Genomic DNA, 43,753 nt, shown 5'->3' with positions numbered 1-43,753 from the left:
ATTCCACAACGCTGGGTTGTGGAAAGATCATTTGCTTGGTTAGAAAAATGCAGAAGGCTCTGGAAAAACTGTGAAAAGCACCTAAATACGAGCCTTCAGTTCATTAATTTAGCCTTTTTAAGGCTACTTTTGCATAGAAAATATTCTGGATAGGTTCTTAAAAAATATTCAGCTGATTTTACAGTCGGGTAGTTTTAGTAGCACCTATAAATTTGCGTTGCTGATTAGCCTAAGCCGATTAGCTATTGAAAAAGGTAAAGATTCAGGTGAGAGTCTATCAATCGAATATACGGATATTGCTGAAAAATTTATTGAGCTATATTGGAAGCAAGCAGTGCCATATACCTTTAATGATGAAGGCCAACTCATCTTAAATCAGAATAATGGTAGGCAAGCAGCCATTGTGAATAGAATCATTCAGCTTCGAAAGAATTATTCTTCTTTAGGGTTGTTAAGAAGGGACTCATTAGTGTGGTTGAAGCTAGTTAAAGATGTCGCTCGCACTGTAAAAGACATGCCAGTCCGTTATCTGCAAAACATCAATGGTCAAAATTTTGAGTTTTTATATCAGCTTGATCGGTGTGGAAAGCAGCTCATCCTTTTGCCTCAAGTCATGTTTTGCTTACGACAGTTCAGTGAGATCATTGAAGAACTTTGTCAGAAACGTTGGATTGACTATATCCGTAAGAACAGCAGCAATGCACCTATTTTGAATCAGTTGCCGAATCTTGAACAATTCATGTTTGAGCCGAGTCGGAACCAATTAAATGCTGTGGCTAATGTGTTGGTCGAGCTACAGGACTGTAAATGCTTCTACTGCAATAAACCGATGCGCAATGGCAATTACACCGTTGATCATTTCATTCCATGGTCTATGTATCCATCAGATACAGGTCATAACTTCGTGTTGGCAGATTCAAGCTGTAATTCTAAGAAAAGTAATCTACTCGCATCTGATGAGTTTTTGCATAAGTGGCTAGAGCGTAATGAAGAACAGGATTTGATTATTGTGGATCGGATATCTGTGTTGGGATTTCTGACCGATAAAGAACGCTCACGTAAGGTGGCTGAGTGGGCTTATGCACAGGGTAAAGAAAATAATTATTTGATGTGGATGGGTGCAAACAGCAAATAAATTATGGCTCCCCTGAGATTAGACTAAAAATCCAATTGCTTTAAAAATACCGTCAAAAATGTTTACTGTATATTTGCTGTAGGGTAATCTTAGAAATCTTATTTATTGACTGATTGGTATATGACGACAGATAAGCATGAAGTCCTGCTACGAATGCGAGCCATCGAGCTGCTTGCTTACTGGGAAGGTCGTTTGGTTACCAATCGTTTGATGAGCTGGTTTGGGCTGAGTCGACAGCAGGCTTCTGCGGATATCAAGCGCTATAATACGCTGTATAACCCCGATGCCTTGATTCATGACCCCTCCGTCAAGGGTTATGTGCCTAAAGCCAGCTTCCAGCCTGTACTGACTACAGCTCATATCAATGAGTATCTCAATATGCTCTCGGGCTTGGTCAGTGAATCACATGCCCTGATTGCGACACCAGAACCGAATCTCTCAGCGGTCCAGTTACCCGATCGCAGTGTGCGTCCTGAAGTCATCAGGGAGGTGTTGCGTGCCTGTCGAACACAAGGCTGTCTCAAAATTATTTATGCCTCCATGCAGAATCCGCAGTGGCATGAGCGCATGATTTCCCCGCATACCCTGGTGTATACCGGCTTCCGTTGGCATGTCCGTGCCTATTGCCATCAGAGCAAGCAGTTTAAGGACTTTTTACTCTCCAGAATTGATCGCACACCTGTTGCGGTGGCGATTGAGTCAGTAGACCCTGCTCAGGATCAGCAATGGCATGAAGAAATCATGCTGACGCTGATGCCCAATCCCAAATTGAACCCATCACAACAAGCCCTGGTCGAAAAAGACTTTGGCATGCCAGAGGGCAGATTACAGATTTTGGTCAAAAAAGCCCTGGCTCACTATACCTTGCAGCGATATCAGGCTGCGATCACGCTGGCTGAAGCAGATGATGCCTTGAAATATCCCTTGGTACTACAACGTTCAGATATCGAAAAACTGTCGTCTTATCTGTTTGATCAGGCCTCATAGGAGATTGGCCATGTTAGAACAATTTCATTATGACAGTGACCTGATTGGTGGTTCACTGATGGTGCGTGAAAGTCGGTTAATCGCGGATCTGTTATTGCGTGAGGCGACTCCAGAACAATGGCATCAGGCGATTCAGGTGGACAATATTCTGCAAAAAAGAACGCCTGCTTCAGCTCAACGCAATGCCACCGCTATTCGTAAGCGTCTGGAGCGCTTGGAGCCTGATTTCTGGAAAGCACTACGTGATGGGGATGATGAGCTGGCGACCCAGGTGGCTTTTTGTGGCGCATTGGAACGCAACCTGTTGCTGCTTGAGTTTATGGAAACGGTGATGAGGGATGCCTATATCTCCCAGGCGCAACACTTGGACAGTTATATCTGGTCAGATTTTTTGGATGAACGCTCACAACGCGATCCGGATATCTGTGATTGGAAAGAGTCCAGCAAGAAAAAAATGGGGCAGGTGGTGTTTCGCATGCTGGCAGAAGCCGGTTACTTAAAAAGTACCCGTAAGCTGGAGTTGCAGCGTGTGATCGTCAGAACAGAGCTGCGTAGCCTGTTGGAAGAACATTATAAACAACGCATTAAAAGATCTATGGAAGTGTCGCTATGGACGCGGTAGTTGTAGAGGGGCAGCAATGAGTCAAACAATACATGAGCGTCTGAACCAGATTCCAGAGCGAATTCTTTCCACCGAGTTTCTCACCGGGCAAGGACTGGGCAATGAAATTGGCTTCTGGATTTTTGATTATGCACCTGAAGATGAGTTGAAAGTGCGCGAATATCTGCATTTTCTAGACGGGATGCTGGAGAAAAAACACAGTCAGCTGAAGGTGGTGAATATCAACCTGCTGCAAGCCGTGGTGGATTATCTGGCTGAGCGTAACTTCATCGATAAAGCCATTCAAATGCAAAAAGCCAAAGGCGATGAGGCGCTGCTCAAAGCGCTGAAAGGCCCACTGCATATGGATAAGTTCGCGCCCTATCTGGTGAGTAAATATGCCACCAATGCACAAGATATTGTGTTGATGACTGGGGTAGGGTCGGTTTGGCCACTGTTACGTGCCCATCACTTATTGAACAGTTTGCATTCGTTACTGGGGCATAAGCCAGTGGTGCTGTTTTACCCAGGTTATTACGACGGTCAAGCGATGAGTTTATTTGGAAAAATTCCAAGCAATAATTACTACAGAGCATTCAGATTAGTGCCTTAAACACGGCAAATAGAAATAAAAATTCGGGGGAATTGATTGAGATGAACATTAAAGAACTTTTTTACAAGCCATTAGATCGTGCGATTAACGGGGTCGTAAAAGCAGACCAGAATGACAATACTACGGTTTATCAGGAACTCGATGAGTATGTGGTCACCAATGAACTGGAAAAGCATTTTCGGGACTTTTTCCAGTCTTATGGCACAGATCTAAGCGATCCTTCGATTGCCAACCGAGTCGGTGTGTGGATTTCAGGCTTCTTTGGTTCAGGTAAATCACACTTCCTGAAAACCTTGTCATATATTCTGGCCAATAAAGTGGTACGTGACGCGGAAGGTAACGAACGCAGTGCTGCAGAATTCTTTGATGAAAGCAAAATCCGTGATGCGTTTATCCGTGCGGATATTGGCAAGGCCGTTAGCCATCATGCCGATGTCATCCTGTTTAACATCGACAGTAAAGCCAGTTCCAATGATGACGGCAATCCGATTCTGAATGTGTTTTTACGCGTGTTTAACGAGTATCAGGGTTTTAGTGCTGACCATCCACATATTGCACATATGGAACGTCACCTGAGCCAGAAAGGGGTGTATGAGCGCTTTAAACAGGCGTTTGAAGAATCTAGCGGCATGTCTTGGCTAGAGGAGCGTGACGGTTATCAGTTCTATCAGGATGATGTCGAAACCGCGATTTCCCAGGCCCTCAATTTATCCGCTGAAGCTGCACACAAGTGGTTTGAGGATTCTGAGCAGACCTTTAGTGTTTCAGTGGAAAACTTCTGTCAGTGGGTGAAAGAATACCTGGACAGCAAAGGACCCCAGCAACGCATGTTGTTCTTGGTCGATGAAGTGGGGCAGTTTATTGGCAGCGATACCCGCTTGATGCTGACACTGCAAACCATTACTGAAAACTTGGGTACGATCTGTAAAGGCCGCGCTTGGATTATCGTCACCTCGCAGGCAGACATCGATGCTGTTTTAGGTGAGATGTCTTCTTCAAAAGCCAATGACTTCTCCAAGATTGCTGGACGTTTTAAAACCCGTTTATCGCTGTCCAGTTCCAATACCGATGAAGTTATTCAAAAACGTTTATTACGTAAAACCCCGGAAGCTGAAGCACTGCTCAGATCAGTGTTTGAGCAAAAGGGCGATATCTTAAAAAACCAGATCACCTTTGACCGTTCAGGCCCAACACTCAAGAACTATGAGGGTCCAGACAGCTTTATCAATAACTATCCTTTTGCGCCGTACCATTTCCAGCTGGTGCAGAAAGTTTTTGAAGAAATCCGTAAAGTCGGTGCGACCGGTGCACACCTAGCCTATGGTGAGCGTTCCATGCTGGATGCCTTCCAGATGGCTGCCAATGCGATTGCCACAGATGAAATCGGTGCACTGGTTCCTTTCCACCGCTTCTATGCCTCAGTCGAAGGATTCCTGGATACTGCAGTGAAGCGTACCATCGACCAGGCAGGGCAGAATAAGACCCTGGATGGTTTTGATGTGCAGATGCTGCGCACCCTGTTCATGATCCGCTATGTCGATATTATTAAAGGTACGCTGGATAACCTGGTCACTTTGTCGATTGAAAAAATTGATGAAGATAAGCTGGCATTACGTAAGCGGATTGAAGAAAGCCTGCTGCGCCTGGAAAAAGAGAGCCTGATTACCCGCAATGGTGATGAGTTCCTGTTCCTGACCAATGAAGAACGCGATATTACCCGCAAAATTAAAGCCACTGACTTAGCAGCTTCAGAAGAAAATAAAGCATTAGCCGAGTTTGTTTTTAAAGATTTACTGCGGGATCAGAACAAATACCGCCATCAGGCCAATAAGATGGACTATCAGATTGGACGTTTCCTGGATAGTCATAGCCTGGATGGCAAGTATGAGAGCGATTTAAAAGTTGAGATCATTTCTCCACTGGATACTGAATATAACCTCTATACCGAAGCTTTCTGTATTGGTAAAAGCGCCGAGGCCGAAGGGCAAGTGCTGTTTAAACTGGCAGACGATAAACAGTTTTTTAATGAGCTGCGCACCTGGCTGAAAACCAATAAATTTATTCGTTGGAATGATGATGGCACCCAATCGGATATCAGCCGTATCTTGGCAGACCGTGGCCGTGAAAATCAGGAACGTAAAAAACGCCTACTTGCTCGAATTGAAGAGATGCTATTAGATGCAGAGAGTTATGCCCTAGGGCAGCATCTACAACTTTCATCTTCAAGTCCAACCACCAAGCTGGATGAGGCTTGTCGTTATTTGCTGGAAAACACTTATACCAAACTGAGCTATTTGCAGGTCTATCAGCAGGATGCCTGGCGTGAACTGAACGCCGTCTTGACTGTGGATGATATGGCGCAGCTCGGGTTGTCTCTGGATGGCGGTCAGAGCAATCCCAAAGCCCTACAGGAAGTGGAGCAGTACATTGCACTGCGGGCCACTGGTACAGAGCGTATTCTAGTCTCAGATGTGATAGATCGTTTTGCCAAACGCCCTTATGGCTGGCCAGATGCCGAGATTTTATTGCTGGTAGGTCAGCTGGCGGCAATGGGGCGGATTTCATTGCAATTAAATGGCGGCAGCTTACAGTTAAAAGATGCCTTTGAGCCTTTACAGAACAGCCGCCGTCGCCGTGATGTATCGATCATTAAAAAGCGCCAAACTGATGATCAGGTATTGAAACAGGCGCGCCAACTCACCCAAGAACTGTTCTCGGCTATGGGACCAGCGACAGAGAAAGAGCTGTTTGAATTCTATTTGCAGCATTTTAAGACTTGGTTAGCTAACTTTAAGTCCTATAAGAGTAAAACTGATGTCGGACAGTTCCCAGGCAAGAAAGTGATTGAAAAGTCGATTCTGACTTTGGAACGTCTGCTGGCCAATAGCGACAGCTTCGATTTTTTTAAGGCCGTGGTTGAGAACAAGGACGACTATCTGGATCTGGAAGAAGATTATCGTGACATTCATGAATTCTTTAGCAACCAGATGCCAAGCTGGCAACAACTGCAACAGGCTATACGTCATTTTGAGAAAAACAAACAGGCACTGGGCAGTGATGATGTGGCAAAAAAAGCCCTCTCTGAATTACATCGTATTGCCACCCTCGAATCGCCTTATGGCCTGTTAAATAAAGTCGCTGATTTAGTTCGTACAGTGGAAAGCGTCAATGAGCAATTGCTGACTGAGAAGCGCAATCAGGCGATAGAACACATTGATGACAAGATCAAGCAGCTGGAAGCCGAGATTAAAAACAGTGGTATTGCCACCGCTGAGCTGAGTAACAAGCTACTGCGTCCGCTGCAATTGCTCAAAACGGATATTGAAGTGGAAACTAGCCTGTCCACCATCTATATGCTGCAAACCCAAACCGCCGTGGAGCGTTTTGATGAAGGCTTGTATGAGTTGGAAAGCGAAGTTCAGGCGGAAATCCAGCGTCAGGCCAAAGCGGCACAACTGGCTCAGAGCAAAGCAGAGCGTGTAACCAACACTGCAACCACCGCCAGCCCAGTTACATCAACACCTGCTGCGAGTCCTGTAAAGCCTGCGATCGCGGTAGTGCCACCGAAACCAGTGGTAGAAGTTGATGTTGCTAGCATTTACAGCAAAAGCTCCAGCAGTGTCTATCTGGAAACAGAAGAGTCAGTGGATCAGTTTGTAGACGCACTCAAAGCTGAACTGAAAAAAATCGTGAGTGATAAAAAGCGTGTGCGTATCCGCTAACTCGGGTTAGGGATATCGGCATCAGTCATTAATTAAAGGTTTAAAGATGAATACCAGTCATATTAAAAAATACGCACCGCAAGCACGTAACGATTTTATCGCAGCGATGCGCAAGCAAGCGGCCAAATACGGCATCACCGCAGACCGCATTTTACCGGCAGAACAGAAAGGCGACTTGCTGCTGATTGGCGATCAGGTTTTTCCGCTATCAGTCATGAAACCACGTGACAAGCTGATCAAGCGCATTCAAACCAGCAGTTTTGAGCAGACGATTGATTATATCGCTTATAGCTGGTTTAACCGTCTTTGTGCGATTCGCTACATGGAATGCAAAGGCTTACTGGATCATGGTCGCCGTGTGCTCAGTAGTGCAGATGGCAGTGCAGGCTTGCCACAGATTCTGGAAGAATGTCTGGATATTGACCTACCAGGTTTAAATGCCAGCCGTGTGGCTGAACTCAAGCTGGATGGCAATAAAGACGAAGAACTGTATCGGGAGCTGTTACTGGCTCAGTGTCATGCGTTGAATCAGGTCATGCCACTCCTGTTCGAACAGGTGTCTGATGAATCTGAACTACTATTACCTGACAATTTGACCAAAACCGATTCGTTGATCCGTGATCTGGTCAGCAGTATTCCAGAAGAAGACTGGTCGGATGTGCAGATTATTGGCTGGCTGTATCAATTCTATATTTCTGAAAAGAAAGATCAGGTGATTGGTAAGGTTGTTAAAAGTGAAGACATTCCTGCAGCGACGCAACTCTTCACTCCAAACTGGATTGTAAAATATTTGGTACAGAACAGTGTTGGTCGTTTATGGCTGATGGCACAGCCTGACAGTACGCTTGCCAGTGAGTGGGAATACTATATTCAACCAGCGGAACAGACCGATGAAGTCAATGCACAGTTAAAACAGCTGATTAATGTCCGTATCAGTGAAGATGGCGATACTTTAAACCCTGAAAGCATTACGGTACTAGATCCGGCTTGTGGTTCGGGGCATATTCTGGTGGAAGCTTATGACTGCTTAAAAGCGATTTACTTAGAACGTGGTTACCGCAGCCGTGATATTCCACGGTTGATTCTGGAAAATAACCTGTACGGGATTGATATTGATACCCGTGCTGCACAGCTCTCCAGTTTTGCGCTGTTAATGAAAGCGCGTGAGGATGACCGCCGTTTATTTAGCAGTCCACTGAGGCTGAATATTATTGCGTTACAGGATAGCCAACCTGAACGTTTAGAAGCATTCAGTCAGGATTTGGCCAGTACCGGTATTGCGCAGGCAGATTTAAAAGAACTGTTGGATCTATTTGAACATGCTTCGACCTTTGGTTCTTTGATTCAAATCCCTCAAACATTCGCTAAAAAGCTGTCTGATTTAGAAACCAAGCTGAATGCAGCATTAGAGTCAGGAGATATTTTTGCACAGCAGTCAGCACAAGAGTTATTGCCTTTAGTACAACAAGCTAAATTACTGGCTCAGCAATATGATGCAGTGATTGCCAACCCGCCGTATATGGGCGGTAAAGGAATGAATAAAGCACTGAAGGATTTTGCGAAAAAGCAATTTCCAGACAGCAAGTCAGACCTATTTGCCATGTTTATTGAGCGTGGCTTTGCATGGTGTAAGGACAGTGGCTTCAACAGCATGGTGACCATGCAAAGCTGGATGTTCTTATCGTCTTATGAAGCGATGCGTGAAAAGCTACTTTCTAATAATTCTCTTGTAAGCCTAATTCAATTACCTTATGACGGCAAAGGTCCAACAGCTATGGGAATTAGCTTTGGTATTTCTGTTTCTATTCTTCAGAAAAATAAAATTAATGGATTAATTGGGGATTTTGATTGCTTTAGGTATTTTGAACTCACAGAAGATGGCATCCCAAAACAATTCCCTAGTCTAAATGAACGTAATGTAAAAACTAAACCAGACGACTTTAAGAAGATTCCTAGTAGCCCAATCGTATTTTGGGTAAATGAAAAAATTCATAATATTTTTCAGAAACTTCCAAGTTTTGACAGCTTGGCTAAGCCAAGACAAGGGATGGCTACAACAAATAATGATCTATTTGTAAGGCTATGGTTTGAAGTTTCAAGAACCAAAATGAAAACAGATGCTTTATCTGAACAAGATGCTAAATCTAGTAATATGAAATGGTTTCCATATGATAAAGGTGGTGAATTTCGTAAATGGTTTGGAAATAATGATGCTGTTGTTAATTATGAAAATAATGGCTATGCAGTTTGTAAGTACATTGATGATACTCCAGATGCAAAAGTTGGATCTAATGGTCGAGTAATCAACAGAGATAAATACTTTCAAAAAGGTATTACTTGGTCCTCAATTTCTTCAGGAAAACTATCAGTAAGATTTACAAATGAAGGGCATATATTTAGTAATGGTGGCTCTAAATCATTTAGTGATAGCGTAGATTACCTACTTAGTGATTTAGCATTTTTAAACTCTGTAGTTAGTGAGTATTTACTTCAGTGTATTTCTCAAACACTTAATTTCAATCAAGGTATTATTGCAAAATTACCTTTAAAGAGAGTTTTAGATTCTAGGTTGATAGCTAATCAGTTAGTAAGATTAAGTCAAAATGATTGGAATTCTTACGAAACATCTTGGGACTTTATAGAAAACCCATTGATTCGTACTCATCAACCAAATTTAAGACAAGCATTTAATATATGGCAAAAGCAAAATGCTGACGCCGTGGCTGAGATGAAACGTCTGGAAGAAGAAAATAATAAGCTGTTTATTGACGCTTATGGCTTACAGGACGAACTGACACCAGATGTACCGGATGAGCAAATCACGCTGACCCGTGCCAACCGTGAAAAAGACAGCCAGCGTTTAGTGTCTTATGCAATTGGTTGCATGATGGGACGTTATAGCCTGGATGAATCAGGTCTGATCTATGCCCATGCAGGCAATCAAGACTTTGATGCCAGCCGTTATCAGAAATTCCCTGCCGATGCAGACGGCATTATTCCGCTGACCGAAATGCACTGGTTCGAAGATGATGCCACCCATCGTATCCAAGAGTTCTTAACTGCAGTGTGGGGTAAAGATACACTGGATACCAATATGCAATGGCTGGCTGAAAGCTTGGATAAAAAAGCCAGTGAAACGGCTGAAGACACGATTCGCCGTTACCTCGCCAGCAAGTTCTACAAAGACCATATGCAGACCTATAAAAAGCGCCCGATCTACTGGTTATTCAGCAGCGGTAAACAGGGCGCTTTCCAGGCGTTGGTGTACTTGCACCGCTATAACGAAAGTACCTTGGCACGTATGCGTACCGAATACGTCATGCCGCTGATTTCCAAAATGGCTGCCTATGCCAACTCTCTGGAAACAGCAAAAGAAAGCAGTGACTCTGCGGCTGAAATTAAGCGCATCGAGAAAAAACTGCAGGAACTGCATAAGCAACAGGCTGAACTCAGTAGCTTTGAAGAAAAACTACGCCATTATGCCGATCAGCGTATTACTTTAGATCTGGATGATGGGGTGAAAGTGAACTATGGTAGGTTTGGGGACTTGTTGGCTGAAGTCAAAGCGATTACGGGGGAGAAATGATGAATACTTTTTCTCCGGTACTAGACCTTGATGAGGTCGTTGCATGAATTTAAGTCAACTACAACAAGGTCTGGAACAAGCCTTTTATATTGAACAGCACCGGATTGTCTTCTGGTACGATGCGGAACAGTCCTTTAACGACGAAGTACAAGCGTTAAAGCTGAATGATGTCCAGATTCTGAATATGGCAGAAGAGTCGAGTCTGGCGATCAAGCTCAAACTAGAACTGCAAGATCAGCAGGGTAAATACTTGCTGTATTTCCCTAGCCCTGAGCCTGAAACCGAAAAAGACTGGTTACTGGACATCAAGCTCTATTCACGCAGCTTCTATGCCGATCGTTTCTCGATTATTTTCAATGAGCTGGGTTTACAGCAGCAGAGTCTAAGAGAACATCTGGCCAAACGTGAAGAATTCCTTAAAGCCAAAGCCCGTCTGAGTACATTGAAACGCTATATCCAGCCTGATGCAGATGAACAGGATCTGGACATGGCCATGATTGCGGCTGTGGTCAAGGCTGACAGTGCCGAGCTGATGCATATTGTCCTGGCACTGGCAGATGAAATGGTACAGCAGAATTTGGCTCTGGAGGTGAATCCGGAATCCTTTGCTGAACTGGAAAAGTTCCAATTGGTGCCAGCTTTAGTCACAGCATTACAGACGGAAATTGGTTATCCAGCATCGGTTGAAGAGTTGAATGGGGAAGCACCATTCAAGCTCGGTACGTTCTTTATCCGTTTGATGACTACAGGTTTCTGTGAAAGCCTGGGCGATATACCGCTATGGGCTCAAGAACTGGTAATGTCTTCTGTCAGCTCCCGTGCAACAGCCAGAGCCTTTTTGTCGCGCTGGAGAGACAGTTCCAAATACTACCCAACCTTCGATACACTCTCCCAGACCGTGGCAAATGCACTGCGGATCCAGGAGAAGGTCGGGGCCTTTGATCTGGAGCAGCTGCTGGATGTCATGACTTTTGAAGTGATTGAACAAAAGATCATTGTCGATCTGGCCAGCCAGATCCCTGCAGCAACCAAAGCTGAACTGGAACATTTCAGAACGATTATTTCTACCCGTCTGGATGGCTATTGGGCTTCCAAACATAAGGATGATGCAATACGCCGTAAATATCGCACGATCTATACAGCGTTGCAGGCAGCCATTGACCTGTTCAGTCTGCGACTACAGTTTGATGCCGGTTTCTATTTCGACTCTAGCGAAGCCTTGTATAAAGCCTACGAGCAGGAGCTGTATCGTTTTGATATGGCCTATCGCCATTACAGTGCAGCCTCTCAGCGAGCGCATGTCGATATCCTGAAAAAACTCGATGAAGAAGTCGAAAATTGCTATTCCTACTGGTTTATTGATCACCTGGCACGAAACTGGGGAGATCGGATTGAAGCTGAGCAACGCTTGAATGTCTGGAAAGTGGCAGATATCCCAAATCAGCAGAACTTCTACGATACCCACGTCAAACCCTTACTCAATTCTGCAACGAAACGCCGTATCGTGGTAATTATCAGTGATGCTTTCCGTTATGAAGCTGCGGTAGAGCTGCGTGATCGTATCAATGAAAAGCGTTATTCTGAAGCGACATTGTCTTCACAGCTGGGCGTTGTCCCAAGTTACACCACACTTGGCATGGCCTCGTTGTTGCCGCATCAGACTTTGGAGTACAAAGAGGCCGCAGGTGATGATGTTTTAGTAGATGGGCAGTCCAGCAAAGGGACTGCAGCACGATCCAAAATTCTGGCTGCCTATAATGGATTGGCGGTTACCGCTGAAACGGTAAAAGGTTGGTCGCGTGATGAAGGCCGTGAAGCACTCAAAGACCATGAGCTGATTTACGTTTATCACAACGTGATCGATGCTCGGGGAGACAGTGCCTCTACAGAATCAGAAACCTTTATGGCGGTGGAACATGCCATTGAAGAACTGACCGAACTTAGCCGCAAAATTTTAATGCACTTTAATATTTCCACCCTATTGATTACAGCCGACCATGGCTTCTTGTTCCAGCAAAGTAAACTGGAATCTGCGGATCGTTCAAGCTTGACTGAAAAACCGACCAATGCATTGAAGAGCAAGAAACGCTATGTGATTGGGCATGGTTTACCAGAGAGCAAGGAAGCATGGAAAGGCTCAACCCAAGCTACGGCAGGTACACTATCTGCGACTGATTTCTGGATTCCAAAAGGGGCGAACCGTTTCCATTTTGTGGGAGGCTCACGTTTCGTACATGGCGGAATCATGCCTCAGGAAATCGTAGTGCCTGTACTGACAGTAAAACAGCTGCGTGGTGAAAAGGCTGGACAGCGGACCAAGCGTAAAGTTGAGGTCATTTCTACCAAATCCACGCTGAAGATGGTCAATAACATCCAGAAGTTTGATTTGATGCAAACCGAAGCTGTCAGTGAGCTGGTCATGCCAGTGACTTTATCCATTGCCATTTATGATGGGGATCTTAAAGTTTCCAGTGAAGAAACCTTGACTTTTGATAGCAGTACCGACTCTGTTGCCGATCGGGTCAAACAGGTCAGACTGTCATTATCCGGTACTGATTTTGACCGTAAGAAGGATTACTTCCTAGTGCTGAAGGACAAAGACCTGAATATCGAAATGCAACGCTATAAGGTCACCATTGATCTGGCATTTACCGATGACTTCTCCTGATAACGAATTAACGATAGAGCGTAGCCTACATGGAATCTGCTAACGATAAAGAACTGGATCAGCTGCTGAATGAACACTTTGCTGGGCGGGTGGTACGTAAGGATCTGACTAAACTGATCAAAGAAGGGGCAAATGTCCCTGTCTATGTACTCGAATACCTGCTGGGGATGTACTGTGCCTCGGATGATCCAGAGATCATTGAACAGGGACTACGTAACGTAAAGACCGTACTGGCTGAGAACTACGTCCGACCGGATGAAGCCGAGAAGGTGAAATCCCTGGTCCGTGAACGGGGCAGTTATAAGGTCATTGATCGGGTGACTGTAAAACTGAATGAGCGTAAAGACAAATACGAAGCATCATTTAGTAATCTGGGCATCAAAGATGCCGAAATCTCGGCAGGCATCGTCAAAGAGTATGAAAAATTACTTGTTGGTGGTATCTGGGTCATTGCTACGCTCAGTTACTATTTTGAAGAAGGACAAACCAATTCTCCATTTGGGGTGAGTTTACTCAAGCCGATTCAAATGCCGAATATGAATATGGATGAACTTTTCAGTGGCAGAGCAGCATTAAGCACTGATCAGTGGCGCGAGAGTTTAATCCGTTCGATCGGCATGGAACCGGCTTCGTTAAAAGAGGACGTGCAATGGCACCTATTAGCGCGTATGGTTCCGTTCGTTGAAAATAACTATAACGTTTGTGAACTGGGACCACGCGGTACCGGTAAAAGCCATATTTACAAAGAGTGTTCACCGAATAGTATTTTAGTCTCCGGTGGACAAACCACCGTGGCCAACCTGTTCTATAACATGAGTAGCCGCCGTATTGGTCTGGTGGGGTTGTGGGATGTGGTGGCTTTTGATGAAGTTGCCGGTATTTCCTTTAAGGACAAAGATGGCGTTCAGATCATGAAAGACTACATGGCCTCAGGATCTTTTGCCCGTGGTCGTGAACAGATGGAAGCCTCAGCTTCGATGGTTTTTGTGGGTAATATCAACCAAAGTGTGGAATCTCTGGTTAAAACCAGCCATCTCTTGGCGCCGTTCCCTGAAGCAATGATCGATTCAGCATTCTTTGATCGCTTTCATGCCTATATCCCGGGTTGGGAAATTCCAAAAATGCGTCCGGAATTCTTTACTAACCGTTATGGTCTAATCGTTGATTATCTGGCTGAATTCTTCCGGGAAATGCGTAAGCGTAGTTTTGCGGATGCCATTGAGAAGTACTTCAAGCTAGGGAATAACCTGAATCAGCGCGATGTGATTGCCGTTCGCAAGACGGTTTCTGGATTGATGAAGCTGCTCTACCCACATGGTCAATTTAATAAAGAAGATGTACGGCAATGCCTGGAATATGCACTGCAGGTGCGCCGTCGGGTCAAAGAACAGCTGAAGAAAATTGGTGGTATGGAATTCTATGATGTTCATTTCAGCTACATTGATAATGAGACGCTCGAAGAACATTTTGTATCAGTCAAAGAGCAGGGTGGTGGCGGACTGATTCCCGAAGGTCCAGCCAAGCCAGGTTTCTTATATACCATCGGGCTCAGTAATAAAGGCATGCCGGGGTTATACCGGTTAGAACTTCAAGTGACCAAAGGTTCAGGAAAATTGGCGACATCAGGCTTATGGAATTCAAGCAGTGCCAAGGAGCAGGTCAAGATCGCATTTGACTACTTCAAGGCCAATGCATCCAGAATATCGGGTGGCAGTAAGGTGCTGGAACATGACTTCCACTTACATGTGGTTGAATTACAGAATACCGGGCCGCTCAGCCATCTTGCCTTACCAAGTTTAGTGGCGTTTGCTTCTGGCCTATTAGGACGATCGGTACAAAGTCAGATGGTGGTACTGGGTGATATGAGTCTAGGTGGCTCTGTGACTCCGGTGGAAAGTATTGCCGAATGTCTGCAAGTAGCTTTTGATGCAGGTGCCAAGAAGGTTGCCTTACCAATGAGTAGTGCGGCAGATATCCCTACGATTCCTGTGGAACTGTTTACCAAGTTCCAGACCAGCTTTTATGCAGATCCGGTGGATGCGGTATTTAAAGCTTTGGGTGTGGATTAAGTTGATTCTGTATAAATCAATTAAAGAGAAAAGCTTTTGAAATGATTAGGAAATATGAATCACATGAAGGATTTAATAACAGCTATTTTGGTTAAACAGCCCAAACTTACTGCTAGAGAAATTGCCAAAACTCTTGGTATTGAAAAGAAAGAAGTGAATGCTTTTTTATATCAAAATCAAGATATATTTTCACAAGATGAAGCCTTTTGCTGGTCTTTAGCTATAATTCCGTCAGTTAAAAAATTAGAAAGACCAATGATGAACTCTGAACTTGAATTAAATGATATTGTTAAAAATAAACTGATTCAATTGTTGGATTATGTATCTCATCAAGCTGAGGATACTCAAAAAATTCAATATGAAATGAGTGGTAATAGATTTTATTCTCATGATCTAGAAAAACTTCGTGGCTTAAAAATTCTGAATGATGACGATTGGTGGTTCCAAATTGAACGATTACAGCTTCAATCGATGCCGAAACCATCTGAAATACTCTCTTCCTACATTCATGTAGATGCCGAAAAAGAACCCACTGTTAATTTTTCTAGTTTAAATAAGATTGTATCTTTCAAAAAAGTTCATCAATTCCGCTTGCCCTACAGTAGCGTGGCATGTGATTTGATTACTAAAATTGACATACTTCAGGAGCTGTTCAAAGAATTCGAAAGCTATCAAAATATTTGGGAAGATTGGAAACAAAATAACGATGAGATTAAAAAATCTATTGTTGTTTACGACAAATTATTCTCATGGAATACAGCGATTAATTTAGGTGGAACAGGTGATGGTGAAGAAATTGTTGCAGGCTTTGGCTTAGTTGACTGGGTACTTCCAACGACTCAAAAATCTTATTCATATCCTCTTATGACTATCCCGTTAGAAATGGAGATAGAAAAAAATGGATTAATACGTGTAGGTGCCAAAGATACACGTATTAATATAGAAATGGATGCCATCTTATTAGAGGATGATCTGCCTACTTCAGGACAAGTAAAATTAGCTTTAAAAGAAAACTTAAATAATGGTCGCTCATTACGCCTATTTGAAGGCGAAACTTACTCTGATCTAGTTGATGCCTTCGTCGCGAATATTTTTTCAAAAGGAGCAATTGTTGAGGCAGAAAATAGGGCTATACCATCTAAAAGTCTAGCGGTGACATTAACATCAGTATTGTTTAGTCGTCCTAAAAGGAATTCTATTTTAAGTGATGACATTGAGTTATTAAAAACTAAACTTAATGACCCTTCAGTGGCTATACCTGAACAACCTTTATCGTTAGTGACAGAATTAAAAAGCGATATTAATCAAAAAGAGACTTATAGTTTTAGGGGGCGTTCTGGTACTGAAGGATTCGGATCAAAAGTTGAAGAGCTTTATTTCCCGCTGCCTTATAACAAAGAACAAATTACTATTGTCCAGAATCTGCTAACCAGCAGTGGTGTAGTAGTGCAAGGTCCACCAGGTACAGGTAAAACACATAGTATTGCCAATATTATCTGCCACTATTTGGCGAATGGTAAAAAAGTACTGGTAACTGCACAGCAGTCACATGTCCTTAAAACAGTACATGAAAAGATTCCTGATGAATTAAAGCCTTTAGTAGTCAGTCGCATTGGTTCAAGCAAAGAAAGTAAAAATCAGCTTGAATCTTCAATCGATTTGATTGTGCAAAAAATTACTCAAATGAATGTTGCAGAGGTTCGAAAAACGATCGAAGTTCTAAAACATCAAATAGATCATAACCATCATGAAATGGCTTTGATTGATCGAGAAATATATAACTTTGCAGAAAAGCATTATCAGAATATTGAGGTAGATGGTAATAAAAAATTACCTATGGATATCGTGAAAACGGTATTAGAAAGTAGAGCATCCTGCGAATGGTTTACCGACCAATTAACTTTGGAGGAAAAAGACCAGTTTCCTTTTTCCCAGATTGAGTTGATTCAATTGAGAGACTCAAGGAAGAAAATAGGTACAAACTTACCATACATAAATTATGGACCTCTGCCAGCTCCTGAAAAGCTGTTAGATTCGGCGAGCCTGAAGAAATTAAGTGAGTTCTTAAAAGAAAAAGATGAGATTGAGGAATTCTTAAAGCAAAATGACCTACATAATTTCAAGGAAACTATTTCTGAATCAGAAATTAATGAGCTAAGAGATTGGTTGAAGATTTATCTAGAAGATCTAAACTTTGTTCTTGATCATGCAGAACCATGGTTATTGAGCTATTTCAAGAAGATAAATGCAGAAGATAAGGCTATGGAACTTGATATCTATAGTAACCTTATTCAAGAAGTTCAGCCTTTATTGGAATACAGGAAAACGCTACTAATTGATCCCATAGAGCTGAATTTTGAGATACAACCAAACTCAAAAGAATATCAAGCTGTTCAACGTGCTGTTGATACAGGTAAGCCATTTAATTGGTATCATTTTGGTACTGCTGAATTACAAGACCTTTTTAAGTCAATTAAAGTTTCTGGAAAATATCCTGATACATCAGATGAATGGAAAAGACTTAAAGAATATCTTGATAGAAAGCAGACTCTTAATATCTTTATGAGCAAGTGGAATAGTATTGCCGCACAATTAGACATTCCTTTAATTGAGTTAAATAATCGTAATATCGATGAAATATTAAAAGAGTTCACGCAGCTCATCAGTAGAACCCAAAAATGCCTAGATTTAAAAAATAAATATTTGGATCAATTTAATGCGAATTATTTAAAAGTTTTTAAGAGAGCTAAATCTTTTGATTTCTACGGATTACCTAAAAATATTGATGACTTGATTCAATTGTTAGGGCAGAAGTTAAAAATATTTAATTTAGAAGTCTATCAACAACAACTGGCTGATCAAATCCTTTATTTATCAGAGTTTGGTAATAAGATATCAAATCAGTTACAAAAAATTGTATCTCAGATTGATTCCAATTCATTACATGAAAGTGAACTTGGAGAGTATGCTGATCTATTAAAAAAATTATCACATTTAAAAGATCTAACTGAGGATTTTGAAAGAGTTAAATCCGCCAGTATTAGATTGAGTAAAACAAATGCTTTGATTGTTAGTAAAGACATTCTTGAAATTCCGTACGCTGAAGAAATTGAGGATCCTGTATTACGTAATACATTGCTAGAGGCTTGGGAATGGAAACGTCTTGAGATTTTTGTAATGGCCATTAGTAATACAGGTCAAATTGAAAATTTGTATGAGCGCCGTCGTATTCACGAGAAGAATCTATCACAAAATTATGCTCAATTGGCAGCAAACAAGACATGGCTGGCATTAAAGGAAAATGCCTCAGATAAAATTTTAGTTGCATTACAGCGTTATAAAATTGCTGTACAACACTATGGAAAAGGGACAGGTAAGAATGCTCCACGTTATAGAAAAGATGCTCAAGTAGCCCTTAAAGAGGCAACAGCAGCTATTCCTTGCTGGGTCATGTCACATCTTCAGGTATCTGAATCTATGCCTGCTGAATTAGGCCTCTTTGACTTAGTGATTGTGGATGAGGCATCACAATCATCAATTGACGTATTACCTGTTTTAATGCGTGCTAAAAAATTATTAGTAGTGGGGGATAATAAACAAGTTTCTCCGAGTAATGTCGGTCTAGCAAGTGCTCAAATTGATGTATTAAGAAATCGTTATCTACATGGTCAGCCACATGCTGCATATTTAACACCAGATATGTCTTTATACGACATGGCTTCTTCTATCTATGAGTCAAGTGTGATGCTTCTAGAGCATTTCCGCTGTCATCCTGCGATCATTAGTTACAGCAATAAAAACTTTTATGGTAACCGTATTAAGCCAATGCGATTATCGAAGAAATCTGAGCAGTTAAGTCCAGCTTTAGTCGCAATTTATACACCGCAGGGGTATAGAGAATCTAAAAATAGCAAACATATTAATCGAATAGAAGCGAAAGCAATTATTGAGGAAATGAAACTTCTTCTTAAAGATGAACGATACACGAATAGATCAATCGGTGTGATCTCATTGTTGGGACCGGCGCAGGCTGAGTTCATTCAATCAGAAGCTTTGAATGAATTTGGTGCAGGTACTCTTACCCAAGTTCAATTTGCTTGTGGGGATGCTTCAGCATTTCAGGGTGCAGAAAGAGATATTATTTTCTTATCTATGGTAGCAGATCCTCAGAATTGTCATGCTTTGAGTCGATCCGATCATGAACAGAGATTCAACGTGGCTGCAAGCCGTGCTCGTGAACGGATGTATCTCGTCCATTCCGTGAGTCGTGATCATATATCTCCAAAAGATCTAAGGCTGAATTTACTCAATCATTTTTATGATTTGCAAGAAGATCAAAAAGCATCATTTGAAGCAAAATTAGACTTGTGTGAATCGGAGTTTGAAAAATCTGTATTTACGACACTTCATGAAATGGGTTACACAGTTACTCCACAGATTAAGGTTGGAAGCTATCGAATCGATTTAGTCGTTGAGTCAGATGGTGATCAGCGTTTGGCTGTTGAATGTGATGGTGATAGCTATCATGGGCCAGAACAATGGCATGATGACATGACTCGTCAACGTGCTTTAGAACGCGCAGGATGGACATTCTGGAGATGCTTTGCATCGAGTTGGTCCATTGAACGTGAAAATATGATTATGTCATTAAAGGAAAAACTTGATGCAATGGGTATAAAACCTACACATGGAATGAGTAGCTTAATTCAAGATGTAGAACACAAAGTGTGGGTAGATGACGAATCTGAAATGAGTGCGGAAAGTGACATCGACAAAGATTTGTTAATTGTTTAATTGTACTAGCTTGTATTTAAATGGATTCGCTAGCGGACACTTACCTAACTAAAGATTACAGTAGTAATCTTTAGTTCCATATTGATTGATCTCTCAGAAAATTATAGTAGGTAGCGAAGAATGAAACACACAGTTAAAACGAAGACTTTTTAGTTATTTGAGGTTGTAAATAATTCTGTGTAAATACAGTTTTAAAAATACTTTGTTACACGCTCTTAAAACATGATACTAAAGCGATTCATGGCAGCTTTCCAATTCTGAATGGGCATCGTCCATTTTTTGCTTGCTGCCATAATTGCTAAATATACCACCTTTTTTCACGGAGTCATCAGTTGGGAAGATTTTTCTTTTCTTGGTTGCATGGCGGATAACGCTGTTCAATGATTCAATCGCATTCGTCGTGTAAATCGCTTTGCGAATATCCATAGGATAAGCGAAGAACGTGTTGAGATTCGCCCAATTCGCTTGCCATGATTTGCTGATCTGCGGGTACTTGTCATCCCATTTCTGTCCAAACTCAAGATTGCATAAAATTACATCTACAAGAGATCAGTAAAGTTGTGCCTGTAGGTCGTCATGCATTGGTTGTGCTGGATGGAGCATTATGGCATCAAGAAAGCTACAATTTACCCAATGTGACGATCTTAAAGTTACCGCCTTATTCACCAGAGCTTAATCCGATTGAGCAGGTTTGGCAGTACATCAACCAACATTGGCTATCCAATAGGTGTTATGCAAATTATGAAATAATTGTGGAGGCAGCTTGTCAGGCTTGGGGTAATTTTTCAAAGCAGTTAGCTCTGGTGAAATCCATAACAGCACGGAATTGGATAAAACTTTAGTTATTGGGTTTGGTGTGAAAACTATCTGGAAGAAAATCCTCAACCATCCAATCGCAGGAATGGTTACTCTGGCAAGACCGTAAAATCATCCTTCGATTCATTTGAGTTGGAAACATCTCGTGATCGTACCGGTGATTTTGAGCCTCAACTCGTCAAGAAAAACCAAACTCTCTGAAGAGATCGACAGTAAAGTCATTTCGCTACTTGCACTCGGCATGAACTACCGTGATATTCAAAAACATATTGCGGATATTTATGCACTGGATATTTCCGAGGGTGCCATTACCAATATTACAGACAAGCTGAAATGGCGTTGGATGAGCTGAAAGCCAAATAGCGTGATAAATACGAGAAAGTCATTCGTTCATGGCGTGAAAAATGGCATTTGCTTAGTGCCTATTTCAAATATCCGAAAGCGGTTAGGAAGCCGATTTATACCATCAATGCGGTTGAGGCAGTACATCGCGAATTCAGGAAACTAACCAAAACTAAGGGAGCTTTCCCAAATGAAAATAGCCTGCTGAAATTGCTATATATTGGCATTCAACAGGCTTCTGAAAAATGGACAATGCTCATTTAGGTTCAACGAGAGCATCCTCTCAAACGATTACTTGTGCATTAGATCGTTTACGAATGAGCCATGCTTATAGTGTGACATTTGATAATGGCAAGGAATTTTCCGAACACAAAAGAACTACTGATGCCGACATAGAGACGTATTTTGCTGATCCCTCTAAATCTATTTAGCGAGCTAGAAATGAAAATACGAATGGTTTAATCCGTCAATATCTGCCAAAATCATCATCGGTTGATGACGTGTCAAACGAACAAATAGAGCAGATAGAATTTGCATTCAACCATCGTCCTAGAAAAACACTAGGTTGGTATACACCGAGTGAAGTTATGGCTGGTTTTTATACTGTTGCACTTGCCGCTTGAATCCGCCTGATAATAAAAGATTATCTTTCAAATAATCATGTAATGGAACTTTGAGGATATGTTAGACCAATACCCACTTAATGCATTACAAGTGCTGCTAAATAAGGCAAAAACTTATAAATTAGATATGCGGGAAAAGAATTTTTTTGACACAGCTAGTCGTAAGTATTATGAAAATCCAACGACTGAGCTCCTTTCTTTTTTCTTAAATCCTTTAGAAGTCCACAATTTAAATACTTTATTTTTTAATGGATTAATTGATTGCATTGCAAAGAATGTCAATAAAGACCCAGCAACTTTTGGTGAGTTCATATCAGTTGAAACTGAAGTATGTACATTAGATGGAAAACGTATTGATTTAATTATTGAAACTACAAAAAATTTAATTATTTTTGAATGCAAGATTTATCACATTCAAAACAATCCTATTGAATCATATATCAAATATGCAAAAAAACGCGTTCTCAATACCTTATTAAAACCACTGTACTTTGTGTTATCCATCGATGGAGTAAGCGAGTTCCAAGAAGACTCCTGGAATGGCATTAGCTATGAAAATTTGGTTTATGCTGTAAATAACTTCATACCATCTTACAAAATTGATATTAAAAATAAATGGTTTACTTTTGCCAAAGAATTCCTCAACCATCTTACTAATTACTATTTAAAGCCGTTAAATATGGACAATTTCAACTTCATTAAAGATAATGCTTCTGAAATTCAGAAATTATTTCAAATTTCTCAACAGGTATTTTCACAAATTAATGATCACATAATTAGAAGCCTACAAACTGAATTACAAGAAAAATTTTCCATTCGAAATTACCGGCCCACTTACTACAATGGCGAATCAGAATATTGGTTTTGTAATGCGTCATTAGCTGATTCGCGTTGGATTTGCCCTACACTTGTTATTAATACCTCAAAAAAGGATTTGCCTTGTGAAGTACATTTATGTATAGAAGCTAAATCAGTAAACGATGACGAATTCTTACAGGCTTTTCACAATCAATTTTTAAACTTTAAAAAACAAGAAAAAGAAAGTATATATGGGGGTATTCCTTATATGAGATATACGTACTCAATTGCCGCTTTAGATATCTCAGAGGTCTCTAACCTGATTACAGCTATTAACCAATTAATTCTTAAATTTTACCCTGTGAAATATAATGAAGAAAGTCACTCTACTACAAACTGATATTACCACTTTAAATGTGGATGCCATTGTTAACTCGGCCAATAAGTCTTTACTAGGTGGGGGTGGTGTAGATTATATCATTCACAAAAAAGCTGGTGCAGAGATGCAACAGGAATGTCACCTGATTCATGATGACATAGGTGGCTCTCTTCCTAATGGTCAGGCTGTAGTTACCACAGCTGGTAATTTACCTGCTAAATTCATCATTCACACAGTTGGGCCTCGCTGGTTGGGCGGCTCAAAAAATGAAGCCGAAGAACTTTGTAATGCTTATCTAAACAGTTTAGTCAAAGCTAATGAAGTTCAAGCAAAAAGCTTATCATTTCCAAATATCTCAACTGGTGTATATAACTATCCAAAACAGGAAGCTGCAGAAATTGCAATTGGTACTGTGCTGTCAAGCCTACCTAGTTTTGAATATATCCAGCATGTGTATTTCATCTGTTACGATCAAGAAAATTACAATATTTATGCGTCTATTCTGTCCAACTTGGACGATCCAAAAATCCAAATTAATATGTCAGCTCCGCCTGGGTGAAAAAAGCGGCTGCTTTACGTAGAATTTCATTGGCACGCTTTAATTCTTTAATTTCACGTTCCATTTGCTTCATTTTTTCTTGGTCAGATATCTGTTGTACTTTGGCAGGATTTAGTTGATCCAGATGCTTTAAATACCAAACACGCAATGTTTCAGGAGTACAACCGATTTTAGGAGCAATAGCTGTGATTGCTGCCCAAGTAGAAGGATAATCTTTTTCAGATTCAATTAGTAATTGAACCGCTCTTTCTCTGATTTCGGGGGTATAGTTTGGTTTTTTCATCGGGACACTACGCTTTGCTACGTCTTGAGAAGCAATGCTTTTCATCTCAGAAAGTTTTATCTCCAATAAACCCGGTACGGTTCAAAGTTCATCACAGGACTCCAAGATGACAATATGGATTTTATTTTCAGTCTTTCTTGGGATTTGTTCTAAAGTTTTAACTGTAAATAATATAGGGTTTAGTCCATCTTCAAATGGCTTATAAAAATCAAGAGAAATTTTATTATTTGTATAAATAACAATATCTTGCAATGTATTAGAAGCTGTATGGGTCATGTTCTATAATGGTAATCAAAATTTGTAAAAAGGTTTTATTCATAGCATGAATGATGTAATAAAGATACTTGTAAACCAAAATTATAATTCAGTTTATATCGTTGGAGATCTTCACGGGTCTTATAGTCTTCTAATGCATGAGCTTCATCTAAATAATTTTGATTTTGAAAATGATCTACTGATCTGCACAGGTGATCTCATCGATAGAGGTAATGAAAATTTAGAATGTATTTCATTACTCGATCAAAAATGGTTTTTAACTGTGCGCGGTAATCATGAAGAAATGTGTATTCGAGGGCAGTATGATCCTAAAATGAAAGACATGCATGCAAGGAATGGTGGAGCATGGTTTTATAGACAATTTCAAAAGACGCGACAGAGAATTGTTGATCGTTTAACAAAGTTACCTTTAGTGATTGAAGTTGAGCTGAAACATAAAAAGGTAGGTGTTGTTCATGCCGACATTGATATTCATGATTGGAACATTTTTAAGGAAGATATTGTCAAAGGTGACTATAAAATTCCAGGTATCGTATCAACATATTCAAATGCACTTTGGGGTAGGGGGAGAATACGTAATCATTCAAACCAATATGATATCGTCGAAAATATCGATGAAATCTATTTAGGTCATACGATCGTAAAAGAACATACGAAAATCGATAATTGCCATTATATTGATGTTGGTTCCTCTTTTACCAAGAAACTTTGTATTGTAAAAATCCAATGAACTTGGTGATGTGGTAGGGGTGTTTGGTGGTGAAAAAAAGTTTAATTGATTAAAAAAACAACATTTAAATCATGTATCCTAGCTTGTATCCTGTAATTTTAAAAAATTAATTAGTTTAATAAAAACAATAGGGTAGGTGATAGTTCTCGTCTGTCTGGGCCCACCATATAAAAAAACCACTTACGTGTACTAGGGCGTGTCCTCATTTGAAGAATTGGTTTTAAATACTTAAAATCCTGCTTTAAGCTCTTTTCATTTCTATATTTTTTCAATGGCACGTACTCTTCTCACCGATGATATTTGGCAGCAAATTCAAGATACTATGCGATTACACGGTTGTTACTGTTCAAAAAACAGTAGAAATATCATGGAAGCCATTTTATGGAAACTACGTACGGGTGCGACATGGCGTGATATTCCTCAAGAACTTTGCCCTTGGCAAACTGCTTACAATCGCTTTAATCGCTGGGCAAGTAAGGGATTATGGGATAAATTTTTTTTAGATTACGAGGCATTCTGGATCAGGAATGGGTATTCATTGATGGAAGCTACATACGCGTGCATCAACATGCAAGTGGAGCTCGGCATGGTTTCGAAAGAGCAATTGGACAATCACGCGGTGGACGAACAACAAAAATACATCTTGCAACCGACGCGAATGGATTACCGATTGATTTTAAAATCACTGGGGGTGACGTCCACGACAGTCAAGTTGCAAAACAACTGATTGATATTGTAGGCGAGGCAACTTATCTTATTGCTGACAAGGGGTATGATGCTAAGCACATTAGAATATGTGCCAACAAGAACAAGAACAAGAACAAGAACAAGAACAAGAACAAGAATATGATTCCCATTATTCCATTGAGATCAAACAGTAAGAGATCAAATAAGGAATTTGATAAATATCTATATAAATTAAGACATTTAGTTGAAAATGCTTTTGCGAGATTAAAACATTTCCGTGCTATTGCAACTCGATTTGATAAACTAGCACGCAATTATAAATCTATGATCCGTATAGCCTGCATATTTATTTGGTGCAAAGCCAAATGAGGACATGCCCTAAAAAAGAATGAGATAACTTACTCAAAACGCTTTACTCCAAAATCACTTTCAACCTTATCTAGTGAGAATTTTACTTTCCTATAGGTTTTTTCTGATAAAAAGTTAGTTATATGGCGAATATAAGTCATAAAATACCTGATGTTCGCTATATAGCTAATATTATGGTTGGGAGTGAAGTAATATGGCTTCTAGAAAAGAAATAGGGCAAGCAATATGCTCTGCAAGAAAAAAGCTAGGCTATACACAAAAAGTAGTTTCAGAAAAATCAGGAGTCCATAAAACAACAATTTCTGAAATGGAAAACGGTCGTTTCACCGGCTCTTTTGATTTGTTTGAAAAAGTACTTAATTGTGTAGAGTTACAATTTCAGGTTGTGCCAAAAATGCGTAAATTTCCGCACTGGGATGAAATTGAATCTTTATTTAAAGAAGATGATGAATAAGGCAACCTGTTTAGAAAGTTTCAAATCTATTGTCTTGAAGCTAATTCAAGTTTTCGTGAGCAGTACTGATAAATATTTGGTGGTGTTTCAAAATGTATGCTGCTCATTTTAACACCACCTTAACACTGTATATACAAAAAATTATCAATAAAAAGATCAGAAATAACAATTAATTGAGTTTTTATTAAATATTTCTACAGAAATTACCCTTTATTAGACATAAATCTCCGTTTTTTATACTATCTTTAATCATTATATTCACATTTTTTAATCAGTAATTTTACATAATATTTACATATTCTTGGTAAAAAACTTAACTTAAAATAGGTTTAATTTATATTTTTATAATATTGTATTATTAATAATTCTCTAATTTTGTTAATTAACACCCTCTTGAAATGAAGTTATTCTTTTTAAGAAAAATATTCTTATTCATAAATTGAAATTAAAATAAAAAAATGAAATAAGTAATCTGAAAAATATAAAATTTATATTTTTTTGTTCTTAATATAGATTATGTCTAAAATAAAATTTACATCCTGTAATTTGATAAATATAGTTTTGCATCGGATATTAAAAACTTAAATTAGTTAAAATATAAAAATAAAGAATATTGTGTCTAAGAATAATTTTGAAATTTTTATTCATTATCTGGAATATATGAATTTATTATATGTTTTTCATAAATCTATTATAATTCCGTAATTTATATACAGATTATAAAATGATCAATTTTTCAAAAAAACAGGTTTTGATGTGGTAACAGACTTCAAAAATACAGGTTTTGATGTGGTAACAGACTTCAAAAATACAGGTTTTGATGTGGTAACAGAAATTAAAAAATACAGGTTTTGATGTGGTAACAGTAAAATTTTGATGTAGTAACATAATCCAAGTATATAAAATGATCAAAAGTACGGACAAGACCATAGAGGGGTATAGAGTGATCTTGTATACATGATAAATTAGGGGTGGTTTGATATTGTTATCTTATATTATTGTTTTTATAAAATGATAAAAATATATTAATTAGAAGTATAAAAATAAATAGATCATATATCCACTTGAGAAAACTAATATATTGTTATTTATTTATATAATATTAAAAAATATATATAATTAAATATATAAGTTATTATAGGGTTGAAATAGATTTTAATAAATTATAATTATTATATGGGGTAAACTTTTATTTAGATAGATAACGATGTAATAAGTATATACTTTTTTGTTTTAATAATTTAAATTTAAGTTAAATTGTTAGAAATAAAAAATTAAACCAAGATACAAGGTCTATTACAAATGTTTTGATAAGATAGTTACAAAAAAAAATTAAGTGGTTATAAGTGCTGTACAAAAAACAACCTTTTAAGTTAAGCATAATTTTTCTTACTCAATCAGAAATATGCTCAAGTCGCCAAAAATAGCAATAACAACATCAGAAAAGAAAGCCAAGTGCATGCGCAAATTGCCATGTCGATTTTGCAATATAACAACTGCCATTATCTGTCGGTCATTCAACGGGCTGAGGCAAATAACTGACCGCACCAAAGCGTTTTTCCATGCTCTGTACAAGTACATCACAGAGGTTTAGTCTTGAAATAGGTGAATACTTATTTCATCAGGCACTTTTTTATTTTCAAACAAGGTATGGTCGGTCTGTGCTGGTTAGTTATAAATCTCTGTGGATATATGAACCGTACCAATTTTATAGGTTGAACCGTACCGGGTTTGTCGGAGACTTTTTTATTTAAGTTAGGCCACCTGACCTAACGGGTTAATCTTATCATAGTACATTGCTTCAAAATCAAAAGGTGATACATAACCTAGTGCACTATGTACACGCTCTTTATTGAACCAATCTACCCAATTTAGTGTCGCAAGTTGTACATCCGCTAAACCTTGCCAATCTGCTTTTAGATATTCAATCACCTCTGTTTTGTATAAGCCATTCACCGTTTCAGCCAAAGCATTATCGTATGAATCACCAGTCGTACCGACTGATGCTCGTAAATTTGCTGCTTCTAAACGATTGGTATAGCGAATGGAAAGATATTGCACACCTCTGTCGGAATGATGAATCACATTCTTTGGCATACCTCGATCATGCAATGCTTGCTCCAATGCATCGAGCACCATATCTGTATTCATTCGTGTAGATACTTTCCAGCCAACAATTGCTCGCGAGAACACATCAATAATAAATGCGGTATAGACCCAGCCTGAATTTGTTTGAATATACGTAAAGTCACTCACCCACAGTTGGTCAGGATGATCAGCAGTAAAATTACGTTTCACTAAATCATCTGCTCGTTTTTGGTCATCTCGGCTACGGGTGGTTTGTTTGTTCTTACCCCGCCAAACACCTTGTATACCTAGCTTTTTCATTAATCGAGCAACAGTACAGCGTGCAATAATATAGCCTTCACGTTTCAACTTTTGCCAGACTTTACGTACACCATATCGACCTGAACTTTCCTTCCAAATTCGTTTGATTTGCTCAGCATGATGCACATCATGTAAATCTCGTTTCGCTCGATGTTCTGGATTGTCCGCGAGATCTAGAGTCCGGTAATAGGTTGAAGGTGCGATCGGTAAAATTCTACAAATCGCCTCGACTCCGTACAGCTCTTTATTATTATGGATAAAATCCACCATTATTTGTGTGGGCGGTCGAGCTCCGCCTGGGCGAAAAAAGCGGCTGCTTTACGTAGAATCTCATTGGCGCGTTGCAGTTCTTTATTTTCGCGTTCGAGTTGTTTGATACGTTCTTGGTCTGAAAGCTGCTGTACTTTAACTGGATTTTGTTTATCTAAATATTTTTGATACCAAACACGTAGTGTTTCAGGAGTACAACCTATCTTGGGAGCAATAGCGGTGATCGCAGCCCAATTCGATGGATAATCTTTTTCAGATTCAATCAATAATTGAACCGCTCTTTCTCTGATTTCAGGGGTATATTTTAATTTTGTCATCGGGATAGTCTCTCAGAATATTGACTCTCCGACAAACCCGGTACGGTTCATTGTTTGACATAAATTTAAACTCAAATAAATTTCTATATAATAGATTAAGGTTTTTTCAGTATTTGTAAATACCTAAAATTTAATGATTTTTTAACTTGAAAAAGAATTAATAGTCCATATAACAACTATTAACATAAATCATGAGAATAATTACTATGTATTACAAGTGGAATAAAACACGTGCAGAGGATCATATTGATAGCCTAAGTGCTGCTGTAGAAGAAGTTACAATTAAGGCTTATACCAAAGATAAGAGCTTATCGAAGATTAAGGTTAATGAAGCATATGAAATGAATGCTGTGCATTTGTATGTGGATATCCTTAACTTAAAAGGTATATTGACGACTGAAAATGGCACTGAATCACCTACAACTCACAAGCGCGCGTTACGTTTTTTTGATTCACATGTTCGAGCTATCAAATTTATATTAGATCGTACAGATAGTTTATTTGTAGATTTTCATAATCAACGATTACATGCAGTTATTGTTAAACCTTATGGAGATGATTCTGAGAAGGCTCGTATTGATAAAGCGATAGCAATATCTGACTTAATTATTGAATCAGTTAATCAAAAACGAGAAATTGATGGTGACGAAGCAATTGAGCCAGCAGAAATTCGTATTGGTATAGATTCTGGATTAGCTTTAGCTGTTAATAATGGTCGTAAAAGTAATAAAGAACCTTTGTTTCTCGGCGACCCTGCAAATCATGCAGCAAAACATGCTTGTGGTGAAAAAACGGGGATTTATCTTACCAATGATGCAAGAGAGGTCATCGGTCTGTCTAAGGCAACTGATTCTAAAAAAGTTAAATTGAAATCTGATGAGATTCAAGCATCTAAGGATGCCACAGATTTGGAATTAACTTGTGATGATGTCATGAATGAACTTAAAAATAACGACAAGAAATTAAGTGATTTTAGTTTTAGTAGAACCACACCACCTCTTAAGGATCTAGAATTTGACGATTTGTATTATAAATCAGCAAAACATCAGAAAATCGTTTCTATTTATGCGGATATAGATGGATTTACAAAATTTGTAAGTACCAATATGGAATCCGATGAAGGTAAAGAAAATATTGTAAGAGCATTGCATGTTTTAAGATCAGAAATGGATGCCTCACTAAGCAATGATTATAAAGGTCGTCGTGTACGTTTTATTGGAGATTGTCTACATGGTCTAATTTGTGAAGGTTCACATGTTGCTACAGATTTAAATAAATCAGTAGATGTTGCTACTGAGGCTGTCGCTGGTATAAGAAGTAGTTTTAATATGTGTTTAGATAAATTAGAAGAATCATTCGATATTAATGGTCTTGATAATTTGGGATTAGCAATTGGATATGAGATAGGTGATGTATCTTTAACAAGAATTGGTAAACGTGATAATACTTCACGCTATGCAATTGGTATATCTACTATTGAATCTGAAGAAGCTCAAAAATTTTGTCTGGGTAATGCCACAAAAATTGGGGATGAAGCTTCGAAACTTCTAAGTGAGAAATACAATGTACTATTTTCAAATCAAGTTGCAAAGGATTTAACTTTTGCCTCTATTAAGAAAGTTGAACAAGATTCGGAAGATAAAGAGAAAGTTCAGAAACACAGCCTTTATGAGACTACTCCTCATGTTAAGACTGAATTAAAAGCTCATGCCAAAAATTGATGACCTGATTGCTTATCTTCATAAAAAGGGAACTTTTGTTGAGCAGATTGATAAAAACATCATCTGCTTTGAACAGAAATTTTATTTAGATAATGGTAGTTCTCAGAATGTAAAGTTAGAGGTGCATTCGATAGAAGATAAGCTGCTTGTAAAAGCTGCTAATAATAGATTTCCAAATTTCTGTCCAAATAGACACATAAATTATGGTGGTTTCTTTTGTCTTGGATTGGATTCTGATATTGAAAAATTATCAATAAAGCAGTGGATAGTTATAGTTCAAGAGTTTTTAGTAGCTCAACATGACTGTGAAATCAGTAAAAAATGGCCTACTAAACAATGGGCTCACGGTGATGGAGCAATTTTTCAAAGTAAAGTCGAAGAACACTATTTAGCATTTGAGAAGAATCTGTTAGGCATAACACTTGATGATTTGAAAGTTAATGAGATTGATATTAAAGGAAAAACTCTATATCACATTCACTTTAATGGAAATTTGATTCTAGTTGGTAATAAAGAAAGGGTTTTGAATAAGAGATATTCTTGTATTTGTGATACTTACGGATTAAAAAAACACCGCAGTATAGGACAGTGCTCTTCGAAGTGTGCTCAAATAATTTATATAGTAGCTATAAATGATTTTTTGAGAGCTAAGGCAGAGCAAGCGTTTTGGGACAGTTTTATTTCATCAGAAACGGTGGAGTGCTGTAAGACTATGAAAGATTGTGAACTATGTAAAATTTAGGACTACAAATGACTTTAAAAGATAGATTTAAGGATAAAGATACTTTGATTCAGGCTCTTATGAATCAAAAGTTAGTGCAAAATAATAAGGATATTGCTGAAGAAATAGCAAATAATGGAGAGTTGATCGAATTCAAGCCAGATGAATCTATAGTTATCCAAGATGATTTTGATCAAGATGTTTATTTTATTATTGCTGGTGAAACAGAGCTAATAATTAATGGTAGTAAATTACCATATACTAGACCAGCAGGAATTAGTATTGGTGAAATGTCTGCTATAGACCCCACTCAAACTAGATCTGCAACTGTAGTATCCATCAATAGTACAGTCGCTGTTAAATTGAAACCTCAAGCATTTAAAGCAATTGTTGATAAGTATCCTAAAATTACTAAATTAATAGCAATTGATTTAGCACAAAGATTAGTACAGAGAAATGTCCTAATTGAAAAGTGTAATCAAACACCTAAATTATTTATCATAAGTACAGTTGAGTCATTGCATATTGCCAGAGAAATTAAAGCTGGATTTAACCATGATGATATTGAGGTAATAATTTGGAGTGACACTGGTGTTTTTAAAGGGGGGGACTATACACTTGAAGCACTTGAAAGAGCAGTTCAAGATTCAGACTTTGGTTTAGCAATATTACAAGATGACGATGTAACTATATCCAGAGAAACAGAATTGAGATCCCCACGCGATAATGTCATTTTTGAATTAGGTCTGTTCATGGGATTATTGTCAAGAAAGCGTACATTTTTAGCATTGCCACGGGGCGTGGAACAAAAAATTGCTACGGATTTAAGGGGACTTACTGCTTTAGACTATAAAGTAATTAGTAAAACACAATGTGATATTAGTTACTTGGTACATGAATTAAGAAAAATTATAGCTTCTCTGGGGATTAGAGAAAAAATTGACAGAAAATAATGTTACTAATAGATTGATTTTTGTATCATTTTTTAATTATCTTTATTTAATTTATTAAAAATATAATATTTATTATTATGTTAGGTAGTGCTTATACCTACCAAGATTCCAAACGTTATATTATAAAGTTGTTAAGCGAAAAAGCTTAAAACCCTTTTTTTATTGCCTATAGGTTTTAATTAAAAATGTAGAATACTAGATTGAATCATAATGGATCTTCATTATTGAATTTTAGCGTAAGCATCCCGTGAAACCGCTTTTTCTAGCTGTTCAATACCCCAATAGTGTCCATTATTAAACTGAATCCGTACGCCTATTTAAGTAATTTGCTGAAAAGCCTGCCAACCCAGATAATGAACCAGATTGACATCTATATTCTCACCAATAAAAATGTCTAGTTTATGATGGTTTTTATCACCATGGACTGGATATAAATATAGATGCTGATCACTATGTCTGGCAAATAAATACAACGCCTAAAGATCATCGTATTATCCAAGTCCGTGCTGCTGAAATCTTGAATCTTTCAACCAGTCATGATGATTTGGTAAAAACCAAATGTCTTTCCATTATTTTTGAACATTTGTTGGGATTTGGACCCACTTTAGCTCATGAAAAGATCACCACTGTGCATGGATTCGATCTTTCAGTAGAAACCCTACGTTCCATGATTGCGGCTGACTTGCAGATTTTACGATCCAAACGCCTGAAACGCCCATATCAGCCACGCTATAACAGTGAGTGCTTTGTTGAGCTGATTCGTATCATGACTGGTTTGAAGGTCAAACCGCCAAATCCTGCTGCTAAATTTCTAAGATAGTGGGAACCCCACCCTGACCATTGTCATATTGATCTTAAGAAGAGACAGGGTGACACAGTTTTGATATAAAACTTTAGTTTTGCAACGACAAGATGAATTTTTCAATCATCTGTCTTTCTGATTCAGGTAATGCTTGAATAGATTTTGTAATTGGATCGCTCCCTGAATGAGTATGTTGATCTATACATCCTAATAAATAATCAGCAGATATATTCAGCACAACAACTAACTTATAAAAATTTTCTAACGACGGTTTACGAGAACCTGCCTCAAAATGTGCAATTGATGTAGATGGCATGCCTGATTTTTCCGCCAATTCTTGCTGTGTCATTTTTCTCATTTTTCTGATTTCTTTTAGTCTTAGACAAAACAAATCAGCATCCATTTCAAGCATCATAATAAAACACCATAAACCGACAATAATAACTTGACTAAATAGGCAAGTTTGCATATAAATATTGATAGTATTTTATTGTCTATTTCGACAAAAAACATCTTTTAAAAATTAAGGAGGGAAATTAGATGATCAATATTGTATGTGCATGAGTGACCTATCTAGACAATAGGACACTCATGCTTTTCATTCCAAACCCAGGAAATGAAAGATTGTAAAATTTCGACGTTTTACCTTTGCATTCTTTCATAACAAATAATTTAAGTAAATTTTTCTTTTAAGAAAAATCTATTCACTTAAAGGCTCGATTATGAATAATTCCTCTCATGTAGTTCTTAAATCAATTAGATCTGAAATCCGAAATCTTAATGTACGGATCATTTCAAAAATAGTAGCTTCTAAAATTATCGAAACTACGGCCCTACAATTACTATTTGAACCAGGCTTTTGCAAACAGCTTAACGTTGCACGCCATCTCACGACATATGAAGCTGTTGCATATTTTGTTGATAATCAATTTTTTGAAGAATATGGATTTCAGCAAGTATCTTTAATTAGTTTACAGAATATATATGATCAACTTTTAACTAATTTCTATGAGCATTTGACGAACACGCCTTATTATCCTATGTGATAGATGGCTCTTAACCTTAATTAAGTCCTCACATAAAAATGAGTGCGGACTTAATTCATGGCTATAAATTGCATTTTTTAGCAACTCAAGTTGCTAAAAAATGCAAAACTTAGCAAAACTCAAACTCAGTATTGTGAATATCTGCAAAAAAACCATCACTTTAATTATTTCTATTGCTTTTATTTCAAGGTAATTACCAGGAGAGCAACCATTGCATTTTTTGTGGTGTTTTTTCTGATCAAGTTCCTATTTAGCCATATTGTTTAAAAGAAAAATAAAAAACTCTGATTACTGAACAACCCATATTTGGGAGAGTTTTCTATTCAGAAAATTTTTCAATTTACTCAAAGAAGGTCATAAAAACGTGGAGACTAGATTCGCGCTTTTTATGGGGCTAATATAACAAATTTTAGATACTTTTTATTTTTCCAGATAATTTAAGAAAAAGCACTATTTTTTATATTAAGGGCATACTTATGAGTCCACTTTCACAACCTATAAATAAATCTAAACTTTTGGCTCAGGCTTCATGGAAAGCGGCTCAGCAGCTTGGGTTAAAACCTGAGCAATTTGTAAGAATTCTGCATCTTGAATGCGTTGATATGGATTTATCTGATGCAAGCCTAATGCTAGATCCAAATTCTCAATCAGGGGAAATAGCAATAATCGTAATTCGGATTTACAGAGCTGTTTATAGCCTGAATGGTGGTGATATTAAATGGATGCACCGTTTTCTCAATTCACCTAATTTATTAACTGGAGGAGTTCCTATAGAACAGATGGAAACTATGCATGGACTACTTTCTGTACTTAAGGCCGTAGAAGCTTTTCCATGTTAAAGTACTGACTTTTAAAGAATACCAATAGTTACTTGGGAACAGAAAGCAGTATAGCTATCAGATAATATGGTCGGAAAAATCCCTAAAGTATGTAGCTTATTGCCTTGAGCATCTCTTCCTTTCAGATCTGGATTTAGATCCAGTAGAAGCATTAAAAGGGATTATGATAGTTATAAATACATATCATTTAAAAATTTCTAAGTTTCTATCAGGAGCTGTTTTATTACAGGATCTAGATTCATCGAATGTTCATTAAAAACTACTTTGTATGCAATTCACTGATAAAGAATTAGGATCTATAGAATTAGAAGTCTCCCTAAATTTATACTTTTATATTAACCGCTTATCTAGATTGTATTGTCTTTAGAATAAGGTAAAGTTTATTATTTGATTTTGTCACAAAATCAAATAATGGATAAGTCATGAGCAATAATCGTGGGGGAAGCCGAGAGGGTTCCGGTAGAAAGCTAAAATATAACGAGCCTACAAAAACTGTAAGAGTACCTGTATCCAAGATCATAGAAATCAAGAATTATCTCAACGAAGCAGAGAAACAATGCTTTAATGATGTTGCTTCAATCTCTCCTGTAGAGCCGTTCACTCACATGCAAATTCCTCTGGCTTCCGAGAAAGTTGCTGCTGGTTTTCCTTCCCCTGCTCAAGACTATGTAGATAAAACTCTAGACATGAATGAACACCTCATCAGCAATGAGGCAACAACATTCATTGTCAAAGTAGCCTCTCTTTCAATGAGAGATGCTGGCATCGACATTAATGATGAACTTGTCGTTGATCGTAGTCTTGAAGCCAAACATGCAGACATCGTTATTGCCCTAATCGACAATGACTTCACTGTTAAACGTCTGATGATCGAAGGTGATCATCGTTGGCTTAAAGCTGAGAATCCGGATTGTTCTGACATTCATCTTAATGATGGGCAAGAGATGGTGATTTGGGGTGTAGTGACATTTGTCATCAAACCGTTCCGGAAACGCAAGTAACTCTACTTTATTGGTTTCATCACATGGAATGTACAAACAAGGTGTTTGCTCTAGTGGACATCAACAACTGTTATGTCAGTTGTGAGCGTATCTTCAATCCAAGTCTGAATAACAAGCCTGTCATTGTTCTCTCCAACAATGATGGTTGTGCTGTTGCACGCTCTCAGGAAGCCAAGGACTTAGGTATCAAGATGGGAGTTCCCTTCTTTCAGATTAAAGACATCGTAGAGCAGCATAAAGTCCAAGTGCTCTCAAGTAACTATGCTTTATATGCAGAGATGTCTCGCAGATTCATGAAAGTCCTTTCAGACTTTGTCGCTCCTGACGAGCAAGAAGTCTATTCGATTGATGAATGCTTCCTTGATCTGACCGCTCCTTCAGAGAAGGATGATCTAACCGATTATGCTCAACAGATTCGTCAGCGTATCTTCACCTGGCTTGGTTTGCCTGTGTGTATTGGCTTAGGTCGAACGAAAACTGAAGCAAAGATAGCCAATCACATTGCCAAGAAGAATGCTTACTTGAATGGTGTATGCAACTTGGTTGCAATGGATTACTGCTCTACCGAGACTCTGTACCAATCCATCGAGGTAAGTGAGATTTGGGGTGTAGGACGTAAACATACGTACAAGCTCAACAGTATGGGCATCCATTCTGTAATGAATTTTGTCATGGCTTCCCCACTGATGATCCGAGAGCAATTCTCTATCGTCATGCATCGAACTTTATTAGAGCTGCATGGAGTTGCTTGTATTGAGTTAGAGCATACTCAAGCCCCTAGAAAACAAATTGTTGCGAGTCGTTCGTTTGGTCAAAGGATTTACCATATTGACGATCTGAAAGAGGCCATGAGCCTGTATGTACAAGATGCGGTAGCTCGCTTAAGAGGTGAGAATATGTTGTGTGGTTACATGATGGCTTTTGTACAATCGAATCCATTTGATACGCATAAACCGTATTACAGCAAGTCTGCAGCAATCACTTTACCTGAACCCTCTGACAATGTATTAACGCTGTGTAAAGTTGCCATCAAAATGATAGATGATTTATATCAGAAGGATGTAGGCTTCAAGAAGTGTGGCGTGATACTGACTTGTCTGGAGCCAAAAGCCAGGCATACTTATGACCTTTTCACAGACATGAAGCAAGTTGGCTTAGACAATATCTTGATGGATTCACTTGAGGAAATCCATCATAAGTTTGGTAAAACCAAACTCGCTCTTGGTGCAAGTATGTTACCGAACAGAACCTGGAATATGTCACGTAACCAACTCACTCAAAATTACTTCAAGTGGGATCAATTGCTTTGTGTGAAGTAATTTTTATTGATTACTTCACAACATAATTTATTTTTTCTTCTTTAAAAACTCTTTTAAAGTTTCCTCAGTAATACCCACAAAATTGTTTCTTTTTAGAAAGTCTAGTACTTCTCCGGTTGTTGCACCAAGACCAAAGAGTTGAAGTAAAGTTTTCTTATGCTGAGTAAGCAATTGATTCCGTGTAATGGTCTTTTCATTCAATTCTTTTATATAACAAAGAAGAATATTTTCAAAGTTTTTAGAATCATTTTTGCTATATATTTTTTGATTCTTCTCAACAAGTTTTGAAGGCTTAGAATTACTTTCTTGAGGAGCTTCAAAAGAATTATCTGTTGAGAATTCAGAATTTATATTATCCGAATTTTCACTATCGAATTTTAAAATATTCTGATCTTGCATCATATTTCTTCCTTAAGAATAAATTTATAAGCTCATTATTCGAAATATTTACTCTCATAAAAATGGCAAAATATGACCCTTTTTTGATTTTTAAATTACTGAAAAATGTAACTTTTTGCGCTAAGAAAAAAAAGGGAAAACAAGCATGATTTTCATCATCTTCAGTTCATTCACTGACCGCTAAAAATATACAGGATGGGACGAGTAATATACATCGTCCAAAATCACAAATCTCGAGCTCGCTCCGCTCGGTCTCAATTTGCATATAGTAGAAAAAAATGAAAGACAAAACATTGAGAAACAAAAAAATCATTATTCGCTTTACAGCAGATGAACATCAACAAATTAGTGCTGCCTGTGCGGCATTACATATGGCTCAATCTAACTATCTACGTTTGAAGATTTTCTCGGATACCCAGTTCAGTATTTCAGATCAACAGGACATTCATACTGTGAGAATCATGGGAATTTTACTGACAAAAATTTTGGAAAAACTCAAAGATACAGGACTCATTCTTCATGAATTGGATGAAATAGAACAGCTCATCCCGGAGATCAAAATGACTGTGCGTAGACTCAATGATAGATTGGATAAAGTATGATTATTAAAGTCATTGCGAATACGATCGGGTCTTCAGTAGAAGAACGTGTGACTGGATTATCGGATTATATTCATCATCCGAAGCAGACACGTGCTCACCATTTGTCTGAATATATTCATCAGCTTCATCCTGGTTTTGATGAAGACTTACTCTCTGAAAAATGTGTCTATTCAAACTCGAGAAACTTTTTAGATGATGATCCTTATTATCAAAAAATAGAAATGTCACAAACTGCCAGTTTGAACTCTCGTGTGATTGACCCGATCGTACACATGGTCGGAAGTTTTAAAAAATTTGAGGTTCCAACCACTGAGCAATTAGAACAACAAATTGATATTTTAGCGAAACATCTCGGTGCAGAAGAACTGCAAATGCAATATGCAATGCACATGGATACAGACAATGTGCACTTTCATTTAATCGTCAATAAAGTTCATCCATTCAAAAAAAATAAACACAATGAAAATAAAGTGATCGATCTTGGAGATGGCTGGATTTATAACGCTGTACATCGGGCTGCAGCTGAAATTGAAGCTGTACAAGGTTGGGAACCAGAGCCTAATCCAATGTTTATCTATAACCATGGCACTGGACAGTGTGAAAAAAATCCAGATTACATACCTCAGCCTGATGCTGAAAAAATTTATTCAAAAATTCGCGATCAAGAACATCGACATCAACAAAAAAGTCGAATGAGCAGTGAAATTGAATCAGGCAAAGACTCGCAATGCTATATTGGACATTGCATTAATCAAGTACTGAAAAACGCTCAGAATTGGCAAGACTGGCATAAAGAATTAGCTCAACATGGCATTCTTTATGAGAAAAAGCGAAACGGTAGTACTTTTAAAATTAAGACAAGCGAAGAGCAAGAACTCACGTTTAAAGCCTCTTTATTTTGTAATAAACAAGCGACTCTCAAAAACTTAGAAAAAAAATGGGGAGATTTTACGGCTAAAGATAGTGATATTAAAACTATCCCTCTTATAAAACTAAATGAAACATCTCGGCACTCTCAATCAGCAGAAACAACTGTACATTCTTACCATTTATTTAAAAATGAAGATTTTTTAGTTAAAGATTTTCATGATGTTTATCTAAAAATAAAGGCAGAAAAGGATTCAATCAGTAAAAATCGTAAAAATGAATACCAAGAAATTTATTTTGAAAATGAAATTTATAAGCACAATAAAAATCATTTTTTAAAAAATTTAAAACAACAATTTCCAGAGCAATCATCTGATGCCATTTTTACATTGCTGCATTACCAGCACTATGCTGATCAAATTAATTCAAGAGCATTGCAAAGAGAAAGATATAAAGCTCAACATGAAAGCTTAAGTCTAAAGACAGCTCAAACATTGCAAGAAAGCATTCTATTTTCTTCAAACTTTGATTCATCGAAAACCACCTCTTATGCAGATTTTTTAAAGTTCTTTCCACCATCGCATCACTTGCTTATGCAACAACAATTTTTATTTGATCAGCGTCAATCTAAAAATTTTATTTGCCAAGACAACACTAAGATTGAAAATGCAAAAATCCTCTTTGATCAGAATGAACCGATAGCCATTCAAAATCGATATGGGATCCTGGTGTTTAGCAATTATTCTATTACCCGACTGCAACAATGTATAAAAGCACTGGATTCTGATCAGAAAGGAACTGTCAGGGGATCGTCAGAATTTAAAGAATTGTTCTATATAGCCTTTCAACATAGAGCCCAAAATATTGAGGATATAAATAAAGAAAGGGCTTTACCAAGTTTCGAACGTTTGTCTCAAAGTAATATTGAATCGTGTTTTACTGAACTATCTAAAAGATTTAGATCCACACACGCCCCTCAAAGTACAGCCATTATTAAAACGTGTTTGCTCTTAAATTGTTGCGGTATAGAAATGAAGTCATTGCAATCAACATTAAAAAATTGTGTTGATCAAAAGAAATTGCCTGATCTTAATGGGCAAGATCAGGATATCCTCATGCTTAGGATTCAGAATCTGATTTATACTCAGCCCAAAGAACTAAATAAGCAATATTTCAATTCATCTGAGATTGAACATTGTTGGCAACTATATTTCAGTCTACAAATTTCTCCACTCAAGCAGCCAAAAGAACACAAGCACAACTCACAGCCTATATCTTCATCTTCAACGCTAGAATCAGAGCTCGTGCCTAATGTTGAAAAGAAAAGAACGATCAGACTTCCTGAAAATTTAGCTGAATCTGAGTTTGAGCAAATGCTGCAATACTTTGAATACAGTCGAAGACTCAAGCTTCAGAAAAAACAAGAAGTAGAACGCTTGAATATATTAGAACCTTCAAAGAAAATATCTATACCTCCTCAGCAGTCCCAAATGACGTCTCTTCTTAGAAAAGAATATGTTATCGAATATAAATTTGGCCAAAAATTTTATCTGGACCAGAAAAAAGTTGCATTTTTTGAAACGAAAAATACATCAGAAATTACAGTTGTTAGTCATCAACATGAGCATGTCCGTGATGCTTTATTCCTTGCGAGAGCCAAATTTGGTGTTGTTTTAGTTTCTGGAACAGACGAGTTTAAAAAACAAGTACAGCAAATTGCTGATTCAGAAGATATCAAAATTGAATTTGAAACGCCCCCTCAGCAAAAAGTGAATGCTTCAATTGAGAATAGTCCAGTTGGTGATTCGGCTGCTAAAAATGACAGGGCTGAACCAAAACCTCCAATGAAAGAATTAAGTTTGGAACCTAAAGATCCTAGTATATTAAATAAGGAAGATAAAGCTGATAATTTCTATAAAAATCAATCTGTGACATCAAGTCGCAGTCGTAAAGAGTCGACGCCAGAAAATAGTTACGATTCCGGACCTAGTTTTTAAGAAAATTGCCTAATCGAATTTTTATGCAATTTGAATTATGATTTATAAAAATAGCCTAAGAATTATACTTAGGCTATCTCATAAGAAAATTCAGGAAAATGTTTAAGAAATTCGATATTAAATAGATCAACATTTTGGATTTCTGGACAGTCTTCTAAAAAGTAATTTAACCATACCAATACTGCTTGATGAGTATCATAACAATGGTATCTTTAGATGAGTTACGAGCTCGAGTTCAAAGAAAAAACTCTGAAGAATTTTGATAAATTTAATTGTAAAAACAGTGGTTGTAAATAAATAATCTATTGTGTTTGAGCTAATTGCTTTTCTACATTTACAACTTTAAGTTAGCGAAGATCTGTTGAGCAGAGTCCTGAAAATGTGAATAGGCTTGCTGCCATGATATCTGTTTGTCCCCGAACACCATAGGAACAACAAAATTATTAAACCTGGCTTTATATAGTGGATTACGACTTAATTCATTTAAACCAAATAACAATTCAGCAATCGGGTCTTCAACCATAAGAGTATGCTGACGACCGTAACGCTCAATATCAGTTTTTATAACTTTAGTAGCTAAGTGCCCTAAATAAACAAAATCTTGTGGTTTACCATAGGTAATTTTAAAGTAGTCATACACATGTCGAACTAATGATTCATCATCAGCTCTTTCAGCATTTCTAGCAAAGGCCGCTGTACGCCTTAAAATTGCTATCAGCTTCTCGATACTGGTACTGACAATTGTGACGGAGGGAAAAGCATCGACAGGCTTCCCTTCCTTAGCCAAGTCATACACAAACGAGGTGATACTTCTAGATTCAAAAGGCTCAAGTAAGTCTGTTTCAACTAATTCCAATTTAATGAATGGTCGTAAACAGGGAGCTTGGTTGAAATGCTGAGGATATCGAATTAATAATTCCATATAACGATATTCATCCCAGACAACTGGTTCCTCTTCAATTTTAAAGAAATCAGATTGAGAGATTTTGTCTTGTACTTGATGAAGCAATTGTTTACGTACAACTTTAGCTTTAGAGCGACTTAATGCAATATCCGGTTTTGGAACTATTTTAATGTCCACATCTTCAGACATCCTATTTAACTGAATATTTGCTTTAGCTAAAGAAGTTCCACCAGCAAAAACCAAGTCATGCGTTTCAAATTCTAGAGACTGTAATAGTCTCAATAACTCGACAACATAGTAATCTTTTTCAACAATAGAAGTTGCACCAATACCAAGCGCATCAGCGACATCTGCAAACAGATTTTTTATATCAGGCATTAATTTGGCTACGACCTACAGACAATTGGCGTGTAAAACGACGCGGGGTTTTAATTTGAGTAAAGGCTGGGATCTGGGTGGATTGACCAGATAAATATTTTTCAGTAGCCTCACCCAACGTAACCTGCACATCCAATCTTTTTAATGCCTCTAAGATCACTGCATCCGCGCCTTCTGGACAGGCTGGCATTACTTTTCCGGTAATTTGGTTTTTTCTTGCTTTGGTATAAATACCATAACCAACTTTGATTAGCTCACCTTCTTGAACTAAGTTTCGCAGAACTCTTCCAATTTGGTCATAATTCGCAATGTCATTAAAATCATCTCGCATAAAAACATAACGTTTTGAGCGTTTGATGCGCATTTGCATTTTCGCTTTAATTGTCATCGCATCTCCCTTATACATTAGTTTTCACATACCTTTAAACTAGCAAAAATACGACATTTTGTCGAGCAAAAATACGACATTATAATAGCTGATAATATGGATAAATCAGGCAGTAAGACAACTTTGTCTGATCTGACAGTTCTTGGTTGAGTTTCAGAATTCTATGAGATTAAACAGCTGTATTTAGCTGCTTATGATCCAGAATTGGTTACCCAGCACCCGGATTACATAAGCATCATAAGTTATGTAACTTGCGTAATCTATGTGTCAGGAATCTGTCCACTTATGTCTCTCTAAACACGTACGCGTTTTTGTCACATTTGACCTATTGCAGAATTCGATCTCTTTAA

31 protein-coding genes, 5 pseudogenes and 1 other annotated feature are annotated in these 43,753 nt (G+C 38.1%); of the genes and pseudogenes, 28 read left to right on the top strand and 8 right to left on the bottom strand.

The window, feature by feature from the left end:
- The 10 genes from FTT87_RS10830 to FTT87_RS10785 all read left to right on the top strand — a co-directional run.
- On the top strand, positions 1-153 hold a 153-nt coding region (locus FTT87_RS10830), incomplete at its 5' end, for a transposase (RefSeq protein WP_180042419.1).
- Complete coding sequence (locus tag FTT87_RS10825; RefSeq protein ID WP_180174854.1) at positions 134-1,135, top strand: HNH endonuclease signature motif containing protein; 1,002 nt, start codon at positions 134-136, stop codon at positions 1,133-1,135. The genes FTT87_RS10830 and FTT87_RS10825, both read left to right, overlap by 20 nt.
- A 120-nt stretch (positions 1,136-1,255) precedes the next feature.
- Positions 1,256-2,122, top strand: coding sequence for a WYL domain-containing protein (locus tag FTT87_RS10820; RefSeq protein ID WP_180174853.1), 867 nt, complete (start codon positions 1,256-1,258; stop codon positions 2,120-2,122).
- Between the two features lie 10 nt (positions 2,123-2,132).
- Positions 2,133-2,744, top strand: coding sequence for a DUF1819 family protein (locus tag FTT87_RS10815; RefSeq protein ID WP_180174852.1), 612 nt, complete (start codon positions 2,133-2,135; stop codon positions 2,742-2,744).
- Between the two features lie 16 nt (positions 2,745-2,760).
- Positions 2,761-3,336 (top strand): DUF1788 domain-containing protein, encoded by a 576-nt coding sequence (locus FTT87_RS10810; RefSeq protein ID WP_002010699.1) that lies wholly within the window; start codon positions 2,761-2,763, stop codon positions 3,334-3,336.
- A 41-nt stretch (positions 3,337-3,377) separates the two neighbouring features.
- On the top strand, positions 3,378-7,058 hold the full coding sequence (gene brxC, locus FTT87_RS10805; RefSeq protein WP_180174851.1) for a BREX system P-loop protein BrxC: 3,681 nt from the start codon (positions 3,378-3,380) through the stop codon (positions 7,056-7,058).
- 46 nt (positions 7,059-7,104) lie between these two features.
- On the top strand, positions 7,105-10,644 hold the full coding sequence (gene pglX, locus FTT87_RS10800; protein ID WP_180174850.1) for a BREX-1 system adenine-specific DNA-methyltransferase PglX: 3,540 nt from the start codon (positions 7,105-7,107) through the stop codon (positions 10,642-10,644).
- 43 nt (positions 10,645-10,687) lie between these two features.
- On the top strand, positions 10,688-13,312 hold the full coding sequence (gene pglZ, locus FTT87_RS10795; RefSeq protein WP_180174849.1) for a BREX-1 system phosphatase PglZ type A: 2,625 nt from the start codon (positions 10,688-10,690) through the stop codon (positions 13,310-13,312).
- 29 nt (positions 13,313-13,341) lie between these two features.
- Positions 13,342-15,381: a protease Lon-related BREX system protein BrxL gene (gene brxL / locus FTT87_RS10790; protein WP_180174848.1), complete on the top strand. Its 2,040-nt coding sequence runs from the start codon at positions 13,342-13,344 to the stop codon at positions 15,379-15,381.
- A gap of 63 nt (positions 15,382-15,444) precedes the next feature.
- A complete protein-coding gene (locus FTT87_RS10785) occupies positions 15,445-20,175 on the top strand; it encodes an AAA domain-containing protein (protein ID WP_180174847.1) in 4,731 nt (1,576 codons plus the stop codon).
- A 215-nt stretch (positions 20,176-20,390) separates the two neighbouring features.
- On the opposite strand, the pseudogene FTT87_RS10780 reads toward FTT87_RS10785, so the two are convergent.
- Positions 20,391-20,679, bottom strand: a pseudogene (locus FTT87_RS10780) (transposase); the annotation flags it as partial.
- A 56-nt stretch (positions 20,680-20,735) separates the two neighbouring features.
- Here FTT87_RS10780 and FTT87_RS16045 point away from each other — a divergent pair.
- The 5 genes and pseudogenes from FTT87_RS16045 to FTT87_RS10755 all read left to right on the top strand — a co-directional run bounded on the left by FTT87_RS16045 (position 20,736) and on the right by FTT87_RS10755 (position 23,692).
- Positions 20,736-21,017, top strand: coding sequence for a transposase (locus FTT87_RS16045; protein WP_180112245.1), 282 nt, complete (start codon positions 20,736-20,738; stop codon positions 21,015-21,017).
- Positions 21,018-21,033: 16 nt separating this feature from the next.
- A pseudogene (locus FTT87_RS10770) lies at positions 21,034-21,594 on the top strand (transposase); the annotation flags it as partial.
- Positions 21,591-21,956: pseudogene (locus FTT87_RS10765) on the top strand (IS30 family transposase); the annotation flags it as partial. The pseudogenes FTT87_RS10770 and FTT87_RS10765, both read left to right, overlap by 4 nt.
- Positions 21,957-22,014: 58 nt before the next feature.
- Positions 22,015-23,154 carry a PD-(D/E)XK nuclease family protein gene (locus tag FTT87_RS10760; protein ID WP_180174846.1) on the top strand — a complete coding sequence of 380 codons (1,140 nt, stop codon included), beginning with the start codon at positions 22,015-22,017 and terminating at the stop codon, positions 23,152-23,154.
- On the top strand, positions 23,126-23,692 hold the full coding sequence (locus FTT87_RS10755) for a macro domain-containing protein (protein ID WP_180174845.1): 567 nt from the start codon (positions 23,126-23,128) through the stop codon (positions 23,690-23,692). The genes FTT87_RS10760 and FTT87_RS10755 overlap by 29 nt, the downstream gene beginning before the upstream one ends.
- Here the strand turns inward: FTT87_RS10755 and FTT87_RS10750 are convergent.
- Together FTT87_RS10750 and FTT87_RS10745 are read right to left on the bottom strand one after the other, a co-directional pair.
- Positions 23,691-23,975, bottom strand: a pseudogene (locus FTT87_RS10750) (transposase); the annotation flags it as partial. The gene FTT87_RS10755 and the pseudogene FTT87_RS10750 sit on opposite strands and share 2 nt — an antisense overlap.
- Before the next feature lie 81 nt (positions 23,976-24,056).
- Complete coding sequence (locus FTT87_RS10745) at positions 24,057-24,251, bottom strand: hypothetical protein (protein ID WP_257230579.1); 195 nt, start codon at positions 24,249-24,251, stop codon at positions 24,057-24,059.
- A 46-nt stretch (positions 24,252-24,297) separates the two neighbouring features.
- Here FTT87_RS10745 and FTT87_RS10740 point away from each other — a divergent pair, with 46 nt between their 5' ends.
- The 3 genes from FTT87_RS10740 to FTT87_RS10730 all read left to right on the top strand — a co-directional run bounded on the left by FTT87_RS10740 (position 24,298) and on the right by FTT87_RS10730 (position 26,491).
- On the top strand, positions 24,298-24,981 hold the full coding sequence (locus FTT87_RS10740; protein WP_104851830.1) for a metallophosphoesterase: 684 nt from the start codon (positions 24,298-24,300) through the stop codon (positions 24,979-24,981).
- Positions 24,982-25,252: 271 nt separating this feature from the next.
- Positions 25,253-26,037 (top strand): IS5 family transposase gene (locus FTT87_RS10735; RefSeq protein WP_373423518.1). Its coding sequence is split into 2 segments (ribosomal slippage): positions 25,253-25,487 and positions 25,487-26,037, totalling 786 coding nucleotides; the frame shifts between segments, so codons are not numbered across the junction.
- Positions 26,038-26,230: 193 nt separating this feature from the next.
- Complete coding sequence (locus tag FTT87_RS10730; RefSeq protein ID WP_086194876.1) at positions 26,231-26,491, top strand: helix-turn-helix domain-containing protein; 261 nt, start codon at positions 26,231-26,233, stop codon at positions 26,489-26,491.
- 1,755 nt (positions 26,492-28,246) lie between these two features.
- On the opposite strand, the gene FTT87_RS10725 is transcribed toward FTT87_RS10730, so the two are convergent.
- Positions 28,247-29,466, bottom strand: a protein-coding gene (locus tag FTT87_RS10725) for an IS3 family transposase (RefSeq protein WP_180174843.1) whose coding sequence is annotated in 2 segments (ribosomal slippage) — positions 28,247-29,190 and positions 29,190-29,466 — 1,221 coding nt in all. Because the reading frame shifts where the segments join, the coding sequence is not laid out codon by codon here.
- Positions 29,075-29,191: a sequence feature (AL1L pseudoknot), on the bottom strand. (Overlaps the previous gene by 117 nt.)
- Before the next feature lie 191 nt (positions 29,467-29,657).
- Between FTT87_RS10725 and FTT87_RS10720 the strand changes: the two genes are divergently transcribed.
- From FTT87_RS10720 to FTT87_RS10705, 4 genes and pseudogenes are all read left to right on the top strand, one after another.
- On the top strand, positions 29,658-31,187 hold the full coding sequence (locus tag FTT87_RS10720) for an adenylate/guanylate cyclase domain-containing protein (RefSeq protein WP_180174842.1): 1,530 nt from the start codon (positions 29,658-29,660) through the stop codon (positions 31,185-31,187).
- On the top strand, positions 31,174-31,929 hold the full coding sequence (locus tag FTT87_RS10715; protein ID WP_180174841.1) for an E2 domain-associated cysteine-rich protein: 756 nt from the start codon (positions 31,174-31,176) through the stop codon (positions 31,927-31,929). The genes FTT87_RS10720 and FTT87_RS10715 overlap by 14 nt, the downstream gene beginning before the upstream one ends.
- A gap of 8 nt (positions 31,930-31,937) precedes the next feature.
- A complete protein-coding gene (locus FTT87_RS10710) occupies positions 31,938-32,861 on the top strand; it encodes a TIR domain-containing protein (protein ID WP_180174840.1) in 924 nt (307 codons plus the stop codon).
- Positions 32,862-33,351: 490 nt separating this feature from the next.
- A pseudogene (locus FTT87_RS10705) lies at positions 33,352-33,662 on the top strand (ISNCY family transposase); the annotation flags it as partial.
- Between the two features lie 92 nt (positions 33,663-33,754).
- Here FTT87_RS10705 and FTT87_RS10700 read toward each other — a convergent pair.
- Positions 33,755-34,078, bottom strand: a complete 324-nt coding sequence (locus tag FTT87_RS10700; protein ID WP_120376129.1) for a helix-turn-helix domain-containing protein — start codon at positions 34,076-34,078, stop codon at positions 33,755-33,757.
- 307 nt (positions 34,079-34,385) lie between these two features.
- Here FTT87_RS10700 and FTT87_RS10695 point away from each other — a divergent pair, with 307 nt between their 5' ends.
- The 4 genes from FTT87_RS10695 (at position 34,386) to FTT87_RS10680 (ending at position 37,868) form a co-directional block, all read left to right on the top strand.
- Positions 34,386-34,709: a hypothetical protein gene (locus FTT87_RS10695; protein ID WP_180174839.1), complete on the top strand. Its 324-nt coding sequence runs from the start codon at positions 34,386-34,388 to the stop codon at positions 34,707-34,709.
- Between the two features lie 476 nt (positions 34,710-35,185).
- On the top strand, positions 35,186-35,548 hold the full coding sequence (locus FTT87_RS10690; protein WP_120376127.1) for an antitoxin Xre/MbcA/ParS toxin-binding domain-containing protein: 363 nt from the start codon (positions 35,186-35,188) through the stop codon (positions 35,546-35,548).
- Positions 35,549-35,970: 422 nt separating this feature from the next.
- Positions 35,971-36,549: a LexA family transcriptional regulator gene (locus FTT87_RS10685; protein WP_120376126.1), complete on the top strand. Its 579-nt coding sequence runs from the start codon at positions 35,971-35,973 to the stop codon at positions 36,547-36,549.
- Between the two features lie 23 nt (positions 36,550-36,572).
- On the top strand, positions 36,573-37,868 hold the full coding sequence (locus FTT87_RS10680; RefSeq protein WP_120376125.1) for a Y-family DNA polymerase: 1,296 nt from the start codon (positions 36,573-36,575) through the stop codon (positions 37,866-37,868).
- A gap of 27 nt (positions 37,869-37,895) precedes the next feature.
- On the opposite strand, the gene FTT87_RS10675 is transcribed toward FTT87_RS10680, so the two are convergent.
- Positions 37,896-38,270, bottom strand: coding sequence for a hypothetical protein (locus tag FTT87_RS10675; protein WP_120376124.1), 375 nt, complete (start codon positions 38,268-38,270; stop codon positions 37,896-37,898).
- 275 nt (positions 38,271-38,545) lie between these two features.
- Between FTT87_RS10675 and FTT87_RS10670 the strand changes: the two genes are divergently transcribed.
- Both FTT87_RS10670 and FTT87_RS10665 read left to right on the top strand, forming a co-directional pair.
- Positions 38,546-38,869 carry a hypothetical protein gene (locus tag FTT87_RS10670; protein WP_120376123.1) on the top strand — a complete coding sequence of 108 codons (324 nt, stop codon included), beginning with the start codon at positions 38,546-38,548 and terminating at the stop codon, positions 38,867-38,869.
- Positions 38,866-41,733, top strand: a complete 2,868-nt coding sequence (locus FTT87_RS10665; RefSeq protein ID WP_180174838.1) for a relaxase/mobilization nuclease domain-containing protein — start codon at positions 38,866-38,868, stop codon at positions 41,731-41,733. The genes FTT87_RS10670 and FTT87_RS10665 overlap by 4 nt, the downstream gene beginning before the upstream one ends.
- A gap of 334 nt (positions 41,734-42,067) precedes the next feature.
- Here FTT87_RS10665 and FTT87_RS10660 read toward each other — a convergent pair whose 3' ends face one another.
- Complete coding sequence (locus tag FTT87_RS10660) at positions 42,068-43,015, bottom strand: nucleotidyl transferase AbiEii/AbiGii toxin family protein (protein WP_180174837.1); 948 nt, start codon at positions 43,013-43,015, stop codon at positions 42,068-42,070.
- On the bottom strand, positions 43,008-43,403 hold the full coding sequence (locus tag FTT87_RS10655; protein WP_180174836.1) for a DUF6088 family protein: 396 nt from the start codon (positions 43,401-43,403) through the stop codon (positions 43,008-43,010). The genes FTT87_RS10660 and FTT87_RS10655 overlap by 8 nt, the downstream gene beginning before the upstream one ends.
- Positions 43,404-43,753 lie beyond the last annotated feature (350 nt).

The organism is Acinetobacter sp. YH01022 (assembly GCF_013420235.1).
Classification (GTDB): domain Bacteria; phylum Pseudomonadota; class Gammaproteobacteria; order Pseudomonadales; family Moraxellaceae; genus Acinetobacter.
The sequence above is the reverse complement of the archived record's forward strand: the minus strand, read 5'-3'. Positions and strand labels throughout refer to the sequence as shown.

Excerpts from the sequence above, each read along its gene's own strand:
- FTT87_RS10820 (WP_180174853.1), top strand. The coding sequence starts at position 1,256 with ATGACGACAGATAAGCATGAAGTCCTGCTACGAATGCGAGCCATCGAG.
- FTT87_RS10815 (WP_180174852.1), top strand. The coding sequence starts at position 2,133 with ATGTTAGAACAATTTCATTATGACAGTGACCTGATTGGTGGTTCACTG.
- FTT87_RS10810 (WP_002010699.1), top strand. The coding sequence starts at position 2,761 with ATGAGTCAAACAATACATGAGCGTCTGAACCAGATTCCAGAGCGAATT.
- brxC (WP_180174851.1), top strand. The coding sequence starts at position 3,378 with ATGAACATTAAAGAACTTTTTTACAAGCCATTAGATCGTGCGATTAAC.
- pglX (WP_180174850.1), top strand. The coding sequence starts at position 7,105 with ATGAATACCAGTCATATTAAAAAATACGCACCGCAAGCACGTAACGAT.
- pglZ (WP_180174849.1), top strand. The coding sequence starts at position 10,688 with ATGAATTTAAGTCAACTACAACAAGGTCTGGAACAAGCCTTTTATATT.
- brxL (WP_180174848.1), top strand. The coding sequence starts at position 13,342 with ATGGAATCTGCTAACGATAAAGAACTGGATCAGCTGCTGAATGAACAC.
- FTT87_RS10785 (WP_180174847.1), top strand. The coding sequence starts at position 15,445 with ATGAAGGATTTAATAACAGCTATTTTGGTTAAACAGCCCAAACTTACT.
- FTT87_RS10760 (WP_180174846.1), top strand. The coding sequence starts at position 22,015 with ATGTTAGACCAATACCCACTTAATGCATTACAAGTGCTGCTAAATAAG.
- FTT87_RS10755 (WP_180174845.1), top strand. The coding sequence starts at position 23,126 with ATGAAGAAAGTCACTCTACTACAAACTGATATTACCACTTTAAATGTG.
- FTT87_RS10745 (WP_257230579.1), bottom strand. The coding sequence starts at position 24,251 with ATGACCCATACAGCTTCTAATACATTGCAAGATATTGTTATTTATACA.
- FTT87_RS10740 (WP_104851830.1), top strand. The coding sequence starts at position 24,298 with ATGAATGATGTAATAAAGATACTTGTAAACCAAAATTATAATTCAGTT.
- FTT87_RS10730 (WP_086194876.1), top strand. The coding sequence starts at position 26,231 with ATGGCTTCTAGAAAAGAAATAGGGCAAGCAATATGCTCTGCAAGAAAA.
- FTT87_RS10720 (WP_180174842.1), top strand. The coding sequence starts at position 29,658 with ATGAGAATAATTACTATGTATTACAAGTGGAATAAAACACGTGCAGAG.
- FTT87_RS10715 (WP_180174841.1), top strand. The coding sequence starts at position 31,174 with ATGCCAAAAATTGATGACCTGATTGCTTATCTTCATAAAAAGGGAACT.
- FTT87_RS10710 (WP_180174840.1), top strand. The coding sequence starts at position 31,938 with ATGACTTTAAAAGATAGATTTAAGGATAAAGATACTTTGATTCAGGCT.
- FTT87_RS10700 (WP_120376129.1), bottom strand. The coding sequence starts at position 34,078 with ATGATGCTTGAAATGGATGCTGATTTGTTTTGTCTAAGACTAAAAGAA.
- FTT87_RS10695 (WP_180174839.1), top strand. The coding sequence starts at position 34,386 with ATGAATAATTCCTCTCATGTAGTTCTTAAATCAATTAGATCTGAAATC.
- FTT87_RS10690 (WP_120376127.1), top strand. The coding sequence starts at position 35,186 with ATGAGTCCACTTTCACAACCTATAAATAAATCTAAACTTTTGGCTCAG.
- FTT87_RS10685 (WP_120376126.1), top strand. The coding sequence starts at position 35,971 with ATGAGCAATAATCGTGGGGGAAGCCGAGAGGGTTCCGGTAGAAAGCTA.
- FTT87_RS10680 (WP_120376125.1), top strand. The coding sequence starts at position 36,573 with ATGGAATGTACAAACAAGGTGTTTGCTCTAGTGGACATCAACAACTGT.
- FTT87_RS10675 (WP_120376124.1), bottom strand. The coding sequence starts at position 38,270 with ATGATGCAAGATCAGAATATTTTAAAATTCGATAGTGAAAATTCGGAT.
- FTT87_RS10670 (WP_120376123.1), top strand. The coding sequence starts at position 38,546 with ATGAAAGACAAAACATTGAGAAACAAAAAAATCATTATTCGCTTTACA.
- FTT87_RS10665 (WP_180174838.1), top strand. The coding sequence starts at position 38,866 with ATGATTATTAAAGTCATTGCGAATACGATCGGGTCTTCAGTAGAAGAA.
- FTT87_RS10660 (WP_180174837.1), bottom strand. The coding sequence starts at position 43,015 with ATGCCTGATATAAAAAATCTGTTTGCAGATGTCGCTGATGCGCTTGGT.
- FTT87_RS10655 (WP_180174836.1), bottom strand. The coding sequence starts at position 43,403 with ATGACAATTAAAGCGAAAATGCAAATGCGCATCAAACGCTCAAAACGT.